The sequence below is a fragment of the Bradyrhizobium sp. Kon10 genome, assembly GCF_055807395.1.
The window spans coordinates 1-56,636 of sequence record NZ_JBVVOZ010000021.1 but is presented as its reverse complement, the minus strand read 5'-3'; the positions used below and the strand labels follow the sequence as shown (position 1 = coordinate 56,636).

Annotated in this window: 52 protein-coding genes (1 of these 52 running past the window's edge); 27 read left to right on the top strand and 25 right to left on the bottom strand. The window is 64.8% G+C overall.

The genetic code is table 11. The annotated features are described in order from the left end of the window. Positions 1-1,212: the 3' portion of a tRNA (N(6)-L-threonylcarbamoyladenosine(37)-C(2))-methylthiotransferase MtaB gene (mtaB, locus tag AC0L2O_RS25410; protein WP_473371628.1), read on the top strand. Its footprint begins 42 nt before the window's first position; only the last 1,212 of its 1,254 coding nucleotides appear in the window; its start codon lies off the left edge, out of view; the stop codon is at positions 1,210-1,212. Positions 1,213-1,401: 189 nt separating this feature from the next. Here mtaB and AC0L2O_RS25405 read toward each other — a convergent pair whose 3' ends face one another. Together AC0L2O_RS25405 and AC0L2O_RS25400 are read right to left on the bottom strand one after the other, a co-directional pair. Then, positions 1,402-2,511 carry a DUF2336 domain-containing protein gene (locus AC0L2O_RS25405; protein WP_473371627.1) on the bottom strand — a complete coding sequence of 370 codons (1,110 nt, stop codon included), beginning with the start codon at positions 2,509-2,511 and terminating at the stop codon, positions 1,402-1,404. A 201-nt stretch (positions 2,512-2,712) separates the two neighbouring features. Further along, complete coding sequence (locus AC0L2O_RS25400) at positions 2,713-3,414, bottom strand: RluA family pseudouridine synthase (protein ID WP_473371626.1); 702 nt, start codon at positions 3,412-3,414, stop codon at positions 2,713-2,715. A gap of 44 nt (positions 3,415-3,458) precedes the next feature. Here AC0L2O_RS25400 and ftsY point away from each other — a divergent pair, with 44 nt between their 5' ends. Together ftsY and AC0L2O_RS25390 are read left to right on the top strand one after the other, a co-directional pair. Then, positions 3,459-4,406 (top strand): signal recognition particle-docking protein FtsY, encoded by a 948-nt coding sequence (ftsY, locus tag AC0L2O_RS25395; protein ID WP_409191181.1) that lies wholly within the window; start codon positions 3,459-3,461, stop codon positions 4,404-4,406. Positions 4,407-4,408: 2 nt separating this feature from the next. Next, complete coding sequence (locus AC0L2O_RS25390; protein WP_369719976.1) at positions 4,409-5,011, top strand: septation protein A; 603 nt, start codon at positions 4,409-4,411, stop codon at positions 5,009-5,011. 96 nt (positions 5,012-5,107) lie between these two features. Here the strand turns inward: AC0L2O_RS25390 and AC0L2O_RS25385 are convergent, their stop codons facing one another. The 5 genes from AC0L2O_RS25385 to ccmA form a co-directional block, all read right to left on the bottom strand. Continuing rightward, positions 5,108-5,692: a DsbE family thiol:disulfide interchange protein gene (locus AC0L2O_RS25385; RefSeq protein WP_369719975.1), complete on the bottom strand. Its 585-nt coding sequence runs from the start codon at positions 5,690-5,692 to the stop codon at positions 5,108-5,110. After that, positions 5,689-5,886 carry a heme exporter protein CcmD gene (ccmD, locus tag AC0L2O_RS25380; RefSeq protein WP_369719974.1) on the bottom strand — a complete coding sequence of 66 codons (198 nt, stop codon included), beginning with the start codon at positions 5,884-5,886 and terminating at the stop codon, positions 5,689-5,691. Before ccmD ends, AC0L2O_RS25385 begins: the two co-directional genes overlap by 4 nt. Continuing rightward, entirely contained in the window at positions 5,883-6,674 is a 792-nt protein-coding gene (locus AC0L2O_RS25375; RefSeq protein ID WP_473371625.1) for a heme ABC transporter permease, read from the bottom strand. The genes ccmD and AC0L2O_RS25375 overlap by 4 nt, the downstream gene beginning before the upstream one ends. A 91-nt stretch (positions 6,675-6,765) precedes the next feature. Further along, positions 6,766-7,434 carry a heme exporter protein CcmB gene (gene ccmB / locus AC0L2O_RS25370; protein ID WP_369719973.1) on the bottom strand — a complete coding sequence of 223 codons (669 nt, stop codon included), beginning with the start codon at positions 7,432-7,434 and terminating at the stop codon, positions 6,766-6,768. A gap of 313 nt (positions 7,435-7,747) precedes the next feature. Then, a complete protein-coding gene (gene ccmA, locus AC0L2O_RS25365) occupies positions 7,748-8,350 on the bottom strand; it encodes a heme ABC exporter ATP-binding protein CcmA (RefSeq protein ID WP_473371672.1) in 603 nt (200 codons plus the stop codon). A gap of 267 nt (positions 8,351-8,617) precedes the next feature. On the opposite strand from ccmA, the gene acnA reads away from it, so the two are divergent. From acnA to AC0L2O_RS25350, 3 genes are all read left to right on the top strand, one after another. Continuing rightward, the gene (gene acnA / locus AC0L2O_RS25360; protein WP_473371624.1) at positions 8,618-11,338 is read left to right on the top strand and encodes an aconitate hydratase AcnA; all 2,721 of its coding nucleotides are present in this window, start codon (positions 8,618-8,620) and stop codon (positions 11,336-11,338) included. A 228-nt stretch (positions 11,339-11,566) separates the two neighbouring features. After that, a complete protein-coding gene (locus tag AC0L2O_RS25355) occupies positions 11,567-12,346 on the top strand; it encodes a DUF1223 domain-containing protein (RefSeq protein WP_473371623.1) in 780 nt (259 codons plus the stop codon). A gap of 586 nt (positions 12,347-12,932) precedes the next feature. Continuing rightward, the gene (locus AC0L2O_RS25350) at positions 12,933-13,304 is read left to right on the top strand and encodes a DUF2794 domain-containing protein (protein WP_409191174.1); all 372 of its coding nucleotides are present in this window, start codon (positions 12,933-12,935) and stop codon (positions 13,302-13,304) included. A gap of 101 nt (positions 13,305-13,405) precedes the next feature. Here the strand turns inward: AC0L2O_RS25350 and AC0L2O_RS25345 are convergent, their stop codons facing one another. The 4 genes from AC0L2O_RS25345 to AC0L2O_RS25330 form a co-directional block, all read right to left on the bottom strand. After that, a complete protein-coding gene (locus AC0L2O_RS25345) occupies positions 13,406-13,936 on the bottom strand; it encodes a GNAT family N-acetyltransferase (protein WP_473371622.1) in 531 nt (176 codons plus the stop codon). Positions 13,937-14,213: 277 nt separating this feature from the next. Beyond that, positions 14,214-15,005: a Bax inhibitor-1/YccA family protein gene (locus AC0L2O_RS25340; protein ID WP_369719968.1), complete on the bottom strand. Its 792-nt coding sequence runs from the start codon at positions 15,003-15,005 to the stop codon at positions 14,214-14,216. 271 nt (positions 15,006-15,276) lie between these two features. Next, entirely contained in the window at positions 15,277-17,847 is a 2,571-nt protein-coding gene (locus AC0L2O_RS25335) for an ABC transporter permease (protein ID WP_473371621.1), read from the bottom strand. Continuing rightward, positions 17,844-18,566, bottom strand: coding sequence for an ABC transporter ATP-binding protein (locus tag AC0L2O_RS25330; protein WP_369719966.1), 723 nt, complete (start codon positions 18,564-18,566; stop codon positions 17,844-17,846). Before AC0L2O_RS25330 ends, AC0L2O_RS25335 begins: the two co-directional genes overlap by 4 nt. Before the next feature lie 55 nt (positions 18,567-18,621). Between AC0L2O_RS25330 and AC0L2O_RS25325 the strand changes: the two genes are divergently transcribed. Both AC0L2O_RS25325 and thpR read left to right on the top strand, forming a co-directional pair. Continuing rightward, complete coding sequence (locus tag AC0L2O_RS25325; protein WP_473371620.1) at positions 18,622-19,266, top strand: arylesterase; 645 nt, start codon at positions 18,622-18,624, stop codon at positions 19,264-19,266. A gap of 174 nt (positions 19,267-19,440) precedes the next feature. Then, entirely contained in the window at positions 19,441-19,977 is a 537-nt protein-coding gene (thpR, locus tag AC0L2O_RS25320; RefSeq protein ID WP_369719965.1) for an RNA 2',3'-cyclic phosphodiesterase, read from the top strand. Positions 19,978-20,045: 68 nt separating this feature from the next. On the opposite strand, the gene AC0L2O_RS25315 is transcribed toward thpR, so the two are convergent. Then, positions 20,046-20,300 carry a type II toxin-antitoxin system VapB family antitoxin gene (locus AC0L2O_RS25315; protein WP_369719964.1) on the bottom strand — a complete coding sequence of 85 codons (255 nt, stop codon included), beginning with the start codon at positions 20,298-20,300 and terminating at the stop codon, positions 20,046-20,048. A 141-nt stretch (positions 20,301-20,441) separates the two neighbouring features. Here AC0L2O_RS25315 and zapE point away from each other — a divergent pair, with 141 nt between their 5' ends. The 11 genes from zapE to AC0L2O_RS25260 all read left to right on the top strand — a co-directional run bounded on the left by zapE (position 20,442) and on the right by AC0L2O_RS25260 (position 33,215). Beyond that, the gene (gene zapE / locus AC0L2O_RS25310; protein ID WP_473371619.1) at positions 20,442-21,626 is read left to right on the top strand and encodes a cell division protein ZapE; all 1,185 of its coding nucleotides are present in this window, start codon (positions 20,442-20,444) and stop codon (positions 21,624-21,626) included. Between the two features lie 242 nt (positions 21,627-21,868). Then, positions 21,869-22,837, top strand: a complete 969-nt coding sequence (gene mdh, locus AC0L2O_RS25305; RefSeq protein WP_028150483.1) for a malate dehydrogenase — start codon at positions 21,869-21,871, stop codon at positions 22,835-22,837. A 212-nt stretch (positions 22,838-23,049) separates the two neighbouring features. Beyond that, positions 23,050-24,246: an ADP-forming succinate--CoA ligase subunit beta gene (sucC, locus tag AC0L2O_RS25300; protein WP_473371618.1), complete on the top strand. Its 1,197-nt coding sequence runs from the start codon at positions 23,050-23,052 to the stop codon at positions 24,244-24,246. Between the two features lie 4 nt (positions 24,247-24,250). Beyond that, positions 24,251-24,730, top strand: coding sequence for a DUF1579 family protein (locus tag AC0L2O_RS25295; RefSeq protein ID WP_369719961.1), 480 nt, complete (start codon positions 24,251-24,253; stop codon positions 24,728-24,730). Positions 24,731-24,763: 33 nt separating this feature from the next. Next, a complete protein-coding gene (gene sucD, locus AC0L2O_RS25290; RefSeq protein ID WP_473371617.1) occupies positions 24,764-25,648 on the top strand; it encodes a succinate--CoA ligase subunit alpha in 885 nt (294 codons plus the stop codon). A gap of 137 nt (positions 25,649-25,785) precedes the next feature. Then, positions 25,786-28,767, top strand: coding sequence for a 2-oxoglutarate dehydrogenase E1 component (locus tag AC0L2O_RS25285; RefSeq protein ID WP_473371616.1), 2,982 nt, complete (start codon positions 25,786-25,788; stop codon positions 28,765-28,767). Positions 28,768-28,946: 179 nt separating this feature from the next. Beyond that, positions 28,947-30,191: a 2-oxoglutarate dehydrogenase complex dihydrolipoyllysine-residue succinyltransferase gene (gene odhB / locus AC0L2O_RS25280; RefSeq protein ID WP_473371615.1), complete on the top strand. Its 1,245-nt coding sequence runs from the start codon at positions 28,947-28,949 to the stop codon at positions 30,189-30,191. Positions 30,192-30,202: 11 nt separating this feature from the next. Beyond that, complete coding sequence (locus tag AC0L2O_RS25275; RefSeq protein ID WP_369719957.1) at positions 30,203-30,427, top strand: hypothetical protein; 225 nt, start codon at positions 30,203-30,205, stop codon at positions 30,425-30,427. A gap of 2 nt (positions 30,428-30,429) precedes the next feature. Further along, positions 30,430-31,191, top strand: a complete 762-nt coding sequence (locus AC0L2O_RS25270) for an SDR family oxidoreductase (protein WP_473371614.1) — start codon at positions 30,430-30,432, stop codon at positions 31,189-31,191. Positions 31,192-31,247: 56 nt separating this feature from the next. Continuing rightward, the gene (gene lpdA, locus AC0L2O_RS25265) at positions 31,248-32,648 is read left to right on the top strand and encodes a dihydrolipoyl dehydrogenase (protein ID WP_369719955.1); all 1,401 of its coding nucleotides are present in this window, start codon (positions 31,248-31,250) and stop codon (positions 32,646-32,648) included. A gap of 36 nt (positions 32,649-32,684) precedes the next feature. Beyond that, positions 32,685-33,215: a hypothetical protein gene (locus tag AC0L2O_RS25260; RefSeq protein ID WP_369719954.1), complete on the top strand. Its 531-nt coding sequence runs from the start codon at positions 32,685-32,687 to the stop codon at positions 33,213-33,215. A 165-nt stretch (positions 33,216-33,380) separates the two neighbouring features. Here AC0L2O_RS25260 and AC0L2O_RS25255 read toward each other — a convergent pair whose 3' ends face one another. Next, positions 33,381-33,974 carry a DUF4337 domain-containing protein gene (locus AC0L2O_RS25255; protein ID WP_369719953.1) on the bottom strand — a complete coding sequence of 198 codons (594 nt, stop codon included), beginning with the start codon at positions 33,972-33,974 and terminating at the stop codon, positions 33,381-33,383. A gap of 82 nt (positions 33,975-34,056) precedes the next feature. Then, complete coding sequence (locus AC0L2O_RS25250; RefSeq protein WP_473371613.1) at positions 34,057-35,022, bottom strand: tyrosine recombinase XerC; 966 nt, start codon at positions 35,020-35,022, stop codon at positions 34,057-34,059. Between the two features lie 121 nt (positions 35,023-35,143). Between AC0L2O_RS25250 and AC0L2O_RS25245 the strand changes: the two genes are divergently transcribed. Further along, positions 35,144-37,354, top strand: a complete 2,211-nt coding sequence (locus tag AC0L2O_RS25245) for a primosomal protein N' (protein ID WP_409191162.1) — start codon at positions 35,144-35,146, stop codon at positions 37,352-37,354. 187 nt (positions 37,355-37,541) lie between these two features. On the opposite strand, the gene AC0L2O_RS25240 is transcribed toward AC0L2O_RS25245, so the two are convergent. After that, positions 37,542-38,051, bottom strand: a complete 510-nt coding sequence (locus AC0L2O_RS25240) for a septal ring lytic transglycosylase RlpA family protein (RefSeq protein WP_369719950.1) — start codon at positions 38,049-38,051, stop codon at positions 37,542-37,544. Between the two features lie 638 nt (positions 38,052-38,689). On the opposite strand from AC0L2O_RS25240, the gene AC0L2O_RS25235 reads away from it, so the two are divergent. From AC0L2O_RS25235 to AC0L2O_RS25210, 6 genes are all read left to right on the top strand, one after another. Then, positions 38,690-39,250, top strand: a complete 561-nt coding sequence (locus AC0L2O_RS25235; RefSeq protein ID WP_369719949.1) for a F0F1 ATP synthase subunit delta — start codon at positions 38,690-38,692, stop codon at positions 39,248-39,250. Continuing rightward, positions 39,250-40,779, top strand: a complete 1,530-nt coding sequence (gene atpA / locus AC0L2O_RS25230; protein WP_369719948.1) for a F0F1 ATP synthase subunit alpha — start codon at positions 39,250-39,252, stop codon at positions 40,777-40,779. The genes AC0L2O_RS25235 and atpA overlap by 1 nt, the downstream gene beginning before the upstream one ends. A gap of 146 nt (positions 40,780-40,925) precedes the next feature. Next, positions 40,926-41,801 carry a F0F1 ATP synthase subunit gamma gene (locus tag AC0L2O_RS25225; RefSeq protein WP_369719947.1) on the top strand — a complete coding sequence of 292 codons (876 nt, stop codon included), beginning with the start codon at positions 40,926-40,928 and terminating at the stop codon, positions 41,799-41,801. A 52-nt stretch (positions 41,802-41,853) separates the two neighbouring features. Then, complete coding sequence (gene atpD / locus AC0L2O_RS25220; RefSeq protein ID WP_369719946.1) at positions 41,854-43,296, top strand: F0F1 ATP synthase subunit beta; 1,443 nt, start codon at positions 41,854-41,856, stop codon at positions 43,294-43,296. An 86-nt stretch (positions 43,297-43,382) separates the two neighbouring features. Beyond that, positions 43,383-43,790 (top strand): F0F1 ATP synthase subunit epsilon, encoded by a 408-nt coding sequence (locus AC0L2O_RS25215; RefSeq protein ID WP_369719945.1) that lies wholly within the window; start codon positions 43,383-43,385, stop codon positions 43,788-43,790. Between the two features lie 150 nt (positions 43,791-43,940). Continuing rightward, the gene (locus AC0L2O_RS25210; RefSeq protein WP_473371612.1) at positions 43,941-45,590 is read left to right on the top strand and encodes an adenylate/guanylate cyclase domain-containing protein; all 1,650 of its coding nucleotides are present in this window, start codon (positions 43,941-43,943) and stop codon (positions 45,588-45,590) included. 236 nt (positions 45,591-45,826) lie between these two features. Here the strand turns inward: AC0L2O_RS25210 and AC0L2O_RS25205 are convergent, their stop codons facing one another. The 10 genes from AC0L2O_RS25205 to proB form a co-directional block, all read right to left on the bottom strand. Then, the gene (locus AC0L2O_RS25205) at positions 45,827-46,333 is read right to left on the bottom strand and encodes an RNA pyrophosphohydrolase (protein WP_473371611.1); all 507 of its coding nucleotides are present in this window, start codon (positions 46,331-46,333) and stop codon (positions 45,827-45,829) included. Positions 46,334-46,414: 81 nt separating this feature from the next. Then, positions 46,415-46,918, bottom strand: coding sequence for an RNA pyrophosphohydrolase (locus AC0L2O_RS25200; RefSeq protein WP_369719942.1), 504 nt, complete (start codon positions 46,916-46,918; stop codon positions 46,415-46,417). Positions 46,919-46,990: 72 nt separating this feature from the next. After that, entirely contained in the window at positions 46,991-48,220 is a 1,230-nt protein-coding gene (locus AC0L2O_RS25195) for a divergent polysaccharide deacetylase family protein (RefSeq protein ID WP_473371610.1), read from the bottom strand. A gap of 147 nt (positions 48,221-48,367) precedes the next feature. Continuing rightward, positions 48,368-49,729: a S41 family peptidase gene (locus AC0L2O_RS25190; RefSeq protein WP_409191157.1), complete on the bottom strand. Its 1,362-nt coding sequence runs from the start codon at positions 49,727-49,729 to the stop codon at positions 48,368-48,370. Next, entirely contained in the window at positions 49,726-51,051 is a 1,326-nt protein-coding gene (locus tag AC0L2O_RS25185; RefSeq protein ID WP_369726572.1) for a murein hydrolase activator EnvC family protein, read from the bottom strand. The genes AC0L2O_RS25190 and AC0L2O_RS25185 overlap by 4 nt, the downstream gene beginning before the upstream one ends. A gap of 33 nt (positions 51,052-51,084) precedes the next feature. Then, the gene (rlmH, locus tag AC0L2O_RS25180) at positions 51,085-51,567 is read right to left on the bottom strand and encodes a 23S rRNA (pseudouridine(1915)-N(3))-methyltransferase RlmH (RefSeq protein ID WP_473371609.1); all 483 of its coding nucleotides are present in this window, start codon (positions 51,565-51,567) and stop codon (positions 51,085-51,087) included. 106 nt (positions 51,568-51,673) lie between these two features. Continuing rightward, complete coding sequence (rsfS, locus tag AC0L2O_RS25175) at positions 51,674-52,030, bottom strand: ribosome silencing factor (RefSeq protein ID WP_369719938.1); 357 nt, start codon at positions 52,028-52,030, stop codon at positions 51,674-51,676. Between the two features lie 214 nt (positions 52,031-52,244). After that, a complete protein-coding gene (locus tag AC0L2O_RS25170) occupies positions 52,245-52,889 on the bottom strand; it encodes a nicotinate-nucleotide adenylyltransferase (RefSeq protein ID WP_369719937.1) in 645 nt (214 codons plus the stop codon). Positions 52,890-52,911: 22 nt separating this feature from the next. Next, a complete protein-coding gene (locus AC0L2O_RS25165; protein WP_473371608.1) occupies positions 52,912-54,207 on the bottom strand; it encodes a glutamate-5-semialdehyde dehydrogenase in 1,296 nt (431 codons plus the stop codon). 226 nt (positions 54,208-54,433) lie between these two features. After that, positions 54,434-55,555 (bottom strand): glutamate 5-kinase, encoded by a 1,122-nt coding sequence (gene proB / locus AC0L2O_RS25160; RefSeq protein WP_409191153.1) that lies wholly within the window; start codon positions 55,553-55,555, stop codon positions 54,434-54,436. A 190-nt stretch (positions 55,556-55,745) separates the two neighbouring features. Here proB and AC0L2O_RS25155 point away from each other — a divergent pair. Continuing rightward, the coding region (locus AC0L2O_RS25155; protein ID WP_473371607.1) for a tripartite tricarboxylate transporter substrate-binding protein at positions 55,746-56,636 on the top strand (891 nt) is incomplete at its 3' end.

Sequence of the window (56,636 nt, the reverse complement as noted above, 5' to 3'; positions counted from 1 at the left end):
TTCGAGGCCGAGGTGATCCGCCATGAGGCGGAGGGCGCCGGGCTCGAAGATACCATCGTCATCAACAGCTGCGCGGTCACCAACGAGGCCGTGGCGCAGGCGCGCCAGTCGATCCGCAAATTGAAGCGCGAGCGTCCCGCTGCGCGCATCGTCGTCACCGGCTGCGCCGCGCAGACGCAAAGCGAGATGTTTGCCGGCATGGCCGAGGTCGATCGGGTCGTCGGCAATGACGACAAGCTGCGCGCTTCCGCCTGGCGCAATGCGCGCGACGCGTTCGATCTTGGCGCGGGCGAAAAGATCGCCGTCAGCGACATTATGGCGGTGAAGCAGATGGCGCCGCATCTCATCGACGGCTTTGCGAGCGGCCTGCCGCGCGTGTTCGTGCAGGTGCAGAACGGCTGCGACCATCGCTGCACCTTCTGCATCATCCCTTATGGCCGCGGAAATTCGCGCTCGGTGCCGATGGGCGCGGTGGTCGAGCAGGTCCGCGCGCTCGTCGAACGCGGCCATGCCGAGATCGTGCTGACCGGTGTCGATCTCACCAGCTATGGCGCCGATCTGCCGGGCACGCCGAAGCTCGGCATGCTGGTCAGGCAGATATTGCGGCATGTGCCGGAGCTGCGGCGCCTGCGCATCTCCTCGATCGATTCGATCGAGGCGGACCGCGATCTGCTCGAGGCCATCGCCGATGATGCGCGCCTGATGCCGCATCTGCATCTGTCGCTGCAATCCGGCGACGACATGATCCTGAAGCGCATGAAGCGGCGGCACTCGCGCAAGGATGCGATCGCGTTCTGCGATCAGGTGCGCCGCCTGCGCCCCGATGTCGCGTTCGGCGCCGACATCATCGCGGGTTTCCCGACCGAGACCGAGGAGATGTTCTCGCGCTCGCTCGATCTCGTCGCGGAATGCGGCCTGACCTTCCTGCACGTGTTCCCCTATTCCCCACGCCCCGGCACGCCGGCTGCGCGGATGCCGCAGGTCGCGGGGAGCGTGATCAAGCAACGTGCGAGGCGATTGCGGGTGGCTGGAGAAGCGGCGCTGCGGCAGCGGCTGCAGGCCGAAGTGGGCGCGAGGCGCGAAGTGCTGATCGAGAGCGAGAGCCAGGGACGGACCGAGCATTATCTACCGGTGGCGATCGCGGGCGCAGAGCTGGGCAGCATCGTGCCGCTGAAGATCGGCGGCAGCGATGGTGGGCGGCTGAAGGTGTAGCTGCTGAGACGCTGTACTTGCCCGAACGTCGTCCCGGCGAAGGCCGGGACCCATACCGCGAGGTCTATCGAACGCGCACGGTTCTGATCCCGAACGACCAGCCTTCGCCAAACCTCGCCCTGTGGCTATGGGTCCCGGCCTTCGCCGGGACGACACCGAATGTGTCGCGCGCAGCGCGCGCCAAAAAACCTACAACGCCCTTACCTGCCAGAATCGCAACGTCCGCCGTGCATTCTCCGGCGTCATGCGGGCAAAATTGGCTTGCGCCCTGGCGAGGTCGGTCGGCTTCATTGCGCCGGTGGCGAACCGGCTTTCGAGCACGGCGGCCGTGGTTTCCCAGCTGAGCTGCGCCGCGCGGCACGGCACCAGCAGGCCGTCTTCGCGCAAGCTCTGCATCAACGGACGAATGACCTCGATGGCCGATCCGGACAGCGCAGCCAAGGCTGCGACGGCTTCTTCATATCGTCGCTGCCTGGCAAACCCGAACAGCGTCGCCTCATTGAGCTGGCCGGACGCCTTCAGATTGGCGATGGCGCGCTTGGCGCCTTCGAAGTCGCGCACGCCCGACATCTCGCGCTCGACGCCGACGGTGACCGCTGCGATCGCGCTCTGGATCTCCTCGAACAGATGCGGCGGCGCGCGCGACAACAGGCGGGTGCGAACCACATCCGTCGCCGAGCGCAGCAACTGGCGGCGCAACTCCGAGGGCAAATCGACGCGGACGCCGACGCTGACGGCGAGCTCCGGATCGGACTCGGCCTGTCCGACGATAACGGCGAAGCCGCCGCCGGAAACGCGCGCGCCTGGATTGGCGGCGAGCCGCCGGCTGACGCTCGGATAGCGGCGTGCCAGCAGCGCGTCGGTGACGATCTCCTTGAGCCACCACCGGCCGGCGATTGCGAGCAGATGCGGCTCGCCTTTCGAGCCTGCGATCTTGACCAGATCGCCATCGTCGAGGCGCGCGGATTCCTGCAGCACGGGACCGGCGATGCGGATCTCGTCATTGTTGGCGAGCCGCCGGATCACCGAGGGCGGCGCCTGCGCGATCGGCGCCAGCTGCGCGCTGATCTCGGCGAGCGCAACGCGCGCGCCCATGTCGGCGATGGCGCGCAGCTCGATGGTGCCGATCAGGCGCTCGAGCACGTCGTCGAACAGCGCGATCTGCTCGTCGTCAAAACTGCCGGCGGAGGACAAGAACAGGTCGGTCACGCGCCGGGCGGTTTCCAGGCCCTTTTCCGCCGAGCCGGCCCGGATCGCGGATTCGACCTCGTCGATGATCGATAGCTCGGCCGTGGACATGACGCACTGCTCGTCCTGAGCGGGATTACTAAGGCTTGTTCTAAGCAGTCGCTATCTTTAGAGACGAGCACTGAAGGTTTCGTAAACCATCGCGCGCTTCTCCTCATCCTGAGGAGCCCGCGAAGCGGGCGAAGGATGGCCGCAGGTGAGATCCGGGCCTTCATGGTTCGAGACGCGCGTTCCGCGCTCCTCACCATGAGGCTATTCCCCGTTCCAGCCGCAGGCGCGGAGCCGTTCGTGCATGTGGGGCGGGGCGGGCGCCACCACGCGGACCGGGTCTTTATTCCTGGAGATCGGCACCACGATCTCGCGGGAATGCAGATGCAGCTTCGGCTCGCCGAAACGCGGGCCATTGCCGTAAATGTTATCGCCGAAGATCGGCCAGCCGGTCGACGCCGAATGCACCCGCAATTGATGGGTCCGTCCCGTCACCGGTTCCATGGCGAGCCAGGTCAGGCCATCGCCACGCCCCATCACCTTCCAGTTGGTGATTGCCTTCTGGCCTTCAGGGTCGGGCTTCTGCCACCAGCCCCGTTCGGCGTTGAGCCGGCCGAGCGGCATATCGATCGTGCCTTCGTCCTCGGCGGGACCGCCCTCGACCACCGTCCAATAGGTCTTGCCGATCTTGCCATGCTTGAACAACAGGCCGAGCGAGGCGGTTGCTTTGCGATGGCGGCCGAGCACGAGACAGCCTGAGGTGTCCTTGTCCAGCCGGTGGGCAAGCACCGGCGGGCGGGGCAGGCCGAAACGCAGTGCGTCGAACGAGGCTTCCAGATTGGCGCCGCCCTTGGGCCCGCGATGCACCGGCAGGCCGGCCGGCTTGTCGATGACCAGCATCAATCCGTCGCGATGGAGCACGCGGCCCAGGATTTCATCGGCGGTCAATTCGGGAACATCGAGCAATTGCAAGACTTTCGTTTAGAACCGGGAACGGCTAACACGCCAGCATGAACGATACCACCTCCGACACCCCCAAGCTGAGCTGGTGGCGGCGCCTGTCCAACGGGCTGAAGCGCACCTCGTCCTCGCTCGGGACCGCGGTCGCCGACCTCGTCACCAAGCGCAAGCTCGACCGCGCCATGCTCGACGATATCGAGGACGTGCTGCTGCGCGCCGATCTCGGCACGCAGGTTGCGGTCCGGATCGCCGATGCGGTCGGCACGGGCCGCTACGACAAGGCGATCTCGGCGGACGAGGTCAAGGACGTCGTTGCGACCGAGGTCGAGAAGGTGTTGTCGCCGGTGGCAAAGCCGCTTGAGATCGACCCGGCCAGGAAGCCGTTCGTCATTCTTGTGGTCGGCGTCAATGGCTCCGGCAAGACCACCACCATCGGCAAGCTTTCGCAAAAATTCGCGTCCGAGGGCCGCAAGGTGATGCTGGCCGCGGGCGATACGTTTCGCGCAGCAGCCATCGAGCAGCTCAAGGTCTGGGGCGAGCGGACCAAGACGCCCGTCATTGCCGCTGCCCAAGGCTCGGATTCGGCAAGCCTCGCCTTCAATGCGCTGACGGCGGCCAGGGAGCAGAACAGCGACGTGCTCCTGATCGACACGGCCGGCCGGCTTCAGAACAAGTCCGAGCTGATGAAGGAGCTCGAAAAGGTCGTGCGCGTCATCCGCAAGGTGGACGCCTCCGCGCCACATGCGGTGCTGCTCGTGCTCGATGCCACCGTGGGCCAGAACGCGCTGTCGCAGGTCGAGGCTTTCCATCGCACCGCCGGCGTCACCGGCCTCGTGATGACCAAGCTCGACGGCACCGCGCGCGGCGGCATCCTGGTGGCGCTCGCGGAGAAATTCAAATTGCCGGTGCACTTCATCGGGGTCGGCGAAGGCGTCGACGATCTCGCGCCGTTCACCGCGCGCGATTTCGCTCGCGCCATTGCCGGAATTGAAAGCTAAGAATGGACAAGACCCAACCGCATCCGCTGTTCAAGCTTGCGACCGAGCTCGGTCCGCTGCTCGTCTTCTTCTTCGTCAATGCGAAGTTCAACCTGTTCGCTGCGACCGGCGCCTTCATGGTCGCGATCGTGGCGGCGATGATCGCCTCCTATGTGGTGACGCGCCACATCCCGATCATGGCGATCGTGACCGGCGTCGTCGTGCTGGTGTTCGGCACGCTGACGCTGGTGCTGCACGACGAGACCTTCATCAAGGTCAAGCCGACCATCATCTACGGCCTGTTCGCCGCGATCCTCGGCGGCGGACTGTTGTTCGGCCGCTCCTTCATCGCCGTGATGTTTGACCAGATGTTCAACCTAACCCCGCAGGGCTGGCGCATCCTCACGCTGCGTTGGGCGCTGTTCTTCGCCGGCATGGCGGTCTTGAACGAAATCGTCTGGCGCACCCAGAGCACGGATTTCTGGGTGAACTTCAAGGTGTTCGGCGTGACCCCGCTGACCATGATCTTCGCCATCGCCCAGATGCCGCTGACCAAGCGCTATCATATCGAGCCGGTGTCGCTGGAGACGAGCGAGGCCGAGGCGGGGGATGTGCGGAAGGGGTGAGAAGTGGTTGGCGTCGTTCCGGGGCACGCGAAGCGTGAACCCGGAATCTCGAGATTCCGGGTTCGATGCTGTCGCATCGCCCCGGAATGACCGTGATTACTTCAGCGCCTTCTCCAGCTCCGGCAGCAGCACGGTCCGCAGATTGTCCGGCGTGATCGGGCCGACCAGCTTGTAGATGATGGTGCCTTCGCGGCCGACGACGAATGTCTCCGGCACGCCGTAGACGCCCCATTCGATCGAGGCCCGGCCGTTGGCATCGGCGCCGACGCGGCCGAACGGATTGCCGTAGCGGCCGAGGAAGCGCCGCGCGTTGTCGGGCGCATCCTTGTAGTTGATGCCGACGAGCTGGAAGCGCTTGTCTTTCGCCAGCTCGGTCAACAGTGGCGCTTCGTCATGGCACGGCACGCACCAGGACGCCCAGACATTGACCAGGCTGACCTTGCCCTTGAACGCGGCCGGGTCGAGGCCTGGGACCTGCGTGCTGTCAGCCTGCAATCCTTCAAGCGGCGGCAGCGTGGTCTGCGGCGCCGGCCGTCCGATCAGCGCGGAGGGAATTTTCGAGGGATCGCCGCTGCCAAGCCGGAACCAGAACAACAGCGCGAGGCCGATGAAGGCGATCAGCGGCAGCACCATCAGGAAGGTGCGGCGCGGCTGTGTCGTGGAGGTCGATTGATCGCTCATGTAAGCGCTCTTGGCGCGTCCGTTGCGCTGCGACCCGAGCGGCGGGTGATGCCGCTGCGCTCGAGCTCGCGCAGGCGCCGGGTCTGGTTGCGATGATCGAGCACGACCCAGCCGATCAGGGTCGCGACCACGATGGCTGCGGCAGCATAGGATGCGAGGATGAATGACGCGTAGGGGCCGAGCGACATCATCATACGGCCCCAACTTCCTTTGACCCGTTGTCTCCACGTGCCCCGGCGCCCAATTCGCTCGAAAATGCGATGCGGCTGGCCTGCATCATTTGCAGGGAGCGGACGCGGCGGCGCAGGATCTCGTTGCGCATCGCCGCCAGATGCAATGTGACGAACAGCAGCGTGAATGCGACCGCCATCACCAGCAGCGGAATCAGGAACGCTCTATCCAGCGTCGAGCCGCCCATGCGCAGCACCGAGGCCGGCTGATGCAGCGTGTTCCACCAGTCGACCGAGAACTTGATGATCGGAAGATTGATCGCGCCGACCAGGGTCAGCACCGCCGCGGCGCGCGCCGCGCGCGAGGGATCCTCGACCGCGCGCCACAGTGCCATCAGGCCGAGATACATCAGGAACAGAATCAGCACGGAGGTGAGCCGCGCGTCCCACTCCCAATAGGTGCCCCACATCGGACGGCCCCACAGCGAGCCCGTGAGCAGCGCAAGGAAGGTGAAGGCGGCACCGATCGGCGCGGCGGCTTTGGCGGCGACATCGGCGAGCGGATGCCGCCACACCAGAGTGCCCAATGAGGCGACGCTCATCACGCCCCAGACGAACATCGACAGCCACGCATTCGGGACGTGGATGAACATGATCTTGACGGTCGCGCCCTGCTGATAGTCGTCGGGCGCGAACGCCGACTCGTACAGGCCGATGGCGAGCAGGATGACGGTCGCAGCCGCGAGCCACGGCAACACCCGCGCTGTCAGCGCGAGGAACCGCGAGGGGTTGGCGAGGTCGATCAGCGTCATGGCATCCTGATAATCACCGGGGGCTGCTCACGCAATCAGCATGAAAGCGCGCAGCGAAAGTTGATCGGGGTCAAGCCCGGTCGGGCCCATCTCAGTCCAGTCCATGCTTCAGGCTCGCCGCCGCCGCAAACGGTCCGATCACCAGGCTGACCAGCGACAGCGCGCAGAGGATCGAAAACGGTGCGCCGAATGACATGGGCCCGTTGATCGCGGCTTGCGACGCCGCGACCCCGAAGATCAGCACCGGGATCGACAGCGGCAGCACCAGCACCGCCATCAACAGCCCGCCGCGATGCAGCGTCACCGCCAGGGCGGCGCCGATCATGCCGGTGAACGTCAGGGCCGGCGTGCCGGCGAGCAGCGTCAGCGCCACCGCGCCGGTGGCGACCATGTCGAGGTTGAGCAGGAGGCCGAGCACGGGGGTTGCGACAATCAGCGGCAGGCCGGCCGCCAGCCAATGCGCCAGCGCCTTGGCGGCGCAGGCGAGTTCCAGCGGCGTCCGGCTCATCGTGATCAGGTCGAGCGAGCCGTCCTCGTGGTCGGCCATGAACAGCCGGTCGAGCGTGAGCAGGCTCGCCAGCAGCGCGCCGAGCCACAGGATCGCCGGCCCCAGCCGCGACAGCAGTGCCAAATCCGGCCCCACCGCGAACGGCATCAGCACCACCACGGTCAGAAAGAACAGCACCCCAATCAGCGCCCCGCCGCCAACGCGGAGCGCGATCCGGATGTCCCGGCGGATGAGGGCGGCAAGGGCGGTCATGGGGTGGCTCCGGCCGCGAGGCGGCCAGGTGAGCCCGGCTCGCGCCCGAGGCAAGCCGCGCTCCCTCCCCCGCTTGCGGGGGAGGGTTGGGGAGAGGGTGTCTCCGCGTTGGAACTATTGAGGATTGCGGTGAGCGTCCCCGCGCGGCGAGAGCCCTCACCCGCCGCGCTCTGCGAGCGCGTCGGCCTCTCCCGCAAGCGGGAGAGGCGAAGCAAGCTCCGTGAAAGCCATAGGCGATTGCCCTCCCCCACAAGGGGGGCGGGACCGGACAGGGCGCCGCCCGGCCGCTTGGAAAACTGAGGGTCCACTGGAATCACACCATCCCCCCGATCCGCAACTCGCGCGCCTCGATCCCGAGCGGGGCGTGGGTCGCCGCGATGATCATCCCGCCGCGCGCCAGGTGATCCCGCATCAGCTCGCCGAACATGTCCTGGCCGGCCACGTCCAGTGCCGTGGTCGGCTCGTCCAGCAGCCAGACCGGGCGGCGAACGGCGATCAGCCGGGCCAGCGAAAGCCGGCGGCGCTGGCCGGCGGAGAGGAAGGCTGCGGGCAGATCGGTGGCATGGTCGAGGCCCACGGCGGCGAGGCTCTCGGTCGCGTCAAAACGCTCTCCGCCGAGGAAATCAGCCCAGAATGCCAGATTCTCCGCCACGCTCAGGGCCGGTTTGAGGGCGTCGCGATGGCCGAGATAGTGGCACTGCTCGGGAAGCGTGAGCTCGGCGTTGCCTCCCTCGAGCGTGATTATGCCACCCGCCGGAATGAGCAGGCCCGCGACCAGCCGCAGCAGCGACGTCTTGCCCGATCCGTTGTGCCCCGTCACAGCCAGTGCCTCGCCGGCGGCGGCCCCGAAATCGAGGCCGGCAAACACCTCGCGGCCGCCACGCACGCAGACGAGTCCGTTGCCGGAGAGCCGCATCCCGCCGCGCGTTGAAGCGGTCAACGGAGCCTCCAGAAGGGCCTCAGGGAAAACCCTAAGAAAATCTTGGGGTAGCGCATCGGAATTTTTGGCTCGCGAATTGCTGCGGTACGATTGTGGCTGTGGCGGCGCGGTTAGAAAGCTTCTATAAGCCCGGAACTACTTGATGCAGCAACTCAACCTGCCCCTGCAAGCGACCCCACCGGATTCGCTGGACGGTGTTAAGATACCCCTTGCCGGGTATAACTAACAATTGGGATTCCTTTCATGACCTCGCTCGACAGCTTCAAATGCAAAAAGACCCTCAAGGTCGGCGCCAAGACCTATGTCTATTACAGCCTGCCCACGGCCGAGAAGAATGGTCTGAAGGGAATTTCGAAACTCCCCTATTCGATGAAGGTCCTGCTCGAGAATCTGCTCCGCAACGAGGACGGCCGCACGGTCAAGAAGGACGACATCGTCGCGGTGTCGAAATGGCTGCGCAAGCGGTCGCTGGAGCATGAGATCGCGTTCCGCCCCGCCCGCGTGCTGATGCAGGATTTCACCGGCGTGCCCGCCGTGGTCGATCTCGCCGCGATGCGCAACGCCATGCAGAAGCTCGGCGGCGATGCCGAGAAGATCAACCCGCTGGTGCCGGTCGATCTCGTCATCGACCACTCCGTGATCGTGAACTTCTTCGGCGACAACAAAGCCTTCGGCAAGAACGTCACCGAGGAATACAAGCAGAACCAGGAGCGCTACGAATTCCTGAAGTGGGGCCAGAAAGCGTTCTCGAACTTCTCCGTGGTGCCGCCCGGCACGGGCATCTGCCACCAGGTCAATCTCGAATATCTGTCGCAGACGGTCTGGACCAAGAAGGAGAAGATGACGGTCGGCAAGAAGACCGGCACCTTCGAGGTCGCCTATCCCGACTCGCTCGTCGGCACCGACTCCCACACCACCATGGTCAACGGCCTCGCCGTGCTCGGCTGGGGCGTCGGCGGCATCGAGGCCGAAGCCTGCATGCTCGGCCAGCCGCTGTCGATGCTGCTGCCCACCGTCGTCGGCTTCAAGCTGAAGGGCGCGATGAAGGAAGGCGTCACCGCGACCGACCTTGTGCTGACCGTGACGCAGATGCTGCGCAAGCTCGGCGTGGTCGGCAAGTTCGTCGAATTCTTCGGCCCCGGCCTCGATCACCTCTCGGTCGCCGACAAGGCGACCATCGCCAACATGGCGCCCGAATATGGCGCGACCTGCGGCTTCTTCCCGGTCGACGCCGCTGCCGTCGATTATCTGAAGACCTCCGGCCGCGCGGCGCCGCGCGTCGCGCTGGTGCAGGCCTATGCCAAGGCGCAGGGCCTGTTCCGTACCGCGAAATCGGCGGATCCGGTGTTCACCGAGACCCTCACGCTCGACCTCGGCGACGTCGTGCCGTCGATGGCCGGCCCGAAGCGTCCCGAAGGCCGCATCGCGCTGCCCTCGGTCGCCGAAGGATTTTCGCTCGCGCTCAGCAGCGAATACAAGAAGGCTGACGAGCCCACCAAGCGCTTCCCGGTCGAGGGCAAGAATTTCGACCTGGGCCATGGCGACGTCGTGATCGCCGCGATCACATCGTGCACCAACACCTCGAATCCGAGCGTCCTGATCGGCGCCGGGCTGCTGGCCCGTAATGCTGCCGCGAAGGGCCTCAAGGCCAAGCCGTGGGTGAAGACCTCGCTGGCCCCGGGCAGCCAGGTGGTCGCGGCCTATCTCGCCGATTCCGGTCTGCAGACCGATCTCGACAAGGTCGGCTTCAACCTGGTCGGCTTCGGCTGCACCACCTGCATCGGCAATTCCGGTCCGCTGCCCGAAGAGATTTCGAAGTCGATCAACGACAATGGCATCGTCGCGGCCGCCGTGCTCTCCGGTAACCGCAACTTCGAAGGCCGCGTCTCGCCGGACGTGCAGGCCAACTATCTGGCCTCGCCGCCGCTCGTCGTCGCCCACGCGCTCGCGGGCAGCGTCACCAAGAACCTCGCCACCGAGCCGCTCGGTGAAGGCAAGGACGGCAAGCCGGTCTACCTCAAGGACATCTGGCCGACGACGAAGGAGATCAACGCGTTCATGAAGAAGTTCGTGACCGCGTCGATCTTCAAGAAGAAGTATGCCGACGTGTTCAAGGGCGACACCAACTGGCGCAAGATCAAGACGGTCGAGAGCGAGACCTATCGCTGGAACATGAGCTCGACCTATGTGCAGAACCCGCCCTATTTCGACGGCATGAAGAAGGAGCCGGAGCCGATCACCGACATCGTCGAGGCGCGCATCCTCGCCATGTTCGGCGACAAGATCACCACCGACCACATCTCGCCGGCGGGCTCGATCAAGCTTACCTCTCCGGCCGGCAAGTATCTCAGCGAGCACCAGGTGCGGCCCGCCGACTTCAACCAGTACGGCACGCGGCGCGGCAACCACGAAGTGATGATGCGTGGCACCTTCGCCAACATCCGCATCAAGAACTTCATGCTCAAGGGCGCCGACGGCAACATTCCGGAAGGCGGCCTCACCAAGCACTGGCCTGATGGCGAGCAGATGTCGATCTACGACGCCGCGATGAAGTACCAGCAGGAGCAGGTGCCGCTGGTGGTGTTCGCCGGTGCCGAGTACGGCAACGGCTCCTCGCGCGACTGGGCCGCCAAGGGCACCCGCCTGCTCGGCGTGCGCGCCGTGATCTGCCAGAGCTTCGAGCGCATCCACCGCTCCAACCTGGTCGGGATGGGCGTGCTGCCGCTCACCTTCGAGGACGGCACCTCCTGGTCGTCGCTCGGTCTGAAGGGCGATGAGAAGGTCACGCTGCGTGGTCTCGTCGGTGACCTGAAGCCGCGCCAGAAGCTGACCGCGGAGATCGTCTCCGGGGACGGTTCGTTGCAGCGCGTTTCGCTGCTCTGCCGAATCGATACGCTGGACGAGCTCGATTACTACCGCAACGGCGGCATCCTGCACTACGTGCTGCGCAAGCTCGCCGCGTAAGCGCGGATTTGTGAACAATGGCTCACTGGTAAGTGAGTAGAAGCTTAAACGAAGGCGGCCTATCACAAGGCCGCCTTCGTGCGTTAAGGCATGCTTCGGATAGGCCCGCCTGGCGGAAAATCACGCATCGGACGGTTGGATGTACCATGCCCGTAAGACTACGGTGACCATCAGGCGATAGGATATCCCCCACGCGTACGAAATGGCGTTCGACATGACTGGTTCGACATGACTGCAATGATGGCTTCTCATTTGGCTTCGCGATGGTCCGGCGCACTCTGGTCGGGGGCGCTCGGTATCTGCGCCATCGTCGCCTTCATCCGTCCCGCGGAGGCCGATCCCCGCGCCGTCGTCGAGCTCTTCACCTCCCAGGGCTGCTCGTCCTGCCCGCCCGCCGACAAGGTCATCGGCGAGCTCGCCAATGATCCCTCGGTCATCGCGCTGAGCATGCCGATCGATTATTGGGACTATCTTGGCTGGAAGGACACGCTGGCCGATTCGCGCTTCTCTGCGCGGCAGCGCGCCTATTCGCGCATGCGCGGCGACCGCGAGGTCTATACCCCGCAGGTCGTGGTCAACGGCTCTGCGCATGTGATCGGCAGCGATCGTGCCGGCATCGAAAGCGCGATCGGCAGGACCGACAAGGGCGCCGGCGTGATGAGCGTGCCCGTGACGATGTCGCTCGCGGGCAAGCAGATCAACGTCTCGGTGGCGCCGAGCAGCGCGCCCGCGGTTTCGCATGGCGAGGTCTGGATCTGCTCGATAGCAAGATCGGTCCCGATCGAGATCAGCCGCGGCGAAAACCGCGGGCAGCAGATCACCTACCACAACGTCGTGCGCAACCTGCTCAAGGTCGGCGACTGGAACGGACATCAGGAAAGCTGGACGGTGCCGATCGAGAACCTCACGTCGCGCGACGGCGTCGACGGCGCGGTGGTCTATGTCCAGGCTGGCAGCCGCGAGAAGCCCGGCCCGATGCTCGGCGCGGCGTACACCTCATTGCATTGACGCGACTAGATCATCTCAGATCAAATTAACCGTCGTCATTCTGGGGTGCGAGGCGCGAGCTACGGTGCGCAACTGCGCACCTGAGAATCCATCGATCCATTTGCCGAGTTGAGAAATGGATTCCGGGTCCGCGCCAAGAGGCGCGTCTCGGAATGACGAGGCACCAGAAACATCCCGCCACAAACAAAAAAGGACCAACTCGCGTTGGCCCTCCTTGTCGTGCGTACAGACCCGATCCTCGCGACCCCGGGGGGCTGGGGGCTGAGGAATCCGGAACCGAAAGGACCGGGTCAACGCACGCAATCTTTTTCGCAATGCAGGGCGGCAGTCGCTAGGCGGAAAAAAGGCGATACTATGATTCCTGCTAACGATCCCGTGACGGTTTGCCGCCGCAAAGTTCCACCGTTGCATGTGTCATGATTCCGCGGCTGGCCTCGCCGCCGAGCGAGAGCGCTCCCTGGCAACAGCCCTTGCAGGAGCCTCTTGCGGTTGCGAACGGTTGGAGCAATCATGCAACCGTCATGATCGGCGGTTCCGGGGACGGTCTTCGCGCACGCGATCATGCTGATGCGACAGGAGGCGCTCCATGAGTCTGACGTCGGAGGATGCCGATCCGAGCGAACAGCGCGCAGTGGCGCGTCCCGCCGCTGCGACTGTCCAAGCGAACCGGGTGACGTTCAACCGGCTCGAACTGAACCGTATCCTCAATCTGTATGGTCGCATGGTCGCGGACGGCGAGTGGCGCGACTATGCCATCGACTTCCTGAAAGACCGCGCGGTGTTCTCGGTGTTTCGCCGCGCTTCCGAAGTGCCGATCTACCGCATCGAGAAAGACCCGCGGCTCGCGCGCAAGCAGGGCATGTACAGCGTGATTTCGGCGACCGGCCTGATCCTGCGCCGCGGCCACGAGCTCGAGCGCGTGCTGCTGGTGATCGACCGGAAATTGGCGGTGGTGTAGCCGCACTTTCGTAGCCCGGATGGAGCGCAGCACAATCCGGGTCGTCGTGCCGGCGGATAATCTGCCCCGGATTTCGCTGCGCTCCATCCGGGCTACGGGCCCTACTTCCCCGGCACCGTGCTTGCGCCCTCACCGAGGTCGCGCTGCATCATCACCGTGTCGAGCCAGCGACCGAATTTCAGCCCGACATTGGGATGGGTGCCGATCATCTTGAAGCCGCCTTTGGTATGCACACCGATTGAGCCGGCATTGGCGGAATCGCCGATGACGGCGATCATCTGGCGGAAGCCGCGCGCCTCGCATTCGATGACCAGCCACTCCAACAGCAACAGGCCGATGCCGCGGCGGTGGAACGACGGATCGAGATAGATCGAGTTCTCGACCGTGAAGCGATAGGCCGGCCGCGGCCGGTAGGCGCCGGCATAGGCGTATCCCGCGACGCGCCCCTCGAGCATGGCGACGAAATAGGGGTAGCCGCCGTCCACCAGGGCGCGGTAGCGCCGCGTCATCTCGGCCAGGTCAGGCGGCTCCAGCTCGAACGTCGCAGTGCCCTCGCGAACGGCCTGCTGGTAGATGGCGGTGATGGCGGAAAGGTCGGCCTCAAGGGTGGGCCTGATTTCGGGTGCGGACATGGCAAGAGATTAGAGCCTTCCCGCAGCGGCTGGAAGGGGGCAGTAGCCTCTCTCCACGTCGTCATTGCGAGCGAAGCAGCTCCATCTTCTCTGCTGTCATGCCCCGCGTAGGCGGGGCATCCAGTACTCCGAGACAGCGCGGCTAGAACCGAGCCGCTGCGGCGTACTGGATCGCCCGCCTTCGCGGCCGATGACAGCGGTGGGTGCTGCGACGTCCGGCCCAAACAAAAACCCCGGCCTCGCGGCCGGGGTTCATGTCGTTCACCTGAGCCAGGGCTTAGTCGCGCTGGCCGAGGAGCTGCAGCAGCAGCGTGAACAGGTTGATGAAGTTCAGGTACAGCGACAGCGCGCCCGTGATCGCCGCACGGTCTGCGATGTCACCGCCGGCCGAGGCGTAGCCGTAGATGTACTCGTTCTTCAGCCGCTGGGTATCCCAGGCGGTGAGGCCCGCGAACACCAGCACGCCGACCACCGAGACGATGAACTGCAGCGCCGAACTCGCCAGGAACAAATTGACCAGGCTCGCGATGATGATGCCGATCAGGCCCATGAACAGGAACGATCCCATCCCGCTCATGTCACGCTTGGTGGTGTAGCCGTACAGGCTCAATGCGCCGAAGGTCGCCGCAGTGATGAAGAACACCCGCACGATCGAGGTGTGCGTGAACACCAGGAAGATCGAGGACATCGAGACACCCATCAGCGCCGCGAACACCCAGAACAGGATCTGGGCGGTCGAGGGAGCGAGACGATTGATGCCTGCCGAGATCACGAACACCATGGCGAGCGGCGCCAGCATGAACAGCCATTTCAGCGGGCTCACGAACATGGCGTAGCCGAACGGCGTCAGGAACAGCTTGCCGACCCGGACGGCTTCCGGGGTCGGAACGTCCGTGACGGCAGCCATGTAGACGCCGAGCGCGGCGAGGCCTGTGATGGCGAGGCCAATGCTCATGTAATTGTAGATGCGCAGCATGTAGGCGCGCAGGCCGGCGTCGACCGTCGCGGCGTCAACACGCCCGGCGGCCCTGCCGAAAGGAGAAGCGTAGTTACGGTTGAGGTCCGACATGGTCGAATTCCCGTTGGTTGCCCGGTCCGGCATGAGGGTTGCCATACCGCCGGTTCGTCAAATTCTATCTCGGATACCGATGTCTGCCGACATTAAATTTGGCTAACAATCGGGGCTCCGAACCCATCCGATATGTGGGAAACTAACACATCTGCTGCAACCGTCCATGCGCGGCCGAATGTCGCCCTTCGCGTGCAATCCCGGCGGGCAGACGTGGTTAAGCGCGGGAATGCCGGGATTCGGCTTCCGCCCGGCCATCCGCTTCAATTTGTCACAAATTCCGCAACACCGTGGCGGGCTTTTTGTTCAATGCCAGCAGCGTGCCGGCAAGGCCAAGCCCGACGGTGACGATCAGGGCGGCCGCGACCACGCCGGCGGCGCTGCCGGCCTGCCAGACGAAGCTCAGCGTCATCAGCCGCGTCACGATCATCCAGGCGGCGATGCTGCCGGCGGTCACGCCGAACATAGCGGTGGCGAGCCCGATCAGGAGGTACTCGAGCGCGTAGGCGCCGAGCAGCCGCAGCCGCGTCGCGCCCAGCGTCTTCAGGATCACCGCATCATAGACCCGGTGGCGGTGACCGGCGGCCAGTGCGCCGCCCAGAACCAGGATCGCCGAGATCAGGGTCACGGCGCTGGCGCCGCGGATCGCCAGCGCCAGATTGGTTACGACCGCGCCGACCGTCTCCATCACCTCCCGCACGCGCACGCTCGTCACCATCGGGTAGGCGTCGGCGACCTGCTTGACGATCTTGCCGCCGCCCGCGGCATCGCCACCGCCTTCGGTCAGCGTTGCGATATGGGTGTGCGGCGCGCCCTTGAAGGCATTGGGCGAGAACACCAGCACGAAATTGATCCCGAGCCCCTGCCAGTCGATGGTGCGCAGATTGCCGATCCTGGCCGGGATGTCGCGGCCGAGCACGTTGACCACGATCTCGTCGCCGAGCTTGAGGCCGAGGCCGTCGGCGATCTTCTTCTCGATCGAGACCAGCGGCGGGCCGGAATAGTCGGCGCTCCACCATTCGCCTTCGACCACCTTGGAGCCTTTCGGCAGCTCGCCGGTATAGGTCAGGCCGCGGTCGCTTTGCAGCACCCATTCGGCATCGGTCGTCGGCTTGAGATCTTCGGCGCGGACGCCGCGGGCTCCGACGATGCGGCCGCGCAGCATCGGCACGTCCTCGACCTTCGCGCCCGGCGCGATCCGCCGCAGATAATCGTCGAATGGGGCTGCCTGCGCGCTCGGAATGTCGATGAAGTAGAACGACGGCGCGTGGTCCGGCAGCGCCGCCAGGAATTGCCGGCGCAGATTGCCGTCGATCTGGGTGATGGTCACGAGCACCGCGAGCCCGAGGCCGAGCGAGAGCACGACGGAGGGCGTCAGCGCGCCGGGGCGGTGGATGTTGGCGATCGCAAGCCGCAGCATCGGAAGTCGCGTGCGTGGCAGGTGACGTGCGATCGCCATCAGGAGCGCAGCGACTCCGCGGAGCAGCGCGAACACGACGACGGACGAGAGCACGAAGACCGCGGCGATGCGCTTGTCGAACGACAATCCGATCACGACGGCAATGAGCAGCGCGACGACCACGGCCATGAAGGCGAGATAGCTCGCGCGTGGCCGATGCCACTCGTTGCTGATGGTGTCGCGGAACAGGGCTGCGACCGGCACGTCATGCACGCGCCCGAGCGGCCAGAGGCCGAAGGCCAGCGCCGTCAGCAGGCCGTAGACGAACGACAGCGCGAGCTCGTCGATATGCACGGCCGGCACCACCGGCAGGGGCAGAAGCTTGCCGAACAGGTCGACGATGGCGAAGGGCATTGCGGCGCCGAGCGCAAGCCCGATCAGCGAGCCGATCGCAGCGAGCAGTATCACCTGCGCAAGATAGATACCGAACACGTCGCGCCCGGTGGCGCCGACGGCCTTGAGGGCTGCGATCACCTCGAGCCGGCGATCGATATGGCTCTTCACGGCATTGGCGACGCCGACGCCGCCGACCAGCAGCGCGGCGAGGCCAACCAATGTGAGGAATTGCGTGAAGCGGCTGATGTTGCGCTCGAGCTGCGGCGAGGCATTGGAGCGGCTGCGGACCTCCCAACCAGCCTGCGGCGCGGCGTTGCGCGCGTCCGCGATGAAGGCATCCGTGGCGCGGTCGCCGTTGGCGGCGTCCGGCAGCTTCACCCGGTAAACCCAACGCACCAGGCTGCCGGGCTGAATCAGGCCGGTGGCGCGCAAGGCCGCTTCGCTGATCAGGAAACGCGGGCCGAAGCCGATGCCGCCGGCGAGCTTGTCGGGTTCGGCCTCGACCGTGCTGCGGATCTGGAAGGTCGCGGCGCCGATGGTGACGCGGTCGCCGGTCTTAAGCGACAGCCGCGCCAGCAGCGTCGGATCGGCGGCGGCGCCGAATGCGCCGTCGCGGTCTGCGAGCAGGTCGGACAGCGGCATCTGCGGCGCCAGCGTCAACTGTCCGAGCATCGGATAGCTGTCGTCGACCGCCTTCATTTCGACCAGCGCCAGCTGGCCGTCGGCCGAACGCGCCATGCCGCGCAGGGTGGCGGCGACCGAGACGGTGCCGCGCGAGCGCAGGAAGGCAACCTCTTCGGGCTTGGCCTCGCGCTGAAACAGCACGAAAGAAAGGTCGCCGCCGAGCAACGTTCGGCCTTCGCGCGCAAGCCCGTCGCTGAGACTTGCGGAAACCGAGCCGACGCCGGCGATCGCCATCACCCCAAGCGCGATACAGGCGATGAAGACATAGAAGCCGCGCAGGCCGCCGCGCAATTCACGCAATGCGTAGCGTAATGACAAGGCCACGCCGTTCGGGCGCGTGAACGCTGCGGCTGCCGCGCTCATGCTTGAATCGTCTGCGTGTCGATGCGGCCCGAGCGCAGGCGGATGACGCGATCACAGCGATGCGCAAGCGAGGCATCATGCGTGACCAGCACCAGTGTCATGCCGCGCTCGGCATGCTTGCCGAACAGGAGGTCGACGATCTGCTTGCCGGTGGCTTCGTCGAGATTGCCGGTCGGCTCGTCCGCAACAAGGATTGCGGGATCTGGCGCCAGCGCGCGGGCGAGCGCGACGCGCTGCTGCTCGCCGCCGGAGAGCTGCGTTGGATAATGATGCAGGCGATCGCCAAGTCCGACCGACTGCAGTTCCTGTGCGGCGCGCTTGGCAGCGTCGGGATTGCCGGCGAGTTCGAGCGGCACCGCGACGTTCTCCAGCGCCGTCATGGTCGGGATCAGGTGAAAGGATTGGAAGACGATGCCGACCTGACGGCCGCGGAAGCGGGCCAGCGCGTCCTCGTCGAGGGCATTGAAAGGCGTGCCGTCGACCACCACCTCTCCGCTATCAGGACGCTCCAGCCCCGCCATCACCATCAGCAGCGTGGATTTGCCCGAGCCTGACGGGCCGATCAGACCAATGGTCTCGCTACGGCCGACCCGCAGGCTGATATCCTTGAGGATGTGAACGCGTGCCGCCCCCGTACCCAATGACAGATTGACGTTGGAGATGGCGATGGTGTCCGGCGTGGTGCCGGCGAGCGAAGAGGATTCGATGCGACTGTCCATGGTCCGGTCATATGGCAACTCCGCTGGCGCGGTCGAGAGGCGTTACGGATTGTTCATGCACATAGCCGTGTTGATGCTCGCCTTGATGACGGTCTCGAACATGCCATCCGCCCAGGCACAGCCGGCGGCCAAACCGATCAAGCTCGTCGTCCTCGGCGATTCCTTAAGTGCCGGTCTCGGCCTTCCGGCCCAGGAGGCATTCCCCGCCAAGCTTCAAAAAGCCTTGCAGGCCAAAGGCATAGCCGTTGACATGACAAATGCCGGCGTGTCTGGCGACACCGCCTCGGGGGGCCGCGACCGCCTCGACTGGTCGGTGCCGGACGGAACCGACGGCGTGATCGTCGAGCTCGGCGCCAACGACGCGCTGCGCGGCATCGACCCCGATTTGACGCGGGCCGCACTGACCGACGTCGTCGCACGGCTGAAGGCGCGCAAGATTTCAGTCATGCTGTGCGGCATGCTGGCGCCGCCGAATTACGGCGCCGACTATGCCGCGCGCTTCAATTCGATTTATCCGGATCTGGCGAAAAAATTCGACGTGCCGCTGTATCCGTTCTTTCTCGACGGCGTCGCGGCCGATGCCAAGCTCAACCAGGCCGACGGCATTCACCCGACAGCCGCGGGCGTCGACATCATCGTCAACAATATGATGCCCAGTGTGGAGGCATTTCTTGGCACGATCAACGAGCAACGGCGTTGAAAAGCAGGCAGTGCTAACCCTATTCCCAGGGTTTTACCGGGGTAACGGGCGCCGTGCTTCGCAGAGTCACACAACTGCGATAGGAATCAAGCTACCGGTGATTCGTCACCGGCTCTAAAATTTGGATATGATCCTTGTCCAAGGATCGTGCCCAAGCATCGGGAGTGCGAAACGATGCCGCGTTTGTTCACTGGTCTGGAAATTCCGGCCGAGATCGGCCAGACGCTTTCCAATTTGCGGGGCGGCCTTCCCGGCGCCCGATGGATCGATCCCGAAAATTATCACGTCACCCTGCGCTTCATCGGCGATATCGACGGCATGTCCGCCAACGAGATCGCCTCGATGCTGTTTCGCGTCAACCGCAAGCCGTTCGAGGTGAAGCTGCAGGGGCTGACGAGTTTCGGCGGACGCAAGCCGCGCGCGGTGGTCGCCACCATCGCACCGAGCAAGCCGCTGATCGAATTGCAGGCTGAGCTCGAACGCATGATGCAGCGGATCGGCCTCGATCCAGAGGGGCGCAAGTTCATCCCGCATGTCACGCTGGCCCGCCTGCACGACGCCTCGGACCGCGACGTCGCCGATTATCTCTCGCTGCGCGGCTATTTTCCAAGCAAGGCCTTCGTCGCCGAGCGCTTCGTGCTGTTCTCGTCCCGCGCCTCTACCGGCGGTGGGCCGTATGTGGTCGAGGATGCCTACGAGCTTAGTCCGTGAACTTAGCTTGTAAGATGATGAGGTGAAGCTCGCCCATATGACGCGAGGACGTGCAACGTCGATCGCGATCAGAACGGCAATCCGTGCTTGTCATATCCCACAATTTCGTCCGGCGTCCGGTCGGCTACCACAGGCAACTCGCTCCAGCGTCGACGGATTGCGACCATGTCTTCCAAGAGAGCGGTTTTGCGGCGTTGATTATCAATCCGGCTGAGCCGCTCCTCGAGAGCTCGCTTCGTCGCGATCTCAACCGTCTCGCCGGTGAGTTGCGCCAGACTCCGCGCCAGACGCTCGGTCTCGGAATCCTCGATGCTCAGAGCCATGTCAGGGAATCCCAAGGTGACCTGTTTAACCCTCTGATATCTAAAGCCTACGCCCGCTCCTACGTGGACTGGGTCAAGCGCATACGCCCCTTGCATCGATATACCATTGCAATTTGCCTCCGTCTCTGGCGGTAAAGAGCCATGCTCTCCACCCCCAGTTCCCCATTCCGCGAGGCCTATCAGGCCGAGATCGCATCCGGCGCCATCGAGCCTGATGCAGCACAAGCCGAGGTCGCCGAGGCCTATGCGGCGCTCGACCAGCGGCTCGCGAGCTACAAGCCGCAGCGCAAGCAGGGCCTGCTCGGCCGCCTGTTCGGCGGCGACAAGGACGAGGTGCCGCACGGGCTCTACGTCCACGGCGAGGTCGGACGCGGCAAGACCATGCTGATGGATCTGTTCTTCCAGCACAGTAGCGTCGAGCACAAGCGGCGCGCGCATTTCCACGAGTTCATGGCCGACGTGCATGAGCGCATCTACGACTATCGCCAGGGCATCGCGCGCGGCGAGATCGCCGATGCCGACGTCATCGCGCTGACCGCGCATGCGATCTTCGAGGAGAGCTGGTTGCTCTGCTTCGACGAATTCCACGTCACCGACATCGCGGATGCGATGATCCTCGGCCGCCTTTTCTCGAAGCTGTTCGAGTTGGGGACCGTCGTGGTTGCGACCTCCAATGTCGCGCCCGACGATCTCTACAAGGGCGGTTTGAACCGCTCGCTGTTCCTGCCCTTCATCAAGCAGATCACCGACCACATGGACGTGCTGCGGCTCGATGCGCGCACCGACTTCCGGCTCGAGAAACTTCAGGGCGTGCCGATGTGGCTGACGCCAGCGGATGCGGATGCGCACACTGCGCTCGACCGCGCCTGGTCGAAGATGACCGGCGGTGCCAGATGCAAGTCGCGCGATATTTCGATCAAGGGCCGCATCCTGCACGTGCCGTGCTCGGCCCACGGTGTGGCGCGGTTCACGTTCGCCGATCTCTGCGAGAAGCCGTTAGGGGCATCGGACTACCTCAGGCTCGCGCACGATTATCACACCATCCTGGTCGACCATATTCCGGTGATGGACTTCTCCCAGCGCAACGCTGCCAAGCGTTTCATCACCCTGATCGACACGCTCTACGACAATGCCGTGAAGCTGATGGTCTCGGCCGATGCCAATCCGATTTCGCTCTATCTTGCCCACGAAGGCAACGAGGCCAACGAGTTCAAGCGGACCTCGTCGCGCTTGATCGAGATGAGCTCGGAATCCTATCTGGCGCTGCCTCACGGCCGCAAGGATTCCACCGCCAGCGGCTCGACCAAAGGCCTGGTAGAGACTTAAGTCCTATTTGCCCGCGCGGTCATTCCGGGGCGCCCGCTCTTCGCGGGCGAACCCGGAATCCCGAAGTTGTGGCGCGAGATTCCGGGTTCGCGCTGGCGCGCGCCCCGGAATGACGGACGGGTGTTCTGGCTGCTAGCTCGGCAAGCCCGACAATTGGGCATCCGGCGACTTGAACGCTGCAAGCGAAAGGGATAACCACCTCGTCAGTTTCCCCTCCTTACGTGTCTAAAGGACAGGTTCACATGGCGCGCGACAAGATTGCTTTGATTGGCTCCGGCCAGATCGGCGGAACGCTGGCTCACCTCATCGGCCTGAAAGAACTGGGCGACGTCGTGATGTTCGACATCGCCGAGGGCGTGCCGCAGGGCAAGGCGCTCGACATCGCGCAGTCCTCGCCGGTCGACGGTTTTGACGCACATTACACCGGCGCGAACTCCTACGAGGCGCTCGACAACGCGAAGGTCTGCATCGTCACCGCCGGCGTGCCGCGCAAGCCCGGCATGAGCCGCGACGATCTCCTCTCCATCAACCTCAAGGTCATGGAGCAGGTCGGTGCCGGCATCAAGAAGTACGCTCCGGATGCCTTCGTCATCTGCATCACCAACCCGCTCGACGCGATGGTGTGGGCGCTCCAGAAGGCCTCCGGCCTGCCGCACAAGAAGGTCGTCGGCATGGCCGGCGTGCTGGATTCCTCGCGCTTCCGCTACTTCCTGGCCGACGAGTTCAACGTCTCGGTCGAGGACGTCACCGCCTTCGTGCTCGGCGGCCATGGCGACACCATGGTGCCGCTGGTGAAGTACTCCACCGTCGCCGGCATCCCGCTGCCCGACCTCGTCAAGATGGGCTGGACCTCGCAGGCGCGCCTCGACGAGATCGTCGACCGCACCCGCAACGGCGGCGCCGAGATCGTCAACCTGCTCAAGACCGGCTCGGCCTTCTATGCGCCGGCGGCCTCCGCGATCGCGATGGCCGAGAGCTATCTTCGCGACAAGAAGCGCGTGCTGCCGTCGGCCGCCTACCTCAACGGCGAATACGGCGTGAAGGACATGTATGTCGGCGTGCCCGTCGTGATCGGCGCCAAGGGCGTCGAGCGCGTCGTCGAGATCGAACTCGCTGGCAAGGACCGCGAGGCCTTCGACAAGTCGGTCGGCGCGGTGCAGGGCCTGGTCGACGCCTGCAAGAAGATCGCCCCCGATCTTCTCGGCCGGTAACCGCAACACTCCCCGCCGAAGACCGAAACCGGTCTTCGGCGGTTTCACTTCCGGGCCCCGCCAAACCTTGTTTAGGGTTGGGCGGGTTCCGGGCCGGCAGATGTCTCGATGTCAACGAATCCGTGTTGCAGTTCTGGTGGTATATGGTATGCCAGCCACAAGACTGAGGTGGGCCCATGGGGTCACCGCCCGCGGGTTCAGGGAGCGACCATATGAATATTCATGAATATCAGGCCAAAGCCCTGCTGAACGAGTTCGGCGTGGCCATTTCCAGGGGCGTTCCCGTCCTGAAGGCGGCCGATGCGGAAGCCGCGGCCAAGGCTCTCCCGGGCCCGGTCTGGGTGGTGAAGAGCCAGATCCACGCCGGCGGTCGCGGCAAGGGCAAGTTCAAGGAGGCTTCGGCCGGCGACAAGGGCGGCGTCCGCATCGCCAAGTCGGCCGCGGAAGTCACCGAATTCGCCAAGCAAATGCTCGGCGCCACGCTGGTGACGATCCAGACCGGCCCCGCCGGCAAGCAGGTCAACCGTCTCTACATCGAGGACGGCTCCGACATCGACAAGGAGTTCTACCTGTCGATCCTGGTCGACCGCGAGACCTCGCGCGTCTCCTTCGTGGTGTCGACGGAGGGCGGCGTCAACATCGAGGACGTCGCGCACAACAGCCCCGAGAAGATCGTGACCTTCTCGGTCGATCCGGCGACCGGCATCATGGGCCATCACGGCCGCACGGTTGCGAACGCGCTGAAGCTCTCCGGTGATCTCGCCAAGCAGGCCGAGAAGCTCACCGCGCAGCTCTACACGGCGTTCGTCGCCAAAGACATGTCGATGCTGGAGATCAACCCGCTGGTGGTGACCAAGCAGGGCCAGCTTCGCGTGCTCGACGCCAAGGTCTCGTTCGACGACAATTCGCTGTTCCGTCACCCCGAAGTGCTCGCGTTGCGCGACGAGACCGAAGAAGACGCCAAGGAAATCGAGGCGTCGAAATACGACCTCAACTACGTCACGCTGGACGGCAATATCGGCTGCATGGTCAACGGCGCCGGCCTCGCCATGGCGACGATGGACATCATCAAGCTCTACGGCATGGCGCCGGCGAATTTCCTCGACGTCGGCGGCAGCGCCAGCAAGGAGAAGGTCGCAGCCGCCTTCAAGATCATCACCGCGGACCCCAACGTGAAGGGCATCCTGGTCAACATCTTCGGTGGTATCATGAAGTGCGACGTGATCGCCGAGGGCGTCACCGCCGCGGTGCGTGAAGTGGGCCTCGGCGTGCCGCTGGTGGTTCGCCTCGAAGGGACCAATGTCGAATTGGGCAAGAAGATCATCCGTGAATCCGGGCTGAACGTCGTGCCGGCGGACAATCTCGACGACGCCGCGCAGAAGATCGTGAAGGCCGTCAAGGGAGGCTAAGGCCATGACCCAGGACCATCTCGCCGCATCATCCCCACTTGCAGAGCACGCGCGCCTTGCCGCGTTCGCCGGCGAATGGAATGGCGAAGAGGTGGTCTTCCCGTCGCGCTGGACCACTGGCGGGCCGGCCACCTCGCACACCGTGGCGCGCATGGATCTCAACGGGTTCTACTTGATCCAGGACAGTGTCCAGACGCGCGACGGCAAGCCGATCTTCGCCACCCACGGCCTCTTCACCTACGACCGCGAGGACCGGACCTACAAATTGTTCTGGTACGATTCGCTCGGCTACACGCCGCCCTCGCCCGCTTCGGGTGGCTGGGTCGGCAAGACCCTGACGCTGGTGCGCGGCTCGCTACGCGGCAATGCACGCCACGTCTACGAGATCATCGACGACAATTCCTATTCGTTGAAGATCCAGTTCTCGCCGGACGCGGAAGGCTGGGCCGACGTGCTCACCGGCGTCTATCGCCGCATCCATTGACCTCTCACTGTTAGTTTCGCGAAAGCAGACCTCATGTCCATCCTGATCGACAAGAATACCAAGGTCATCTGCCAGGGCTTTACCGGCAAAAACGGCACCTTCCACTCGGAGGCGGCGATTGCCTATGGCACCAAGATGGTCGGCGGCACCTCGCCAGGCAAAGGCGGCGCGACGCATCTGGGCCTGCCGGTGTTCGACACCGTACGCGAGGCGCGCGAGAACACCGGCGCGGACGCGTCGGTGATCTACGTGCCGCCGCCGGGCGCCGCGGACGCGATCTGCGAAGCCATCGACGCCGAGATCCCGCTGATCGTCTGCATCACCGAAGGTATTCCGGTCATCGACATGGTCCGCGTGAAGCGCTCGCTGGCCGGCTCCAAGTCGCGCCTGATCGGGCCGAACTGCCCGGGCGTCATGACCGCCGGCGAGTGCAAGATCGGCATCATGCCGGCCAACATCTTCAAGACCGGCAGTGTCGGCATCGTCTCGCGCTCGGGTACGCTGACCTATGAAGCCGTGTTCCAGACCTCCCAGGAAGGCCTCGGCCAGACCACCGCGGTCGGCATCGGCGGCGACCCGGTCAAGGGAACCGAGTTCATCGACGTGCTGGAAATGCTGCTCGCCGACCCCAAGACCGAATCGATCATCATGATCGGCGAGATCGGCGGTTCCGCCGAGGAGGACGCCGCCCAGTTCCTCAAGGACGAGGCCAAGCGCGGCCGCAGGAAGCCGATGGTCGGCTTCATTGCCGGCGTGACCGCACCTCCCGGCCGCCGTATGGGCCATGCCGGCGCGATCATTTCAGGCGGCAAGGGCGACGCCGGTTCCAAGACCGACGCGATGAAATCGGCTGGAATTACAGTGTCGCCGTCTCCCGCCCGCCTCGGGCACACGCTTGCCGAAAAGTTGAAAGGCTAATTCACTTCTTCGTACTTTTCCGGGCGAAGTTTCGCAGCAAATAGGGTAAATGGTGCCTGTCGCGCTGAGCCTCTGCCGGGGGGCCCAGTGCCAGCGCCGTTTGTGACGCGCGAACCGAAATCGCCAGGAACTTAAGCATGTCTCGCCAGGACGCGAACGCAGCCTTTGCCCTTTCATCTTTTTTGCAGGGCACCAACGCCACCTACATCGACGAAATCTACGCCCGCTACGAGCAGGACCCGTCCTCGGTGGACACCGAGTGGCAGGAGTTCTTCAAAAGCCTGAAGGATCAGCCGGACGATGTCCGCCGCAATGCCCAAGGCCCGTCCTGGGCGCGCGCCAACTGGCCGCTGACGCCCCAGGATGACCTGACCTCCGCCCTCGACGGCAATTGGGCGGAAGTCGAAAAGGTGGTCGGCAGCAAGATCGCCGCCAGGGCCCAGGCCAAGGCGGGTGACAAGCCCGGCGACAAGGGGGCGGGCATTTCGTCCGCCGAGGTGCTTCAGGCGACCCGTGACTCGGTCCGCGCCCTGATGCTGATCCGCTCCTACCGCATGCGCGGCCACTTCCACGCCAAGCTCGATCCGCTCGGCATCGAAGCCCCGCGCAACCGCGAAGAGCTCGACCCGCGCACCTACGGCTTCAGCGAAGCCGATTTCGACCGCAAGATCTTCCTCGATCACGTGCTCGGCCTCGAATACGCCAATCTGCGCGAGATCACCGCGATCTGCGACCGCACCTACTGCCAGACGCTCGGCGTCGAGTTCATGCACATCAGCAACGCCGCGCAGAAGGCCTGGATCCAGGAGCGCATCGAAGGGCCGGACAAGGAGATATCGTTCACCCGCGAAGGTCGCCGCGCCATCCTGATGAAGCTGGTCGAAGCCGAAGGTTTTGAAAAGTTCTGCGATACCAAGTTCACCGGCACCAAGCGTTTCGGTCTCGACGGCGGTGAATCCCTGATCCCGGCGCTCGAGCAGATCATCAAGCGCGGTGGCAATCTCGGCGTCAAGGAAGTCGTGGTCGGCATGCCGCATCGCGGCCGCCTCAACGTGCTGACGCAGGTCATGGGCAAGGCGCATCGCGCGCTGTTCCATGAATTCAAGGGCGGCTCGGCCAATCCGGACGCGGTCGAAGGCTCGGGCGACGTCAAGTATCATCTCGGCGCATCATCCGACCGCGAGTTCGACGGCAACCGCATCCATCTCTCGCTGACCGCCAATCCGTCGCATCTCGAGATCGTCGATCCCGTGGTGCTCGGTAAAGTCCGCGCCAAGCAGGATCAGCATGGCGATCCGCCGGACCAGCGCATTTCGGTGATGCCGCTGTTGATGCACGGCGACGCCGCGTTCGCCGGCCAGGGCGTGGTCGCGGAATGTTTTGGCCTCTCCGATCTGAAGGGCTACCGCACCGGCGGCTCCGTGCACTTCATCGTCAACAACCAGATCGGCTTCACTACGTATCCGCGCTATTCGCGCTCCTCGCCCTATCCCTCCGATGTGGCGAAGATGATCGACGCGCCGATCTTCCACGTCAACGGCGACGATCCGGAAGCCGTGGTGTTCGCGGCCAAGGTCGCGACCGAGTTCCGGCAGAAATTCCACAAGCCCGTCGTCATCGACATGTTCTGCTACCGCAGGCATGGCCATAACGAGGGCGACGAGCCGGCGTTCACCCAGCCGGTGATGTACAAGAAGATCGCGGCTCATCCGACGACGCTTGAGCTCTACGCGCGCCGCCTGATCAGCGAAGGCGTGATGACCGAGGGCGAGGTCGAGAAGGCCAAGGCCGATTGGCGCGCGCGGCTCGATGCCGAGTTCGAGGCGGGCACCTCCTACAAGCCGAACAAGGCCGACTGGCTCGACGGCAAGTGGGCGGGCTTCAAGATCGCCGATCAGGAGGAAGATGCGCGGCGCGGCGTCACCGGCGTCGACATCACCGCGCTGAAGGACATCGGCCGCAAGATCACCAAGGTGCCGGACGGCTTTCGCGTTCACCGCACCATCCAGCGCTTCCTCGACAACCGCGCCAAGGCGATCGACACCGGCGCGGGCATCGACTGGGCGACCGGCGAAGCGCTGGCGTTCTGTACGCTGCTCAACGAGAACCACCATGTCCGCCTCTCTGGCCAGGATTCCGAGCGCGGCACCTTCTCGCAGCGCCACTCGGTCCTGATCGATCAGGAGGACGAGAGCCGCTACACGCCGTTCAATCATCTCGGCCACGAGCAGGGCCACTACGAGGTCATCAACTCGCTGCTGTCGGAAGAGGCCGTGCTCGGCTTCGAATACGGCTACTCGCTCGCGGAGCCGAATACGCTGACGCTGTGGGAAGCCCAGTTCGGCGACTTCGCCAACGGCGCGCAGGTCGTGTTCGACCAGTTCATCTCCTCGGGCGAGCGCAAATGGCTGCGCATGTCCGGCCTGGTCTGCCTGTTGCCGCACGGCTATGAGGGCCAGGGACCGGAGCATTCCTCCGCGCGCCTCGAGCGTTACTTGCAGATGTGCGCGGAAGACAACATGCAGGTGGTCTACCCGACCACGCCGGCGAACTATTTCCACGTGCTGCGTCGCCAGCTTCACCGCGAGATCCGCAAGCCGCTGATCCTGATGACGCCGAAATCGCTGCTGCGCCACAAGCGTGCAGTGTCGCGCCTGGAGGAGCTCGCCAAGGGAACGACCTTCCATCGCATCCTCTATGATGACGCCCAGATGCAGCCGAGCGAGGCGACCAAGCTCGTTCCGGACGAGAAGATCCGCCGCATCGTGCTCTGCTCCGGCAAGGTCTATTACGACCTCTACGAGGAGCGCGAGAAGCGCGGCATCGACGACATCTATTTGATGCGCGTCGAGCAGCTTTATCCGGTGCCGCTCAAGGCGCTGGTGGCCGAGCTGTCGCGCTTCAAGAAGGCGGAAGTGATCTGGTGCCAGGAAGAGCCCCGCAACATGGGTGCGTGGCACTTCATCGAGCCCTATCTGGAATGGGTGCTGAACCAGGTGAACGGTGCGAGCCGGCGTCCGCGCTATGTCGGCCGCGCCGCTTCCGCCGCGACTGCCACGGGCCTGATGTCGAAGCACCAGGCGCAGTTGAAGGCGTTCCTGGACGAAGCATTGAGCTAATCAATTCTTGACTAAAGTCATGCCCCGCAAATGCGGGGCATCCAGTACTCCGCGGCGTTCGTTCTGATCACGAAAGTCACGGCGTACTGGATCGCCCGCCCCCGTGCGCAAGCGTGCACAAGGCGGGCGATGAGATGTGAAATTCATGACCGCATCGGCGATCCCTTAAGGAAAAGACCATGACTGAAATTCGTGTGCCGACGCTCGGCGAATCCGTCACCGAGGCCACCATCGGCCGCTGGTTCAAGAAGGCGGGCGATCCCGTCGCCGTCGACGAGCCCCTGGTGGAGCTCGAGACCGACAAGGTCACCATCGAAGTCCCGGCACCCTCCGCCGGCACGTTGAGCGAGATTGTCGCGGCCGATGGCGCCACCGTTGCGGTCGGTGCGCTGCTCGGCCAGATCACCGAGGGCACCGCAGGCGTCGCAAGGACGCCCGCCAAGCCTGCGGCCGCGCCCGCGCCTGCTCCCGTCACCGCGGCCCCGGCCGCCGCCCCCGCGGCATCGAAAGCGCCGCCGGCCGACGCGCCGCTGGCGCCCTCCGTGCGAAAACTCTCCGCCGAGACCGGGATCAATGCCTCGACCGTTCCGGGCTCCGGCAAGGACGGCCGCGTCACCAAGGGCGACATGCTCGCCGCGATCGAGCGCGCGGCCTCCGCGCCGACGCCGGTCAATCAGCCCGCCGCCGCCGTCCAGGTGCGCGCGCCGTCGCCGGCCGATGACGCCGCCCGCGAAGAGCGCGTCAAGATGACCCGGCTGCGCCAGACCATCGCGCGCCGACTCAAGGACGTGCAGAACACTGCGGCGATGCTGACGACCTTCAACGAGGTCGACATGACCAACGTGATGGCGCTGCGGGCGCACTACAAGGACGCGTTCGAGAAGAAGCACGGCTCGAAGCTCGGCTTCATGGGCTTCTTCACCAAGGCCGTCGTGCAGGCGCTGAAGGACATCCCGGCCGTCAACGCCGAGATCGACGGCACCGACCTGATCTACAAGAACTACTATCACATCGGCGTCGCCGTCGGCACCGACAAGGGCCTCGTCGTTCCCGTCGTGCGCGATTGCGACAACAAGTCGATCGCCGATATCGAGAAGGGCATCGCCGATTTCGGCCGCCGCGCCCGTGACGGCCAGCTCAAGATCGACGAGATGCAGGGCGGCACCTTCACCATCACCAATGGCGGCATCTACGGCTCGCTGATGTCGACCCCGATCCTGAACGCGCCGCAGTCCGGTATTCTCGGCATGCACACGATCCAGGAGCGCCCGATGGTGATCGGCGGCAAGGTCGAGGTCCGCCCGATGATGTATCTGGCGCTGTCCTACGATCACCGCGTGATCGACGGCAAGGAAGCCGTGACCTTCCTGGTTCGCGTCAAGGAGAGCCTGGAAGATCCCGCGCGCCTGGTGCTGGACCTCTGAGGGAGGGTTTCATGGAAGAACCGGCGCTTCTTCTTTCCCTCCTGCCGTTCCTTCTGACCACTCTTATTTTCTTCTTCTTTGCGATTCCGATAAGTCGCAGGAAGGGTAAGGGTGTCGGTTTTGCCGCTTGGTGCCTGATTCCGTTCCTCACTCCCTTCATCCTGTTTCACCTGGCGAGCTTGACGGACAAGGGCGTGCTGGATCGATTGGCAGCTCTCGAGGGCAAGCGCGAATAGCTATGGGGGCTGATGTGACCGATAAAGTCGTTGTCATCACCGGCGGCAGCCGCGGCATTGGCCGCGCGACTGCGATCGCGGCGGCCGTGCGCGGCTTCCGCGTCGTCGTTGGTTATGCCAGCAACAAGCAGGCCGCCGACGAGGTGGTTTCCGCGATCGAAGCCAGCAACGGCAAGGCCATCGCGGTGAAATGCGACGTCGCCGAGGAAAGCGACATTCTCGAACTGTTCAAGCAGGCGGACAAATTCGGTACGCTCGGTGCGCTCGTCAACAATGGCGGCATCGTCGGGACCAGCGGTGTGCGCGTCGACGAGATGTCGGCCGAGCGCATCCGGCGCGTGATGGCGGTCAACGTCACCGGCTCGATCCTGTGCGCGCGCGAAGCGGTGAAGCGGATGTCGACCAAGCATGGCGGCCAGGGCGGCGTCATCGTCAATCTGTCATCGGTTGCCGCCAAGCTCGGCGCGCCGAATACCTATGTCGATTACGCCGCGTCCAAGGGCGCGATCGATTCCTTCACCGTCGGCCTCGGCCATGAGGTTGCCGGCGAAGGCATTCGCGTCGCGGGCATCCGCCCCGGTCTGATCGACACCGAAATCCACGCCGCCGGCGGCGAGCCGGATCGGCACCATCGTCTGGCGCATACGGTGCCGATGAAGCGCGTCGGCACCGCCGAGGAAATCGCCAATGCCATCGTCTGGCTGATGTCGGACGATGCTTCCTACGTCACCTCAGCCATTCTCGATGTGTCCGGCGGACGCTGACGCGCCGGCGGACGCTGACACATCCTCATCACGCTAAACCTACGGGACTTTCTCTCATGGCATCCTACGATCTCGTCGTCATCGGCACCGGACCGGGCGGTTATGTCTGCGCGGTGCGTGCAGCGCAGCTCGGCATGAAAGTCGCCGTGGTGGAAAAGAACGCAACCCTCGGCGGCACCTGCCTCAATGTCGGCTGCATGCCGTCAAAGGCGCTGCTGCATGCCTCGGAGATGTTCGAGGAAGCCGCGCATTCCTTCGCCAAGATGGGCGTCAGCGTCTCGGCGCCGAAGCTCGAGCTTCCGGCGATGATGAACTTCAAGCAGCAGGGCATCGACGGCAACGTCAAGGGCGTCGAGTTCCTGATGAAGAAGAACAAGATCGACGTGCTCAAGGGCACCGGCAAGATCCTCGGCACCGGCAAGGTCGAAGTCTCGGCCGACGGCAAGTCGCAGATCATCGAGACCAAGAACATCGTCATCGCCACCGGCTCCGACATCGCGCGTCTCAAGGGCATCGATATCGACGAGACGCGCATCGTGTCGTCGACCGGTGCGCTGTCGCTGGACAAGGTCCCCGGCAAGCTTCTGATCGTCGGCGCCGGCGTGATCGGCCTCGAGCTCGGTTCAGTGTGGAAGCGGCTCGGCGCCGAAGTCGTCGTCGTGGAATTTCTCGATCGCATCCTGCCCGGCATGGACGGCGAGATCGCCAAGCAATTCCAGCGCATCCTGGAAAAGCAGGGCTTTGCGTTCAAGCTGGGGGCCAAGGTCACCGCGGTCGACACCTCCGGCAAGACGCTGAAGGCGACCATCGAGCCCGCCGCCGGCGGCGCGGCCGAGACGCTGGAAGCCGATGTCGTGCTGGTCTGCATCGGCCGCGTGCCGTACACCGACGGGCTCGGCCTGAAGGAAGCCGGTGTTGCGCTGGACAATCGCGGCCGCGTGCAGATCGATCCGCATTTCGTCACCAGCCTGAAGGGCGTCTATGCCATCGGCGACGTCGTTGCGGGCCCGATGCTCGCGCACAAGGCCGAGGACGAGGGCGTTGCGGTGGCGGAGATCATCGCAGGGCAAGCCGGCCACGTGAATTACGACGTCATCCCGGGCGTGGTGTATACCACGCCGGAAGTGTCCTCCGTCGGCAAGACCGAGGAAGAGCTGAAGCAGGCGGGCGTGGCTTATACCGTCGGGAAGTTTCCCTTTACCGCCAACGGCCGCTCCAAGGTCAATCAGACCACTGACGGCTTTGTGAAGATTCTCGCAGATGCGAAGACCGATCGCGTGCTCGGCGTGCACATTATCGGCCGCGAAGCCGGCGAAATGATCCATGAAGCCTGTGTTCTCATGGAGTTCGGCGGCAGTGCTGAAGATCTCGCGCGCACCTGCCATGCGCATCCGACCCGCTCGGAAGCCATCAAGGAAGCCGCGCTTGCAGTCGGTAAGCGGGCCATCCATATGTAGGCGATGCGCCCGGCGCCGAATCGGGCGGGACAACACATGCTGCGCCGCCTTCTTCAACCGGTCTGGGTCCTGCTGGCGATCATCTTCCTGATCGAAGCCTGGCTGTGGGACCATCTCGAACCGATCGTCGCGCGGGTTGTCGCCATCATCCCGCTCGCCCGGTTCAAGGCCTGGCTGTCGGATCGCGTCGATGCGCTGTCGCCGGCCATGACGCTGATCGTGTTCGCGGTCCCGATCATCCCGCTGTTTCCGCTCAAGCTGGTCGGCCTCTGGCTGCTCACGCATGAGTACTGGACAAGCGCGGTGTTCACGATCCTGTTCGCAAAGATGCTCGGCGTCGGCGTCACCGCCTTCGTGTTCGACGTCACGCGCGACAAGCTGTTGGAGATGGCCTGGTTCGAACGGCTCTATGAGCTGGTCTTGAGGCTGCGCGCCAAGGCCTCCGAACTCGTCGAGCCGATCAAGCAGCGTCTCAAGGATGTCGCCCGCGGCAACGGCGAAGGCTGGTCGTCACGCACGTTCCGCCTGATCCAGCGCTTCCGCAAGAGCGTGCACGAAGCGCGCTAGCTGTTTACCACACACTCGTTGTCATCGCCCGGCTTGACCGGGCGATCCAGTATCCCAGAGACCTCAATTGCTTGCGGAGAAGCCGCGGCGTACTGGATGCCCCGGTCAAGCCGGGGCATGACAGCTGATTTGCGGGAGCAACCCGTCGCCGTGTCGTACGAAATCCTACCCGTGCAGATGCAACAGATGCGGCCACCAGGCGCCGAGGATGGTCATCGCAAGGCCGGCGAGTGTCAGCAGCCCGCTGATATAAGCGAGCCCGATGATGCCGGTGATGATGGTCGCCGATGCCAGCACGATGCCGATCTGGAAGGCCGCCGACGCCAGCTCGAAATGATGATATTTCGCCGTGGCCTCGTCGCGCTCGTGCTCGGCCTCCTTGGCTTTCTCGGCGAGCTGCTCGGTGCCTTCGCCGGTCTCGGGCTCCGAGCGGTAGCGCGCCGCCGTCTTCTGCCAGTCGTCGATCTGCTTCTGCACCGCGGCCTTCATGGCGTCGTCGGTGGCGCTGCCCAATGTCAGCTTGCCCTGGTCGGCAGCGGTCTGGACGACGGTGCGGCGGATGCTCTTGGCCTGGAAGAAGGCCCAGAGGTTGGAGGCCTCGACGTTCTTGCTGATCGATTCGGTCTGGGCGCCCTTGCCGAGCGTTTCCGAAATCGCCAGGAATAGCGCCAGCACGGCGATCAGAAGCGCGATCTTCCTGTTTTCGCCGGACGCGTGCTCGGCATGCTCGGCATGCTCCATGCTTTCATGTGCGCTCATAAATCCCTCCTGCCTTGGTTCGCCACGATTGACCGAACCGCGCGGACTGCGCAAGAGGCAAGGACGTTATGACGTCAGTGTGTCACCGCCGCGGATGCGCGCTGGCATAGACTTCCAGCAGCCGCTCGGAATCGATGCCGGTATAGATCTGCGTGGTCGAGAGCGAGGAATGGCCGAGCAATTCCTGGATCGCGCGCAGATCGCCGCCGCGCGACAACAAATGCGTGGCGAAGGAGTGCCGCAGCGCGTGCGGCGTGGCGCTGTCGGGCAGGCCGAGCGCGCCGCGCAGCCGCTCCATCGCCAGCTGGATGATGCGCGGGCTGAGCGGGCCGCCGCGTGCGCCGAGGAAGATCGGGCCCTCGGCGGGAAGAGGGTGCGGGCAGATCGCAACATACTCGGCAACGAGCTCAAGCACGTTTTGCAGCACCGGCACCATGCGGGTCTTGTTGCCTTTGCCGGTGACGATCAGCACGTCGCCTTCGCCGGGCCGCGGCACCTCGCGGCGTTTCAGGCCGAGCGCTTCGGAGATGCGCAGACCCGAGCCATAGAGCAGCGCCATCACGGCGGCGTCGCGGACCAGGACCCATGTCTCGCGGTCCTCGCCCGCGCGCTCGTCGGCGTCGGCAAGGCGTTTTGCCGACGCCATCGGCAGCGGCTTCGGCAAGGTCTTTGCGACTTTGGGCGCGCGGATCGCCGACAATGCGCCGACCTTGCCCTTGCCCTCGCGCTCGAGGAAGCGGCCGAAGGAGCGCAGGCCCGCGAGCGCGCGCATCAGCGAGCGGCCGGCGATATCGTCGGCACGGCGCATCGCCATGAAGGCGCGAATGTCAGTGGCTTCGAGCGCGGCGAAGCGCTTGAGCGTGACCCGCTCGCCCCAATGATTGCTGAGAAAATCCAGGCATTGCCGCAAATCGCGGGTATAGGCCTCCAGCGTCTTCGGCGACAGCCGCCGTTCGGCGCCAAGATGCGACAGCCAGCGCGCCATCTCCTGCGCGATCGAGGGATCGGCGCTGGCGAGCTCGATTGCTGGGGCGGCCGCTTTGCTCATGCGCTCTGGACGTGGTGATTCCACTCAGTATATCGCATCACACCCGTTTACTGTTCGCTAAGGTCGGCGCGTGGCGCTAGCCTCAAGGCCCCTGGTTCCGATTCTCCGCCAAAGTCCATTGATGGATCATTCGCCAAGTAGCAGCACCGCCCCAACCAATGCGACCCGTATGGTCGACGTGCTGGTGCCGGTTGCGCTCGACCATGCCTATTCCTACCGCGTGCCGCGCGGCATGGAGCTGAAGGCAGGCGATCTCGTCACGGTGCCGCTCGGCCCGCGCGAGGTGCTCGCGGTGGTCTGGGCGGAAAATACCAATCCCGATCCACGCCTGCACAACCGCCTGAAGGACGTCAGCGAGAAGCTCGATCTTCCGCCGCTGAAGGCCGAGCTGCGCTCGGTCGTGGACTGGGTCGCCAATTACACGCTGAGCCCGCGCGGCATGGTGCTGCGCATGTGCCTGCGCATGGGCGACAATCTTGGCCCCGAGCGGGTCCGCGCCGGCGTGCGCCTGGTCGGCGAGCCGCCGAAGCGGCTGACCCCGGCGCGGCAGCGCGTGATCGCGCTGCTGTCGGACCGGTTGCTGCACGGCAAGTCCGATGCCGCCAGGGAGGCTGGCGTCTCGGCCGGAGTGATCGACGGCCTCGTGGACGAAGGCACGCTTACGGTCGAGCCGCTGCCGCCGCCGCCACCGCCACCTGCAGCCGATCCTGATTTTGGCCGGCCGGATTTTTCGCCGCTGCAGCGCGCCGGGGTCGATGCCATGCGCGCGCTCGCCGCCAACGGCAGCTTCCACGTCGCGCTGCTCGATGGCGTCACCGGCTCGGGCAAGACCGAGGTCTATTTCGAGGCGATTGCCGAGACCATCCGCCGCGGCAAGCAGACCCTGATCCTGATGCCGGAGATCGCGCTGACCGGCCAATTCCTCGACCGTTTCGCACAGCGCTTCGGCGTGCGGCCGCTGGAATGGCATTCGGAGCTGACCCAACGCACCCGCGCGCGCAATTGGGCGGCGATCTCCGAGGGCAGCGCGCCGGTCGTGGTCGGCGCGCGCTCAGCGCTGTTTTTGCCTTACGGCAATCTCGGGCTCATTGTCGTCGATGAAGAGCACGACCAGGCCTACAAGCAGGACGACGGCGTGCACTATCACGCCCGCGACATGGCGGTGGTGCGCGCGCATATCGCCAAGATTCCGATTGTGCTGGCGTCGGCGACGCCGTCGGTCGAATCCGAGGTCAATGCGCGCAAGAAGCGCTATCAGCGCATTGCGCTGGCGTCGCGCTTCGGCGGCCAGCACATGCCGCATATCGAGGCGATCGATCTGCGCCGCGAGCCGCCCGCGCGCGGCCGCTTCATCTCGCCGCGGCTTGCCGGCGAGATCAAGATCGCGATCGAGCGGCGCGAGCAGGCGCTGCTGTTCCTCAATCGCCGCGGCTACGCGCCGCTGACCTTGTGCCGCGCCTGCGGGCACCGCTTCGCCTGCACCATTTGCGACGCCTGGCTGGTCGATCACCGCTTTCGCCAGCGGCTGGTCTGTCACCATTGCGGCTTCTCGATGCCGCGGCCGAATACCTGCCCGCATTGCGCGGCGGAGGAATCGCTGGTCGCGGTCGGTCCCGGCGTCGAGCGCCTGCAGGAAGAGGCGGCGGCGCTGTTCCCGGAGGCGCGCACCATGGTGCTGTCGAGCGATCTCATCACCTCGATCGAGACCATGCGCTCGGAACTCGCCGACATTGCGGAGGGGCGCGTGGACATCATCATCGGCACGCAGCTCGTCGCCAAGGGTCACAATTTCCCGCGGCTCAACCTGGTCGGCGTGGTCGATGCAGATCTGGGGCTGAGCAATGGCGATCCGCGCGCGGCGGAACGCACCTGGCAATTGCTCAACCAGGTGATCGGCCGCGCCGGTCGCGAGCAGGGCCGCGGCGTCGGCTATCTGCAGACCCACCAGCCGGAACATCCCGTCATGAAGGCGCTGATCGCCTGCGACCGCGAGGCCTTCTACGACAGCGAGATCGATCTGCGCGAGCGCACGCTCTATCCGCCGTTCGGACGGCTCGCGAGCCTGATCATCTCCGCCGGCGACCGCCCGAGCGCGGAAGGCTTTGGCCGCAGGCTGGCTGCGCTGGCGCCACGCGACGAGCGCGTGATGGTGCTGGGCCCGGCGGAAGCCCCGCTCGCCGTGATCAAGGGCCGCTACCGCTTCCGCATCCTGGTGAAATCGGCGCGCGGTTTTGACCTGTCCGACTATCTGCGCAACTGGCTCGCCGTCTGCCCGAAGCCGAAGGGCAATCAGAAGCTCGAGGTCGACGTCGACCCGCAGAGCTTTTTGTAGACGCTGCGCTGTAGCCCGGATGAAGCGAAGCGCAATCCGGGACAGCCGTTCCGTATGCACGAATCCCGGATTGCGCTGCGCTCCATCCGGGCTACGAAAATGCAACAAAAAGCCCGCCGTCCCCCAAGACGGCGGGCTTGTTTCACGCGCGCGGCAAGCTGCTCGTGCTGCGCGGCGCGTCGAGCGGTTAGGAGACGACCTCGGCAGTGACGCGGCCGACGCCGGCGCCGGTGAGGCCGATGGCGCGGGCAGCACCCGTGGAGAGGTCGAGCACCCGGCCGCGCACGAACGGGCCACGGTCATTGATGGTGACGATGACGCTGGAACCGCCATGGGTGACGCGCAGCTTGGTGCCGAACGGCAGGGAACGGTGCGCCGCGGTCATGGCGTTCTGGTTGAAGCGCTGGCCCGACGCGGTCTTGCTGCCGGACTCGTTGCCGTAGAACGAGGCCATGCCCGAAAAGGAGCGCCCGGTGCCCGAGGACGACGTGATGGACGCGTTGGCGTTGCGCCAATCGGAGGTCACGCTGGAATCGGTCTCGGCGGCGTGGTGGCGGTAATGGTGCGAGTAGTGGTGGTGATGCCTGGATTTGGCGGAAGCCTCGGTGGCAGTTCCACCGATGAGGAGAGTTGCAGCGGCGAAAGCGATCGCCGTACGCGGCCGGGTCACGAAGCCCAGCTTCATCAAAGACAGCATTTAGTGGTCCCTAAGCTAGTATTGCCACATATGTGGCTAGAGGAGCCCCCATCAGTTTGTGAGCGGGTTGGCGTTTCGTTGCGCAATGAGGCGTGAATTGGGCAGTAATTCCGCTATGTGTGCGGCTGAAACATCTTGTTACCGGCGCGGATATTCAACCAATGTTCCGTAATCTTTCGCTTTAACCAATTATTAATCTAACTATTACTTACGAATACTGTAAAATGAAGTTATCGCGGGCGGCATTTAGAATTCGGTAAGTATTCGGCGGGCGGACGGATTCACGGATCAGCGAGCCGTGTTCATGGCCGCTATGCGCTGAGGGCAGGAACGAATGGGCCCGCTTGCGACGGTAATGCTCGCGGCAATTCCGTGACACGGCAGGGCGACATGAAAGTGGGCGTGGACAGGTCGCCAACTGCGATGAACCGGCGACAGAACCTCGTGCCTTTAATTTGGCGTCATGTTGCACGTGCGCGCCTGCTATGTTAGCAAAGCCGCGATTTTAACGGTCCTGGCACGTCCCGTGCCGGCCGAAAATCGAAGTCCCGCTTGAATTCCAAGGGCTTGGATCGCTAGGCGCCGCTTTGTGGCGACGGTTTTTCCCTTGCGAATTTGACAGCTAAAAGAGCGCGTCTGTGGCTGCAGAAAATACCTCCGTTTCCGGTGTGTCCGGCCGTTATGCGACGGCCCTGTTCGAGCTGGCCCGCGACCAGAAAGTGGTCGACGAGGTCAATGCCGATTTGGGCCGGTTCGAGGGCCTCCTGAGCGAAAGCGCCGATCTGACGCGCCTCGTCCGGAGCCCGGTGTTCGCGGCCGAGACCCAGTCCAGGGCGCTTTCGGCCGTGCTGGACAAGGCCGGGATCGCCGGCATCGCCGCCAATTTCCTGAAAGTGCTGACCGCCAACCGCCGCCTGTTCGTGGTGGCTGACGTCATCCGCGCCTATCGCGCGCTCGTTGCCAAGTTCAAGGGCGAGGCGACCGCCGACGTCACCGTCGCGGAGGCGCTTTCGGACAAGAATCTCGACGCCCTCAAGGTTGCCCTGAAGTCGGTGACCGGCAAGGACGTCGCGCTCAACGTGAAGATCGATCCCTCGATCATCGGTGGCCTCGTCGTCAAGCTTGGCAGCCGCATGATCGATAGTTCGCTTCGCACCAAACTCAATTCGATCAAGCACGCGATGAAAGAGGCAGGCTGATGGACATCCGCGCCGCGGAAATTTCCGCGATCCTCAAGGACCAGATCAAGAATTTCGGCCAGGAAGCTGAAGTCTCCGAAGTCGGACAGGTGCTGTCCGTCGGCGACGGCATCGCCCGCGTCTACGGTCTGGACAACGTCCAGGCTGGCGAAATGGTCGAGTTCGAGAACGGCACCCGCGGCATGGCGCTGAACCTCGAAACCGACAATGTCGGTATCGTCATTTTCGGCGCCGACCGCGAGATCAAGGAAGGCCAGACCGTCAAGCGCACCCGCGCCATCGTGGACGCGCCGGTCGGCAAGGGCCTGCTCGGCCGCGTCGTCGACGCGCTCGGCAATCCGATCGACGGCAAGGGTCCGATCCAGGCGGACAAGCGCATGCGCGTCGACGTCAAGGCGCCCGGCATCATTCCGCGCAAGTCGGTCAACGAGCCGATGGCGACCGGTCTCAAGGCCATCGACGCCCTGATCCCGATCGGCCGCGGCCAGCGCGAGCTGATCATCGGTGACCGCCAGACCGGCAAGACCGCGATCGCGCTGGACACCATCCTGAACCAGAAGCCGCTCAACGCGCAGCCGGACGAGAACATCAAGCTGTATTGCGTCTATGTCGCGATCGGCCAGAAGCGTTCGACCGTTGCCCAGTTCGTGAAAGTGCTGGAAGAGCAGGGCGCGCTCGAATACTCGATCATCGTCGCCGCCACCGCTTCGGATCCGGCGCCGATGCAGTACATCGCGCCCTTCACCGGCTGCACCATGGGCGAGTACTTCCGCGACAACGGCATGCACGCCGTCATCATCTATGACGATCTGTCCAAGCAGGCCGTCGCCTACCGCCAGATGTCGCTGTTGCTGCGCCGCCCGCCGGGCCGCGAAGCCTATCCCGGCGACGTGTTCTATCTGCATTCCCGCCTGCTCGAGCGCGCGGCGAAGCTGAACAAGGACCAGGGCTCGGGCTCGCTGACGGCATTGCCGGTCATCGAAACCCAGGCCAACGACGTGTCGGCCTACATTCCGACCAACGTCATCTCGATCACCGACGGCCAGATCTTCCTGGAAACCGATCTATTCTTCCAGGGCATCCGTCCCGCGGTGAACGTCGGTCTGTCGGTGTCGCGCGTCGGTTCGTCGGCGCAGACCAAGGCCACCAAGAAGGTCGCCGGCAAGATCAAGGGCGAGCTGGCGCAGTACCGCGAGATGGCGGCGTTCGCGCAGTTCGGAAGCGACCTCGATGCCTCGACCCAGCGCCTGCTCAACCGCGGCTCGCGCCTGACCGAGCTGCTGAAGCAGCCGCAGTTCGCGCCGCTGAAGATGGAAGAGCAGGTCTGCGTGATCTGGGCCGGCACCAACGGCTATCTCGATCCGCTGCCGGTCAACAAGGTGCGCGCGTTCGAGGACGGGCTGTTGTCGCTGCTGCGTGGCAAGAACGTCGAGATCCTCAACGCGATCCGGGACAGCCGTGATCTCTCCGACGACACCGCCGCCAAGCTGAAATCGGTGGTCGAAGGCTACGCGAAGAGCTTCGCGTAACAGTTAGCCGTCATGGCCGGGCTTGTCCCGGCCATCCACGCGTCACCGCGTGGAGACGAAGACGTGGATGCCCGGGACAAGCCCGGGCATGACGATAAGATAGGGTCGCGGTCCAGCTACAGGCTGATCGCCGGGGTGAACGAAGAATGGCGTCACTTAAAGACATGCGGGTCCGCATCGCCTCCACCAAGGCGACGCAGAAGATCACCAAGGCCATGCAGATGGTCGCCGCCTCGAGATTGCGCCGCGCCCAGCAAGCGGCCGAGGCGGCGCGCCCCTATGCGGACAAGATGAGCGCGGTGATCTCGAACATCGCCGGCGCCGCCGCAGGCTCGCCCGGTGCGCCGATGCTGCTCGCCGGGACCGGCAGGGACCAGGTTCACCTGCTGCTGGTCTGCACCGGCGAGCGCGGCCTCTCCGGCGCTTTCAACTCCTCGATCGTGCGCCTGGCGCGCGAGCGTGCCCAGGCCCTGATCGCGCAGGGCAAGGAAGTGAAATTCTTCTGCGTCGGCCGCAAGGGCTACGAGCAGCTCCGCCGCCTGTTCGAGAAGCAGATCGTCGAGCATCTCGATCTGCGCGGCGTGCGTCAGCTCGGCTTCGTCAACGCCGAGGATATCGCCAAGAAGGTGCTGGCGCGTTTCGACGCCGGCGAGTTCGACGTCTGCACGCTGTTCTATGCGCAGTTCAAGTCGGTGATCGCGCAGATTCCCACCGCGCAGCAGATCATTCCGCTGGTCGTGGAAGAGAAGGCGGCGAACGCATCGTCGACATCCTACGATTACGAGCCGGAAGAAGACGAGCTTCTGTCCGGCCTGTTGCCGCGCAACATCGCGGTGCAGATCTTCCGCGCGCTGCTGGAAAACAACGCCTCGTTCTATGGCGCGCAGATGAGCTCGATGGACAACGCCACCCGCAATGCCGGCGAAATGATCCGCAAGCAAACCCAGATCTACAACCGAACCCGTCAAGCCCAGATCACCAAGGAGCTGATCGAGATCATCTCCGGCGCCGAGGCGGTCTGACGCACGAACCAAACGACGGTCGTTCAAGTCCAGAATTTCGAAGGAGAGCTTCATGGCTACAGCAGCTAACCAGATCGGTCGCGTCACCCAGGTCATGGGCGCCGTCGTCGACGTCCAGTTCGAAGGCCATCTGCCGGCCATTCTCAATTCGCTGGAAACCAAGAACGGCAACATCCGCCTCGTACTGGAGGTTGCGCAGCATCTCGGTGAATCCACCGTGCGCACGATCGCGATGGACGTCACCGAGGGTCTGGTGCGCGGCCAGGAAGTCACCGATACCGGCCAGCCGATCGCAGTTCCGGTCGGCGACGGTACCCTCGGTCGCATCATGAACGTCATCGGCGAGCCGATCGACGAAGCCGGTCCGATCAAGTTCGACGGCAAGCGCGCGATCCATCAGGAAGCGCCGAGCTATACCGACCAGTCGACCGAAGCTGAAATTCTCGTCACCGGCATCAAGGTCGTCGATCTCCTTGCTCCCTATGCGAAGGGCGGCAAGATCGGCCTGTTCGGCGGCGCCGGCGTCGGCAAGACCGTGCTGATTCAGGAGCTGATCAACAACGTCGCCAAGGCGCACGGCGGTTATTCGGTGTTCGCCGGCGTCGGCGAGCGGACCCGCGAGGGCAACGACCTCTATCACGAGTTCATCGAGTCCAAGGTCAATGCCGATCCGCACAATCCGGATCCGAGCGTGAAGTCGAAATGCGCGCTGGTGTTCGGCCAAATGAACGAGCCGCCCGGCGCCCGCGCCCGCGTCGGCCTCACCGGCTTGACCGTCGCCGAGCACTTCCGCGACCAGGGCCAGGACGTGCTGTTCTTCGTCGACAACATCTTCCGCTTCACGCAAGCCGGTTCGGAAGTGTCGGCGCTGCTCGGCCGTATTCCGTCGGCGGTCGGTTATCAGCCGACGCTTGCGACCGACATGGGCGCGCTGCAGGAGCGCATCACCACCACCCAGAAGGGCTCGATCACCTCGGTGCAGGCCATCTACGTTCCGGCCGACGACTTGACCGACCCGGCGCCCGCGACCTCGTTCGCGCATTTGGACGCGACCACGGTGCTGAACCGCGCGATCTCTGAAAAGGGCATCTATCCCGCGGTGGACCCGCTCGATTCGACCTCGCGCATGCTTTCGCCGCTGGTCGTCGGTCAGGAGCACTACGACACCGCACGTCAGGTCCAGCAGGTGCTGCAGCGCTACAAGTCGCTCCAGGACATCATCGCCATTCTCGGCATGGACGAGCTTTCGGAAGAGGACAAGCTGACGGTGGCCCGCGCCCGCAAGATCGAGCGCTTCCTGTCGCAGCCGTTCCACGTCGCCGAAATCTTCACCGGCTCGCCCGGCAAGTTCGTCGACCTCGCGGACACCATCAAGGGCTTCCGCGGCCTCTGCGAAGGCAAGTATGATCACCTGCCGGAAGCCGCTTTCTACATGGTCGGCACCATCGAAGAGGCGATCGAGAAGGGCAAGAAGCTGGCGGCTGAGGCCGCCTAAGCTGGCGAATAGCGAAGAGGGAGTGGCGAATAGCTGCTCCCTGTTTTGCCACTCGCCATTCGCTACTCACCATTCGCAGGTTTGTTATGGCCACCTTCCATTTTGATCTCGTCTCTCCGGAAAAGCTCGCATTCTCGGGCGAGGTCGATCAGGTCGACATTCCCGGCGTCGAAGGTGATTTCGGCGTGCTGGCGGGACATGCGCCGGTGGTGGCTGCGATCCGGCCCGGCATTCTCACCGTCACCAACGCCGGCAAGCACGAGAAGATCATCGTGCTCGGCGGTATCGCCGAAGTCTCCGAGAAGGGCCTGACCGTGCTGGCCGATGTCGCGACCTCGCTGGCCGAGCTCGACCGCGCCCAGTTCGCCGAGACCATTTCGGAGATGGAAGAGAACCTCAAGGAGCACGAGGGCAGCGAGCTTGATCTCGCCATCGAGCGGCTCGATCACTTCAAGAGCATTCAGCAGCAGCTCAATACGACAGCCATGCACTAAGCCCCGGGGTACCGCTCCGGGGCTTGGGACGCGAGATTCCTAAATAAGTTCAGCGCTCGTCACGGCCGTGGCGGGCGCTGAAACTTTCTTGCACCGCGCCGCCGATAACGGCATTCTGCTCGCGGATTTTGTTCCAGGGGCCGGTCGCAGATGAAACGCAAGATCGCGGCGATTTTCGCGGCCGATATTGCCGGTTACTCGAGGCTGGTCGCGGAAGACGAGGAAGAGACGCTGCGGCGTCTCGCGTCCTATCGCTCCGTCGTCGACGATTTCATCGCCAAGGCGAACGGCCGCATCTTCAATACGGCCGGCGATGCCGTGCTCGCGGAATTCCCGAGCGCGGTCGACGCGGTGCGTTGCGCGATCGACATCCAGGAAAGCTTGCGGACCCGCAACATGGCTTATCCGCCGAGCCGGCAGATGTCGTTTCGCATCGGCATCACCATCGGTGACGTGGTCGAACGCGACGGCGATCTTCTCGGCGACGGCGTCAACATCGCGGCACGGCTGGAAGGCCTCGCCGAAGTCGGCGGCATCTGCATCTCCCGCGCCGTGCACGAGCAGGTCGCCAACAAGCTGTCGGTGCAGTTTGCGGATATCGGCGCGCAGGAGGTCAAGAACATCCCGACGCCGGTGCACGCCTACATGGTGGCGATGCGGCGCGAGGACGGGACTTACGCAACGCCGCAGATCAAGAAGGTGGCGAAGGCCGCACCCGCGCCGAACTGGATGTGGCCGCTGGTGGTCGGCGTGGTCTCCGTCGTCGCGATCGGTGTCAGCGGCTTCCTCTATTTCACCAAGCTCGAGACCAGCAAGGACGCATCCTCCTCCGTCGCGGCGGTGCCGAGCCCGGTGGTGACGGCGTCACCCAGCCCAACACCCACGACGGCTATGAAGGCGCCGATGCCCATGCCGACGCCGACCCAAAGCGCGGCGGCTGCGGCCACGCCGTCGCCGATGCCACCGGCCACGTTAGGCGGCAAGTTTTCCGCTGACAGCGTGCCCTTCATCAGTGACCGCGCGCGCGGCTTTCTCAGTAATGAGTACGCAGCATCCAACGATTACAAAGCCTACGCCCTGAATATTGCCGGGTTCAGCGGGGCCGGCCTCAACCAGCCGAGCGAAGAAGCAGCGCGCAACATGGCGCTCGAGCAATGCCAGAAGCGCGCGGATGCCGCGCAATCGCCGCGACGTTGCGAGCTTTACGCCGTCGGCAATTCGGTCGTCTATACGCATGGCAAGCCGCCGATGCCGCCGCAACCCTGGCTTCGGCACGATGCCACGACCGAGCATCCGTTCGCGTCGAAGGATTTTCCGATGGTGCGCGATGCGACAAAGGTCCGCCTCGAAAACATGTTTGCACCGGCCGCGAAATCCCGCTCGGTCGTGCTCGGGCCGGGCGGTCAATATTTCATGACGCTGGGCGCTCCATCGGTGGACGAAGCGATGCGGCGATCGCTGGAATCCTGCGGTGCGCTCGCCGGGGTCGCCTGCATGGTCGTTGCGGTCGACGACAATTTCGTCGTGCCGATCCCCACCCTGCTCAGGGTCACCGGCTTCTTCCACGCCGCGAGCAATTCGTCGATCGTCGCCGATGCGCGCGACGATGTCGTGCGCAAGCTCGGCGATGCCACGGGCTGGAATGCGGTCGCCGTCGGCACTTCAGGCCGCCCGGGCCTCGGCCTCAAGGCCGCGGACGAGCAGACCGCCGTCAACGCTGCGCTCGCCGATTGCGTCAAGCACGACAGCGACTGCCACGTGATCGCGATCGGCCCGTTCACGGTCGGGCCGACGAATTAGAGCTGATGGACGAGGCTCGCTTGGCGCTCCGACGAAGCTGCGTTCCCTCTCCCTTGTGGGGGGAGGTTTTCTCTGCGGCCATCCTTCGAGATGCCCGCCTTTGGCGGACCCTCAGGATGAGGACCGAGTGTGCGGCAGCAGTTTCGACGAGCTGCGATTGCGCCTAGCCTCATCCTGAGGAGACCGCGAAGCGGTCGTCTCGAAGGACGAGGCGCGCCGCGCCTGCTTTCGCGATTTCAAATCTTGCTGGCGAAGCGCGCGAACTGCTCCGCCACCACCTGATAGACCTCGCGCCGGAACGGCACGACGAGATCGGCGACCCGATCGAGATTTTCCCAGCGCCACGCATCGAATTCCGCGGGCTGTCCGTTGCGCGGCGTCAAAGGGTCGATCTCGTCATCCTGACCGGTGAAGCGCAGCGCGAACCATTTCTGGCGCTGGCCGCGGAATTTCGCCAGGCGATGGGTCTGCGGTCCGTCGTAAGGCGGGAATTCGTAGGTGAACCAATCGGTCTCGCCAAGATAGTCCGCGCTTGTGACGCTGGTTTCTTCCCAGAGCTCGCGGATCGCGGCGTCGCGCAGGTTCTCGCCTTCGTCGACGCCGCCTTGCGGCATCTGCCAATCGAGGCCCGGCAGGATGATCTCTGGCCCATCGCCTTTGAAGCGATGACCGATCAGGACACGGCCATCGGTGTTGAACAGCGCGATCCCGACATTGGGACGGTAGGGCTTTTGATCAGTCACGGACTTCTTTCTTCGCTTATCCCCTGACACGCGATCGCGCACCTGAGGTCCTGCTTCGCACGTCCGGGATTGACGGCGGAATCACTGCTCCGCGAGCGCGGAGAATTCCTTCACCACGCGCTCATAGACCGGGCGCTTGAAAGGAATGATCAGCTCGGTCAGGTTCTTCATCGGTTCCCAGCGCCAGTTCACGAACTCGGCCTTGTGGCCGCCGCCGGGATTGGCGACGTTGATCTCGCTGTCCTTGCCGGTGAAGCGCACCGCGAACCATTTCTGGCGCTGGCCGCGGTAGCGGCCCTTCCAGGCGCGGCCGGCGACCGTGCGCGGGATGTCGTAGATCAGCCAGTCCGGCACCTCGCCGAGCCGCTCGACGGAGCGCACGCTGGTCTCTTCATAGAGCTCGCGCTTGGCGGCCTCCCAGGTGTCCTCGCCGGGATCGACGCCGCCCTGCGGCATCTGCCAGACATGGGTGTCGTCGACATGTTCGATGCCGCCGGCGCGGCGGCCGATGAACACCAGGCCCTTGTTGTTGATCAGCATCACTCCGACGCAGGTTCGGTAGGGCAGATCCTCATAACGCGCCATTCCGCCAGACCTCTCGCGTACTGCCGGCCGGCCTGTCGAGCCCTGGGACCCCTGCCGTGCCAATTCGTTGATTTAGCTGGATTTTGATTTCAGCATCGCGGTTGTCAATGGCACCAAAAGGATACCCCGGTCACTCAAAGTTTTGGTCCAGGCGCCGACCCGCTCGATCGAGACAGGGAGGGCTGAAGCGGTGCCGACCGCGACACCCCGCTCGCGCGCGACCGATTCGAGCTTGTTCAGGGCCCGGTCGATCTCGGCCGGGGTCGGTACCGCGTCAATGGCGATGTCGCCCTTGCCGAACGGAACCGCCAGGCTTCCCGCGACCTGGGGCGCGATGCTGCGCGGCGAGGAGCCATCGTCGAAGAAGCCGAGCCCGCGCCTGGAGGCTTCGCGGATGATCGGTTGCATCGCCGCCTCGGTTGCCACGAAGCGGGCGCCCATGAAATTGGTGATGCCGGCGTAGCCCTGCATCCGGCTCAGGTGCCAGTACAGGCGGTCCGTGTTCTGGTCGACGGTCAGCGAGGTCAGCAGCGTCTGCGGGCCCGGATCATTGTCCGGGAAATCGTAGGGCTCCATCGGAATCTGGAGGAAGATCTCGTGGCGCTGGGCGCGGGCCCGCTCGGCGAGCTTGCCGGGATCGGAGCCATAGGGCGTGAAGGCCAGCGTCACCGCCGCAGGCAGCTTCATGATAGCCTCGGTGGTCTTGGCGGCACCGACGCCGAGGCCGCCGATCACGATCGCGACCACTGGCATTTTCGCGGCCTTGGCGCGGTCGGCCTCGGCCGCGTAGACGTTGAACGGCTTCAGATCCCCCGACATCGCCGGGATCATGCCGTAGCGCGACTTCTCCAGTAGTTTGGAGTCGATCCCGGCCATGACGGCCGGTGCCGCGGAGGCAGCCTCGCCCTTGTCGGCGGCGTCGCCACCGCCGATCACCACGTCGTGGCGTGCGCCGGTGGAGCCGTCGATCATGGTGACGGTCTTGTTCTCGCCGGAGGAGGTCTGCTTCGGCGCCTCCTTGGTGTCTTGCTTGCTCTCTTGCTTGCTCTCCTGCCCATGTCCGGCCGGTTCCGAGGTGGGTTTCGCGTCGGTGGCCTTCGGGTCGCGGATCGCAAGCCGGGTCATCGGCTCGCCGCCCAGCGGATCCTTGTTGAAGATGGCGAAGCCGGCAAAGGCGGCCAGGAACAGGCCGAGCAGCATGGCCACCGCCTGCATGGCCGTGAACGGCAGCCGCAGCCGGTGTTTCCGGCGCGGCTTGTCCTGTCCGAGTGGGGCGCTCAGATCATCGGCCATTTCAGTCATGCGCGATCCCGAATCACTGGCGCCGACGATACCACGCCGGGGTCAGGCGGCGGCAGGCCGGGATAGGCCGGAGAGCGCGTGAAACGCCCAAGCAAAAAGGGCGGCTCCGGGAGCCGCCCTTTGTCGAGAGATCAGTGAAGCGACGAGCTAGTTCGCCGCTTTGGGCTTGTCGGTCGGCGTGCCCTTGTTGTCGCTGCCCGGCGTGGGCGCCGCGGAGGCGCTGCTCTTGATGCCGTGGAGCAAATCGTCGGCGAGCTTGAGCGCCTTGTCGTCCTTGGCGTCCGGCGGGACATAGGACTGCGAGCCGGTCTTCTCGTCGCCGTCGTTCTTGAGATGGCCGCGCAGCGAGGCCTCGCCCTTGGTGTCGGTGCGGGACTTCAACTCATCCGGCACGTCCTGAAGCACTTCGATATCGGGCACGATGCCCTTGGCCTGGATCGACTTGCCCGACGGCGTGTAATAGCGCGCCGTGGTCAGACGCAGCGCGCCGTTGCCCGAGCCGAGCGGGATGATGGTCTGCACCGAGCCCTTGCCGAACGAGCGCGTGCCGACGATGGTCGCACGCTTGTGGTCCTGCAGCGCGCCGGCGACGATCTCGGAGGCCGAAGCCGAGCCGCCGTTGACCAGCACGATGACCGGCTTGCCCTTGGTCAGGTCGCCCGCGTGGGCGGTGCGACGCTGGGTCTCCTCGGCGTTGCGGCCGCGGGTCGAGACGATCTCGCCCTTCTCCAGGAAGGAGTCCGAGACGGTCACGGCTTCCTCGAGCAGGCCGCCCGGATTGTTGCGGAGGTCGATGACGTAGCCCTTGAGCTTGTCGCCGATCTGGCTCGAGAGGTTGGCGACCTCCTTCTTGAGGCCCTCGGTGGTCTGCTCGTTGAAGGTGGTGATGCGGATATAGGCGATGTCGTCGGCCTCGACGCGCGCGCGCACCGAGCGGACGCGAATGTTGTCGCGCACCAGCGTGACGTCGATCGGATTGTCCTGGCCCTTGCGGACGATCTTGAGCTTTATCTTGGTGTTGACGGGGCCGCGCATCTTCTCGACGGCCTGGTTCAGGGTCAGGCCCTGCACCGCCTCGTCGTCGAGATTGGTGATGATGTCGTTGGCCATGACGCCGGCGCGCGAAGCGGGCGTGTCGTCGATCGGCGAGACCACCTTGATCAGGCCGTCTTCCATCGTGACCTCGATGCCGAGGCCGCCGAACTCACCGCGGGTCTGCACCTGCATGTCGCGGAAGCTCTTGGCGTCCATGTAGCTCGAATGCGGATCGAGGCCGGAGAGCATGCCGCTGATGGCGGATTCGATCAGCTTGGTGTCGTCGGGCTTCTCGACATAGTCGGAGCGCACGCGCTCGAAGACGTCGCCGAACAGATTGAGCTGGCGATAGGTGTCCGCGGTCGCGGCTCGCGCGCTGGAGCCCATGAACACCGCGCGCGGCTGGGTCACGAACAGCGTCAGCGCCGCACCGGTGGCCGCGCTGAGGAGGATAACTGAAGTCTTGCGCATCATCCGCGAACCTTCTCGCCTTCATTTGCGGCCCACCATGGGCCTGGATCGATTGGAGTGCCGTCTTTGCGGAACTCGACATACAGCACAGGTTGACTCGCGTTCGTGGCAAGAATGGAGGCGACTTGAGATGTCGACCCCATGGTCGCGACCGGCTCTCCCGTGAGCACGAACTGGCCGATGTTTACCGAAATGCGCTCCATCCCGGCGATCAGGACATGATACCCGCCACCGGCATTGAGGATCAAGAGTTGTCCATAGCTGCGGAACGGACCGGCATAGACCACCCAGCCGTCGCACGGCGTCGTGACCTGGGAGCCGGGCCGGGTGGCCAGCGAAATGCCCTTTTGCACCCCGCCGATCCCGTCGGAACCGCCAAAGTCCCTGATCTTGTTACCGTTAACCGGCAAGGGCAGCAGGCCCTTGGCCGAGGCGAACAGGATCGCCGGGCTGGTTCGGGAGCGGTCCTTGAAAGTGCCCGGGCCGGGCTTGGCGCTCGCCGCCGCCTTTGCTTCGGCCTGCTTGGCGGCCTCGGCCGCCTTCTCAGCCGCCTTGGCGGCGCTTTGCAGGTCCTGCTCCATCTTGACGATCAGGCCCTGGAGGTCGCCGACCTGTTTTGACAGCGTAATCGCGCGCGAATTTTCGGCGTCGAGGTCCTTTTCCCGCGCCGCCTGCTGGCGCTGCCGCTCGTCGACCAGCGCCGTAAGCCGGGTCTGGTCATTGCGGACCCTGTCGCGGTCGGAGGCGAGCTGGTCGCGCTCGGCGGCGATGGTCTTGCGCAAGGCCACGAGTTCGCCGAGCTCGCCTGCGATCTTTTCGGCGCGGCCGCGCAATTCCGGCACCACGGCGCCGAGCAGCATGGCGGTGCGCAGCGATTGCAGCGCATCTTCCGGCCGCACCAGCAGCGCCGGCGGGCTGCGCCGTCCGGCGCGCTGCAACGCCGCCAGCACCTCGACGATGTCGGCGCGGCGCGAATCGAGCGAGGCGCGCGTCGCCTGCTCGCGGCCGTTCAACGTGCGCAGCCGCGCTTCGGCTTCGTCGATCTTGGTCTCGACGGTGCGTACGTTGGCCGCGGTGTCGATCAATTGCTGATTGAGCTGGGTACGATCCTGGCCGAGCGAGGTGATCTCGGCCTTGAGCTTGGCCTGCGCCTCCTCCGCGCTCTTCTGCCTCGCGCGCGCGGCTTCGAGCTCCTGCTCGCGTTGCTTGATGGCGTCGGGCGAGATCGCTGCGGTCTGTGGCGCCGGCGTTGCCGTCTGGGCTTGCGCGAGGCTTGCGCCGGCGAAGCCCGCAATCAGCAACAAATTGAGAATCGGCGCGCGCATCGCTCTAGACAAAGGTGCTCGTTGTGGCGCGCATCACGCGCGGTGATAGGGATGGCCGGCCAAAATGGTGGCGGCCCGATAAAGCTGTTCCAGAAGCATGACGCGGACCATTTGATGCGGCCAGGTCGCAGAGCCGAACGCAATCGCGAGCTTGGCCTTACGGCGCAATTCGGGCGAAAGTCCGTCCGCCCCTCCGATCATGAAGATAGTATGACCGGCGCCCTCGTCGCGCCAGCGCCCGAGATGCCGTGCGAATACGGTGGAATCGAGATTTTGTCCGCGTTCGTCCAGCGCCACCAGGATCGATTTCTCCGGGATATGCGCGGAGATCGCTGCGGCTTCCTCAGTCATCCGCGTCGCGGCGTCGCGCGCGCGGCTCTCTGGAATTTCGTGGACGTTGAGCTCGCGGAAACCGAGCTTGCGGCCGACCTCGTCGAACCGCTCGAAATAGCGCTCGGCAAGCTCCCGTTCGGGGCCTTGCTTCAGCCGGCCCACCGCGATGACAATGACACGCATGAGTCCTTACGGTCGTGCTTGAGAGTCGTGCCAGGAGATCGCGCGCATCCCGCGCGCGCACGACGCTAGCATGCGCGTCAGCCGATTCGTTATCGGCCTGTAGCCTCTAGATCGCCTTCGCCGCCCCTGGGCCCTGAGTGTACAATCTCTCGAGACTGTAGAACTCGCGGACCTCGGGTCTGAACACGTGCACGATCACATCGCCGGAATCGATCAGCACCCAGTCGCAATTGGGCAAGCCCTCGACGTGGATGTTCTTGAGACCGGTTTCCTTGAGGCTCTTCGTGACGTTCTCCGCGATCGCGCCAACGTGCCGGTTGGCCCGGCCCGTGGTGACGATCATGTAGTCGGAGTAGGCCGATTTGCCGCGAAGATCGATGGTGACCGTCTCTTCCGCCTTCATGTCCTCGAGGCGGGAGAGGATCAGGCTCAGGGTCTTGTCGGCGTCGGGTTGCGCCTTCAAGGCCGCAGCTTTGGTCGATGTTTTACGCGCCGGTTTCGTTGCCTTGGGTAAAACAGACTTGGGTGAAGCTGTCTTTGACAATACAGACGTGGCCAGGGACCATTCCTTTCACTGTATCGCGAATGCCGAATCCGGCCTTCGCTGGTTACACTACATCATGTGGGGTTAAGGGTTTCAATATGCCAGAGAGCCCTTAAAGCCCGCGCATTCTATCTCACTTCGTACCTTTCCAGCTCCCGTCCGGGTTCCGTAAGCCCGTCGAGGAGAGATTCAGCTTCAATCCGGTCAGAAAAACCCAGGCCGGCGCCGGCCGGTCCGCAAGCAGGGCTGCCTCATTCTCCGGCAGGCGATAGCGCGCAAGCGCCTGGGCGGCGGGCGAGGCAAGGGCGCGAAAACTCTGGGGCGGGCGATCGATGACCGCCATCGGCACCTGGTCGGCGATGCGCCGCCAGTGCTGCCAACGATGGAATTGAGCGAGATTGTCGGCGCCCATGATCCAGACAAAGCGCAAGCCCGAGAGGCGGCGGCGCAAGGTGTTGATCGTGTCGATAGTGTAGCGGGTACGGATGACGGATTCGAGACAGCTCACCTCGATCCTGGAATCGTTGGCCATGTCGCGCGCCGCCTGCATGCGCTCGCCGAGCTCGTGCAGCGTGCCGTTCTCCTTCAGCGGATTGCCCGGCGTTACCAGCCACCAGACGCGGTCGAGCTGCAATCGCTTCAGCGCGAACTGGCTGATGGCGCGATGGGCCTGGTGCGGCGGATTGAACGAGCCGCCGAGCAGTCCGACGCGCATGCCCTCGGTGTAGGGCGGTATGGCCTGCGCGAAGAAGCGCGGCGCGACGAAATTGTTACTCAATGTTCGCGCCTCGCGACGTTGCTTACGGCCGTGTCTGCCCGGTGCCGTGGACGCGATATTTGAAGCTCGTCAATTGTTCTGCGCCGACCGGCCCGCGGGCATGGAACCTGCCGGTGGCGATCCCGATCTCGGCGCCGAAACCGAACTCGCCGCCGTCGGCGAACTGTGTCGAGGCATTGTGCAGCACGATCGCGGAGTCGACCTCGCTCAAAAATTTCTTCGCGGCAGCGTCATCCTGGCTCACGATCGCGTCGGTGTGATGCGAGCCGTGATTCTGGATATGCGCGATCGCGCCGTCGACGCCGTCGACCAGCTTCGCCGCGATGATCGCGTCGAGATATTCGGTGTCCCAGTCGTCTTCGCTGGCGGGTTTTACGCGCGCGTCGATGTGCTGGACCGCGTCGTCGCCGCGCACTTCGCAGCCGGCTTCGATCAGCATCTCGACCAGCGGCTTCAGGCTGTTCGCGGCAGCGGCGCGATCGACCAGCAGCGTCTCGGCCGCGCCGCAGACGCCGGTGCGGCGCATCTTGGCATTGAGCACGATCGACTTCGCCATGGCGAGGTCGGCGCTGGCATCGATGTAGACGTGGTTGACGCCTTCGAGATGCGCAAACACCGGCACGCGCGCTTCCGCCTCGACGCGCGCGACCAGGCTCTTGCCCCCGCGCGGCACGATGACGTCGATGGCGCCGTTCAACCCGGCCAGCATCATGCCCACCGCCGTGCGGTCGCGCGTCGGTACCAGCGTGATGGCGGCCTCGGGAAGACCCGCATCACGCAGGCCCTGCACCAGGCATTCATGGATGGCGCGGCAGGAGCGGAAGCTGTCGGAGCCGCCGCGCAGGATCACGGCATTGCCGGCCTTGAGGCACAGCACGCCGGCATCCGCCGCGACATTGGGGCGGCTTTCGAAGATCACGCCGACGACGCCGAGCGGCACGCGCACGCGCTCGATGGTCATGCCGTTCGGGCGCTGCCAGCTCTCGGTGACGATTCCGACCGGATCGGCGATGCCGCGGACGACACCGATGCCCTCGGCCATCCCCTCGACCCGCGCCGGGCTCAGCGTCAGCCGGTCGATGAAGGAGGAGTTGGCGTTGCCCGAAGCGCGGGCCTCGGCGACATCCTCGGCATTGGCGGCGAGGATCGCTGCCGCGTTGCCGCGGATCGCCCGCTCCATGGCCTCAAGCGCCCGGTTCTTCTGCTCCGGCGGCGCCAGCGCCAGCACGCGCGCGGCAGCGCGAGCACGGGTACCGAGATCGGTCATCAGCGCCGCAAGATCGGCATTGCCGTCGACGGCTTTGAGGGGGGCGGCCATGGGAGTTCGAACCTTCTGCTAAGGCAGTGTCCTAGCACGGAAATCCCGCTTTTGCGAAGGGCCGGGCGGGTATGGCTGGGCTTCGGGAGGTGGGTTCGGGCTCGGGCACTGGCTCAGCCGCCGCGTCATGGTTGGGCTTGATCCGGCCATCCATGTCTTTGCCGCAAGGAAGAACGTGGATGCCCGGGACAAGCCCGGGCATGACGGTTTGGGCGCCTGCCGAGCGCTATCCGCCCACCACGAGATCGTCGCGGTGGATCATCTCGGACCTGCCGCTGATGCCGAGAATGGCCATCACGTCCGGGGAGGAGCGGCCCTTGATCCGCTCGGCGACCTCGGCGTCATAGGCGATCAGGCCGCGGCCGACCTCGCTGCTGTCGGGGCCGCGGACGATCACGGCATCGCCACGGGCGAACTGGCCCTCGACCTTGATCACGCCGGCCGGCAACAGGCTGGCGCCGGCGCGCAGCGCCGTGACGGCGCCGGCGTCGATGGTCAGCGTCCCCTTCGGCTCCAGTGTCCCCGCGATCCAGCGCTTGCGCGAGGTGATGGGGTTGGCCGGCGTCAGGAACCAGGTGCAGCGGCCGCCATCGGCGATCGCCTGCAGGGGATGCTCGATCTTGCCGGAGGCAATCAGCATATGCGTGCCGCCGGTGGTGGCGATCTTGGCTGCTTCGACTTTGGTGCGCATGCCGCCGCGCGATAGTTCGGACTCGGCATCGCCCGCCACCGCCTCGATCTCCGAGGAGATGCTGTCGACCACCGGAATGAGCCTGGCGTTCGGGTTGTTCTTCGGCGGGGCGTCGTAGAGCCCGTCGATGTCGGATAGCAGCACCAGCAGGTCGGCGCTCGCCATGGTGGCGACGCGCGCGGCGAGGCGATCATTGTCGCCGTAGCGGATCTCGGTGGTGGCGACGGTGTCGTTCTCGTTGATCACGGGGATCGCGCGCCACTCCAGCAGCTTGCCGATGGTGGAGCGGGCATTGAGATAGCGGCGGCGCTCCTCGGTGTCCTGGAGCGTCACCAGGATCTGGCCGGCGCCGATGCCGTGCGCGCCGAGCACCTCCGACCAGATCCGCGCCAATGCGATCTGGCCGACGGCCGCCGCCGCCTGGCTCTCTTCCAGCTTCAGTGCTCCGCGCGGCAGCTTAAGCCGGCTGCGGCCGAGTGCGATCGAGCCCGACGACACGACGAGGACGTCGCGGCCCTCGCGGTGCAGCTTGGCCATGTCGTCGGCGAGCGCGGCCAGCCAGGCGGCGCGCACTTCGCCCTTGTCGGAATCCACCAGAAGGGCGGAGCCGACCTTGACGACGATGCGGCGGAATTGGCTGAGTTCAGGGCTGGCCATGGCGCGTGCGTATTGTTTTCACCGGGGAAACGGCGCAGCGAAAGCCGGCGCCGGTAAGGCCTGCTTTTGCAGCAGGACGATGGCCGGCGCAAGGCGGCCGGCCCGGTAAACGGCACCAAGGTCGGCCTTGTCTTGGGCGCCGGCCCGGTTCTAATGCCTGCAAGCAATAACGGGCCGAAAGAGGAAACGCATGGATCGCCGCAAGTTCATGGCCGGATGTCTCGGGGGATATCTCGGCCTGCCGCTGCTGGCGCAGGCGGGCGATGCGCGAGCGCAGGCCGGGCTCACGAAGATCATCTTTCCGTTCGCGGCAGGAGCGGGCGGCGACACGCTGTGTCGCTTGATTGCCCAGGAGATGGCGCCGGTGCTGCAACGGACCATGGTGGTCGAGAACCGCACCGGCGGTGACGGCCTGATCGGCATCAAGGCGGTGAAGGGCGCCAATGCCGACGGCAGCATGGTGCTGGTGACGACAGGGCCCACCATGTACCTGCTGCCGATGGTGGAGACCACGCCGAGCTTCAATACCGCGAAGGATTTCATGCCGGTGTCGCTGCTGGCGCGGTTCGAATTCGCGCTCGTGGTCGGTCCGGCTATGGATGTCGACGACTTCAAGGGATTCGTGGCGTGGCTGAAGGCGCATCCGGACAAGACCTCGTTCGGCGTGCCGAGCAACGGCACCATTCCGCATTTTGCCGGCTCGAAGCTGGAGAAGGACCTCGGCATTCCCTTGACCCGCGTGCCCTATCGCGGCAGCGCGCCGATCCTCAATGACATCATCGGCGGCCACATCTCGTTTGGTATTACGACATTGGCCGATGCGCTGCCGCAGCACCGCGCCAAGGGCGCGACGATCATCGGAGTCTCCAGTGCGGAGCGATCGCCGTTTGCACCCGAGGTACCGACGCTGAAGGAGAGCGGCATCGATCTCGTCGCGGATGCCTGGTACGGTATGTGGCTCCCCGCCGGCAGCCCACCGGAGTTTGCCGGCAAGCTCGGCGCCGCCGCGAGCGCCGCGCTTGCCAAGCCGGAGGTGAAGGAGAAGCTCACGGCGATCGGGCTGATTCCGGTCGGGTCGACG

Excerpts from the sequence above, each read along its gene's own strand:
- AC0L2O_RS25190 (WP_409191157.1), bottom strand. The coding sequence starts at position 49,729 with ATGATGCGCAAGACTTCAGTTATCCTCCTCAGCGCGGCCACCGGTGCG.
- AC0L2O_RS25195 (WP_473371610.1), bottom strand. The coding sequence starts at position 48,220 with ATGACTGAAATGGCCGATGATCTGAGCGCCCCACTCGGACAGGACAAG.
- AC0L2O_RS25240 (WP_369719950.1), bottom strand. The coding sequence starts at position 38,051 with ATGCTGTCTTTGATGAAGCTGGGCTTCGTGACCCGGCCGCGTACGGCG.
- odhB (WP_473371615.1), top strand. The coding sequence starts at position 28,947 with ATGACTGAAATTCGTGTGCCGACGCTCGGCGAATCCGTCACCGAGGCC.
- ccmB (WP_369719973.1), bottom strand. The coding sequence starts at position 7,434 with ATGACCGCCCTTGCCGCCCTCATCCGCCGGGACATCCGGATCGCGCTC.
- sucC (WP_473371618.1), top strand. The coding sequence starts at position 23,050 with ATGAATATTCATGAATATCAGGCCAAAGCCCTGCTGAACGAGTTCGGC.
- sucD (WP_473371617.1), top strand. The coding sequence starts at position 24,764 with ATGTCCATCCTGATCGACAAGAATACCAAGGTCATCTGCCAGGGCTTT.
- AC0L2O_RS25345 (WP_473371622.1), bottom strand. The coding sequence starts at position 13,936 with ATGTCCGCACCCGAAATCAGGCCCACCCTTGAGGCCGACCTTTCCGCC.
- AC0L2O_RS25185 (WP_369726572.1), bottom strand. The coding sequence starts at position 51,051 with ATGCGCGCGCCGATTCTCAATTTGTTGCTGATTGCGGGCTTCGCCGGC.
- AC0L2O_RS25405 (WP_473371627.1), bottom strand. The coding sequence starts at position 2,511 with ATGTCCACGGCCGAGCTATCGATCATCGACGAGGTCGAATCCGCGATC.
- AC0L2O_RS25245 (WP_409191162.1), top strand. The coding sequence starts at position 35,144 with ATGGATCATTCGCCAAGTAGCAGCACCGCCCCAACCAATGCGACCCGT.
- ccmA (WP_473371672.1), bottom strand. The coding sequence starts at position 8,350 with ATGCGGCTCTCCGGCAACGGACTCGTCTGCGTGCGTGGCGGCCGCGAG.
- thpR (WP_369719965.1), top strand. The coding sequence starts at position 19,441 with ATGCCGCGTTTGTTCACTGGTCTGGAAATTCCGGCCGAGATCGGCCAG.
- AC0L2O_RS25330 (WP_369719966.1), bottom strand. The coding sequence starts at position 18,566 with ATGGACAGTCGCATCGAATCCTCTTCGCTCGCCGGCACCACGCCGGAC.
- AC0L2O_RS25315 (WP_369719964.1), bottom strand. The coding sequence starts at position 20,300 with ATGGCTCTGAGCATCGAGGATTCCGAGACCGAGCGTCTGGCGCGGAGT.
- mdh (WP_028150483.1), top strand. The coding sequence starts at position 21,869 with ATGGCGCGCGACAAGATTGCTTTGATTGGCTCCGGCCAGATCGGCGGA.
- atpD (WP_369719946.1), top strand. The coding sequence starts at position 41,854 with ATGGCTACAGCAGCTAACCAGATCGGTCGCGTCACCCAGGTCATGGGC.
- AC0L2O_RS25225 (WP_369719947.1), top strand. The coding sequence starts at position 40,926 with ATGGCGTCACTTAAAGACATGCGGGTCCGCATCGCCTCCACCAAGGCG.
- zapE (WP_473371619.1), top strand. The coding sequence starts at position 20,442 with ATGCTCTCCACCCCCAGTTCCCCATTCCGCGAGGCCTATCAGGCCGAG.
- AC0L2O_RS25275 (WP_369719957.1), top strand. The coding sequence starts at position 30,203 with ATGGAAGAACCGGCGCTTCTTCTTTCCCTCCTGCCGTTCCTTCTGACC.
- ccmD (WP_369719974.1), bottom strand. The coding sequence starts at position 5,886 with ATGATGATGTCGCTCGGCCCCTACGCGTCATTCATCCTCGCATCCTAT.
- proB (WP_409191153.1), bottom strand. The coding sequence starts at position 55,555 with ATGGCCAGCCCTGAACTCAGCCAATTCCGCCGCATCGTCGTCAAGGTC.
- lpdA (WP_369719955.1), top strand. The coding sequence starts at position 31,248 with ATGGCATCCTACGATCTCGTCGTCATCGGCACCGGACCGGGCGGTTAT.
- AC0L2O_RS25390 (WP_369719976.1), top strand. The coding sequence starts at position 4,409 with ATGGACAAGACCCAACCGCATCCGCTGTTCAAGCTTGCGACCGAGCTC.
- AC0L2O_RS25215 (WP_369719945.1), top strand. The coding sequence starts at position 43,383 with ATGGCCACCTTCCATTTTGATCTCGTCTCTCCGGAAAAGCTCGCATTC.
- AC0L2O_RS25260 (WP_369719954.1), top strand. The coding sequence starts at position 32,685 with ATGCTGCGCCGCCTTCTTCAACCGGTCTGGGTCCTGCTGGCGATCATC.
- AC0L2O_RS25270 (WP_473371614.1), top strand. The coding sequence starts at position 30,430 with ATGGGGGCTGATGTGACCGATAAAGTCGTTGTCATCACCGGCGGCAGC.
- AC0L2O_RS25340 (WP_369719968.1), bottom strand. The coding sequence starts at position 15,005 with ATGTCGGACCTCAACCGTAACTACGCTTCTCCTTTCGGCAGGGCCGCC.
- AC0L2O_RS25355 (WP_473371623.1), top strand. The coding sequence starts at position 11,567 with ATGACTGCAATGATGGCTTCTCATTTGGCTTCGCGATGGTCCGGCGCA.
- AC0L2O_RS25250 (WP_473371613.1), bottom strand. The coding sequence starts at position 35,022 with ATGAGCAAAGCGGCCGCCCCAGCAATCGAGCTCGCCAGCGCCGATCCC.
- AC0L2O_RS25165 (WP_473371608.1), bottom strand. The coding sequence starts at position 54,207 with ATGGCCGCCCCCCTCAAAGCCGTCGACGGCAATGCCGATCTTGCGGCG.
- AC0L2O_RS25295 (WP_369719961.1), top strand. The coding sequence starts at position 24,251 with ATGACCCAGGACCATCTCGCCGCATCATCCCCACTTGCAGAGCACGCG.
- AC0L2O_RS25210 (WP_473371612.1), top strand. The coding sequence starts at position 43,941 with ATGAAACGCAAGATCGCGGCGATTTTCGCGGCCGATATTGCCGGTTAC.
- AC0L2O_RS25325 (WP_473371620.1), top strand. The coding sequence starts at position 18,622 with ATGCACATAGCCGTGTTGATGCTCGCCTTGATGACGGTCTCGAACATG.
- ftsY (WP_409191181.1), top strand. The coding sequence starts at position 3,459 with ATGAACGATACCACCTCCGACACCCCCAAGCTGAGCTGGTGGCGGCGC.
- AC0L2O_RS25335 (WP_473371621.1), bottom strand. The coding sequence starts at position 17,847 with ATGAGCGCGGCAGCCGCAGCGTTCACGCGCCCGAACGGCGTGGCCTTG.
- AC0L2O_RS25385 (WP_369719975.1), bottom strand. The coding sequence starts at position 5,692 with ATGAGCGATCAATCGACCTCCACGACACAGCCGCGCCGCACCTTCCTG.
- AC0L2O_RS25200 (WP_369719942.1), bottom strand. The coding sequence starts at position 46,918 with ATGGCGCGTTATGAGGATCTGCCCTACCGAACCTGCGTCGGAGTGATG.
- atpA (WP_369719948.1), top strand. The coding sequence starts at position 39,250 with ATGGACATCCGCGCCGCGGAAATTTCCGCGATCCTCAAGGACCAGATC.
- AC0L2O_RS25375 (WP_473371625.1), bottom strand. The coding sequence starts at position 6,674 with ATGACGCTGATCGACCTCGCCAACCCCTCGCGGTTCCTCGCGCTGACA.
- AC0L2O_RS25350 (WP_409191174.1), top strand. The coding sequence starts at position 12,933 with ATGAGTCTGACGTCGGAGGATGCCGATCCGAGCGAACAGCGCGCAGTG.
- AC0L2O_RS25255 (WP_369719953.1), bottom strand. The coding sequence starts at position 33,974 with ATGAGCGCACATGAAAGCATGGAGCATGCCGAGCATGCCGAGCACGCG.
- acnA (WP_473371624.1), top strand. The coding sequence starts at position 8,618 with ATGACCTCGCTCGACAGCTTCAAATGCAAAAAGACCCTCAAGGTCGGC.
- AC0L2O_RS25285 (WP_473371616.1), top strand. The coding sequence starts at position 25,786 with ATGTCTCGCCAGGACGCGAACGCAGCCTTTGCCCTTTCATCTTTTTTG.
- rlmH (WP_473371609.1), bottom strand. The coding sequence starts at position 51,567 with ATGCGTGTCATTGTCATCGCGGTGGGCCGGCTGAAGCAAGGCCCCGAA.